The 57,671-nt window shown below is 42.2% G+C and carries 47 protein-coding genes and 1 pseudogene (2 of these 48 running past the window's edge); 25 read left to right on the forward strand and 23 right to left on the reverse strand.

The features are described 5' to 3' along the window. Positions 1–1,468 carry the 5' portion of a DEAD/DEAH box helicase family protein gene (locus tag HCR01_RS19265; protein ID WP_193197719.1) on the reverse strand. It extends 113 nt beyond the left edge of the window, so only the first 1,468 of its 1,581 coding nucleotides appear in the window; its start codon is at positions 1,466–1,468; its stop codon lies off the left edge, out of view. 181 nt (positions 1,469–1,649) lie between these two features. Continuing rightward, the gene (locus tag HCR01_RS19270; RefSeq protein ID WP_193197720.1) at positions 1,650–1,934 is read right to left on the reverse strand and encodes a HigA family addiction module antitoxin; all 285 of its coding nucleotides are present in this window, start codon (positions 1,932–1,934) and stop codon (positions 1,650–1,652) included. A 171-nt stretch (positions 1,935–2,105) separates the two neighbouring features. Between HCR01_RS19270 and HCR01_RS19275 the strand changes: the two genes are divergently transcribed. From HCR01_RS19275 to HCR01_RS19285, 3 genes are all read left to right on the forward strand, one after another. After that, the gene (locus HCR01_RS19275) at positions 2,106–3,950 is read left to right on the forward strand and encodes a tetratricopeptide repeat protein (protein ID WP_193197775.1); all 1,845 of its coding nucleotides are present in this window, start codon (positions 2,106–2,108) and stop codon (positions 3,948–3,950) included. Positions 3,951–4,066: 116 nt separating this feature from the next. After that, entirely contained in the window at positions 4,067–5,107 is a 1,041-nt protein-coding gene (locus HCR01_RS19280) for a DUF2891 domain-containing protein (RefSeq protein ID WP_320073139.1), read from the forward strand. Positions 5,108–5,130: 23 nt separating this feature from the next. Then, complete coding sequence (locus HCR01_RS19285) at positions 5,131–6,159, forward strand: phosphotransferase (protein WP_193197722.1); 1,029 nt, start codon at positions 5,131–5,133, stop codon at positions 6,157–6,159. Positions 6,160–6,201: 42 nt separating this feature from the next. On the opposite strand, the gene HCR01_RS19290 is transcribed toward HCR01_RS19285, so the two are convergent. Continuing rightward, positions 6,202–6,438, reverse strand: coding sequence for a hypothetical protein (locus HCR01_RS19290; protein ID WP_191755631.1), 237 nt, complete (start codon positions 6,436–6,438; stop codon positions 6,202–6,204). Positions 6,439–7,125: 687 nt separating this feature from the next. Between HCR01_RS19290 and HCR01_RS19295 the strand changes: the two genes are divergently transcribed. After that, positions 7,126–8,136, forward strand: coding sequence for a cyanophycin synthetase (locus tag HCR01_RS19295; protein WP_226889443.1), 1,011 nt, complete (start codon positions 7,126–7,128; stop codon positions 8,134–8,136). A 72-nt stretch (positions 8,137–8,208) separates the two neighbouring features. Here HCR01_RS19295 and HCR01_RS19300 read toward each other — a convergent pair whose 3' ends face one another. Next, positions 8,209–8,559 (reverse strand): hypothetical protein, encoded by a 351-nt coding sequence (locus HCR01_RS19300; RefSeq protein WP_193197723.1) that lies wholly within the window; start codon positions 8,557–8,559, stop codon positions 8,209–8,211. A 217-nt stretch (positions 8,560–8,776) separates the two neighbouring features. Here HCR01_RS19300 and HCR01_RS19305 point away from each other — a divergent pair, with 217 nt between their 5' ends. From HCR01_RS19305 to HCR01_RS19325, 5 genes are all read left to right on the forward strand, one after another. Next, a complete protein-coding gene (locus tag HCR01_RS19305; protein ID WP_193197724.1) occupies positions 8,777–9,715 on the forward strand; it encodes a DMT family transporter in 939 nt (312 codons plus the stop codon). Positions 9,716–9,738: 23 nt separating this feature from the next. Then, complete coding sequence (locus tag HCR01_RS19310) at positions 9,739–10,395, forward strand: restriction endonuclease (protein ID WP_193197777.1); 657 nt, start codon at positions 9,739–9,741, stop codon at positions 10,393–10,395. Between the two features lie 5 nt (positions 10,396–10,400). Further along, the gene (locus HCR01_RS19315) at positions 10,401–11,891 is read left to right on the forward strand and encodes an N-6 DNA methylase (protein WP_193197725.1); all 1,491 of its coding nucleotides are present in this window, start codon (positions 10,401–10,403) and stop codon (positions 11,889–11,891) included. A gap of 127 nt (positions 11,892–12,018) precedes the next feature. Continuing rightward, positions 12,019–13,704 carry a M14 family metallopeptidase gene (locus HCR01_RS19320; RefSeq protein WP_193197726.1) on the forward strand — a complete coding sequence of 562 codons (1,686 nt, stop codon included), beginning with the start codon at positions 12,019–12,021 and terminating at the stop codon, positions 13,702–13,704. Between the two features lie 709 nt (positions 13,705–14,413). Beyond that, positions 14,414–16,129: a fasciclin domain-containing protein gene (locus tag HCR01_RS19325; protein WP_193197727.1), complete on the forward strand. Its 1,716-nt coding sequence runs from the start codon at positions 14,414–14,416 to the stop codon at positions 16,127–16,129. Positions 16,130–16,264: 135 nt separating this feature from the next. Here HCR01_RS19325 and HCR01_RS19330 read toward each other — a convergent pair whose 3' ends face one another. After that, positions 16,265–16,930, reverse strand: a complete 666-nt coding sequence (locus tag HCR01_RS19330) for a class I SAM-dependent methyltransferase (protein ID WP_193197728.1) — start codon at positions 16,928–16,930, stop codon at positions 16,265–16,267. 64 nt (positions 16,931–16,994) lie between these two features. On the opposite strand from HCR01_RS19330, the gene HCR01_RS19335 reads away from it, so the two are divergent. Further along, positions 16,995–17,402, forward strand: coding sequence for a hypothetical protein (locus HCR01_RS19335; RefSeq protein WP_193197729.1), 408 nt, complete (start codon positions 16,995–16,997; stop codon positions 17,400–17,402). Between the two features lie 142 nt (positions 17,403–17,544). Then, the gene (locus HCR01_RS19340; RefSeq protein WP_193197730.1) at positions 17,545–18,318 is read left to right on the forward strand and encodes a hypothetical protein; all 774 of its coding nucleotides are present in this window, start codon (positions 17,545–17,547) and stop codon (positions 18,316–18,318) included. A 194-nt stretch (positions 18,319–18,512) separates the two neighbouring features. Here the strand turns inward: HCR01_RS19340 and HCR01_RS19345 are convergent, their stop codons facing one another. From HCR01_RS19345 to folD, 5 genes are all read right to left on the reverse strand, one after another. After that, positions 18,513–18,914 (reverse strand): helix-turn-helix domain-containing protein, encoded by a 402-nt coding sequence (locus HCR01_RS19345; RefSeq protein WP_162395733.1) that lies wholly within the window; start codon positions 18,912–18,914, stop codon positions 18,513–18,515. Further along, positions 18,898–19,197: a type II toxin-antitoxin system HigB family toxin gene (locus tag HCR01_RS19350; protein ID WP_193197731.1), complete on the reverse strand. Its 300-nt coding sequence runs from the start codon at positions 19,195–19,197 to the stop codon at positions 18,898–18,900. The genes HCR01_RS19345 and HCR01_RS19350 overlap by 17 nt, the downstream gene beginning before the upstream one ends. A 335-nt stretch (positions 19,198–19,532) precedes the next feature. After that, on the reverse strand, positions 19,533–19,988 hold the full coding sequence (locus tag HCR01_RS19355; protein ID WP_162395735.1) for a divergent PAP2 family protein: 456 nt from the start codon (positions 19,986–19,988) through the stop codon (positions 19,533–19,535). A gap of 89 nt (positions 19,989–20,077) precedes the next feature. Beyond that, positions 20,078–21,007, reverse strand: coding sequence for a geranylgeranyl diphosphate synthase CrtE (crtE, locus tag HCR01_RS19360; protein WP_193197732.1), 930 nt, complete (start codon positions 21,005–21,007; stop codon positions 20,078–20,080). 128 nt (positions 21,008–21,135) lie between these two features. Continuing rightward, positions 21,136–22,011: a bifunctional methylenetetrahydrofolate dehydrogenase/methenyltetrahydrofolate cyclohydrolase FolD gene (folD, locus tag HCR01_RS19365; protein WP_193197733.1), complete on the reverse strand. Its 876-nt coding sequence runs from the start codon at positions 22,009–22,011 to the stop codon at positions 21,136–21,138. Between the two features lie 317 nt (positions 22,012–22,328). On the opposite strand from folD, the gene HCR01_RS19370 reads away from it, so the two are divergent. From HCR01_RS19370 to HCR01_RS19380, 3 genes are all read left to right on the forward strand, one after another. Continuing rightward, entirely contained in the window at positions 22,329–22,823 is a 495-nt protein-coding gene (locus HCR01_RS19370) for a hypothetical protein (RefSeq protein WP_193197734.1), read from the forward strand. Positions 22,824–22,856: 33 nt separating this feature from the next. After that, entirely contained in the window at positions 22,857–23,288 is a 432-nt protein-coding gene (locus HCR01_RS19375) for an NUDIX hydrolase (protein ID WP_193197735.1), read from the forward strand. A gap of 340 nt (positions 23,289–23,628) precedes the next feature. After that, positions 23,629–24,732: an AI-2E family transporter gene (locus tag HCR01_RS19380; protein ID WP_193197736.1), complete on the forward strand. Its 1,104-nt coding sequence runs from the start codon at positions 23,629–23,631 to the stop codon at positions 24,730–24,732. A 359-nt stretch (positions 24,733–25,091) separates the two neighbouring features. Here the strand turns inward: HCR01_RS19380 and HCR01_RS19385 are convergent, their stop codons facing one another. Next, on the reverse strand, positions 25,092–25,643 hold the full coding sequence (locus HCR01_RS19385) for a PEP-CTERM sorting domain-containing protein (protein ID WP_193197737.1): 552 nt from the start codon (positions 25,641–25,643) through the stop codon (positions 25,092–25,094). Positions 25,644–25,926: 283 nt separating this feature from the next. On the opposite strand from HCR01_RS19385, the gene HCR01_RS19390 reads away from it, so the two are divergent. From HCR01_RS19390 to HCR01_RS38815, 6 genes are all read left to right on the forward strand, one after another. After that, positions 25,927–27,528 carry an alkaline phosphatase D family protein gene (locus tag HCR01_RS19390; RefSeq protein ID WP_193197738.1) on the forward strand — a complete coding sequence of 534 codons (1,602 nt, stop codon included), beginning with the start codon at positions 25,927–25,929 and terminating at the stop codon, positions 27,526–27,528. A 225-nt stretch (positions 27,529–27,753) separates the two neighbouring features. Further along, positions 27,754–28,986 carry an AAA family ATPase gene (locus HCR01_RS19395; protein ID WP_193197739.1) on the forward strand — a complete coding sequence of 411 codons (1,233 nt, stop codon included), beginning with the start codon at positions 27,754–27,756 and terminating at the stop codon, positions 28,984–28,986. 8 nt (positions 28,987–28,994) lie between these two features. After that, the gene (locus HCR01_RS19400) at positions 28,995–29,519 is read left to right on the forward strand and encodes a hypothetical protein (protein ID WP_193197740.1); all 525 of its coding nucleotides are present in this window, start codon (positions 28,995–28,997) and stop codon (positions 29,517–29,519) included. A gap of 170 nt (positions 29,520–29,689) precedes the next feature. After that, positions 29,690–32,302, forward strand: a complete 2,613-nt coding sequence (mutS, locus tag HCR01_RS19405) for a DNA mismatch repair protein MutS (RefSeq protein ID WP_193197741.1) — start codon at positions 29,690–29,692, stop codon at positions 32,300–32,302. 296 nt (positions 32,303–32,598) lie between these two features. Next, positions 32,599–32,823 (forward strand): hypothetical protein, encoded by a 225-nt coding sequence (locus tag HCR01_RS19410; protein ID WP_193197742.1) that lies wholly within the window; start codon positions 32,599–32,601, stop codon positions 32,821–32,823. Beyond that, positions 32,823–32,981: a hypothetical protein gene (locus HCR01_RS38815; RefSeq protein WP_226889444.1), complete on the forward strand. Its 159-nt coding sequence runs from the start codon at positions 32,823–32,825 to the stop codon at positions 32,979–32,981. The genes HCR01_RS19410 and HCR01_RS38815 overlap by 1 nt, the downstream gene beginning before the upstream one ends. 327 nt (positions 32,982–33,308) lie before the next feature. Here the strand turns inward: HCR01_RS38815 and HCR01_RS19420 are convergent, their stop codons facing one another. From HCR01_RS19420 to psaA, 4 genes are all read right to left on the reverse strand, one after another. Next, complete coding sequence (locus HCR01_RS19420; RefSeq protein ID WP_193197743.1) at positions 33,309–33,680, reverse strand: zinc ribbon domain-containing protein; 372 nt, start codon at positions 33,678–33,680, stop codon at positions 33,309–33,311. 338 nt (positions 33,681–34,018) lie between these two features. After that, positions 34,019–36,250 (reverse strand): photosystem I core protein PsaB, encoded by a 2,232-nt coding sequence (gene psaB / locus HCR01_RS19425; protein WP_193197744.1) that lies wholly within the window; start codon positions 36,248–36,250, stop codon positions 34,019–34,021. A gap of 180 nt (positions 36,251–36,430) precedes the next feature. After that, positions 36,431–38,662, reverse strand: a complete 2,232-nt coding sequence (gene psaB, locus HCR01_RS19430; RefSeq protein WP_193197745.1) for a photosystem I core protein PsaB — start codon at positions 38,660–38,662, stop codon at positions 36,431–36,433. A 132-nt stretch (positions 38,663–38,794) separates the two neighbouring features. Further along, positions 38,795–41,053 carry a photosystem I core protein PsaA gene (psaA, locus tag HCR01_RS19435; protein WP_193197746.1) on the reverse strand — a complete coding sequence of 753 codons (2,259 nt, stop codon included), beginning with the start codon at positions 41,051–41,053 and terminating at the stop codon, positions 38,795–38,797. Positions 41,054–41,527: 474 nt separating this feature from the next. Here psaA and HCR01_RS19440 point away from each other — a divergent pair, with 474 nt between their 5' ends. Then, entirely contained in the window at positions 41,528–43,189 is a 1,662-nt protein-coding gene (locus HCR01_RS19440; protein ID WP_193197747.1) for a hypothetical protein, read from the forward strand. Positions 43,190–43,399: 210 nt separating this feature from the next. On the opposite strand, the gene bioB is transcribed toward HCR01_RS19440, so the two are convergent. Next, positions 43,400–44,410 (reverse strand): biotin synthase BioB, encoded by a 1,011-nt coding sequence (gene bioB / locus HCR01_RS19445; RefSeq protein WP_193197748.1) that lies wholly within the window; start codon positions 44,408–44,410, stop codon positions 43,400–43,402. Between the two features lie 473 nt (positions 44,411–44,883). On the opposite strand from bioB, the gene HCR01_RS19450 reads away from it, so the two are divergent. Next, on the forward strand, positions 44,884–45,897 hold the full coding sequence (locus HCR01_RS19450; RefSeq protein ID WP_193197749.1) for a 3-oxoacyl-[acyl-carrier-protein] synthase III C-terminal domain-containing protein: 1,014 nt from the start codon (positions 44,884–44,886) through the stop codon (positions 45,895–45,897). A 93-nt stretch (positions 45,898–45,990) separates the two neighbouring features. On the opposite strand, the gene HCR01_RS19455 is transcribed toward HCR01_RS19450, so the two are convergent. From HCR01_RS19455 to HCR01_RS19465, 3 genes are all read right to left on the reverse strand, one after another. Next, positions 45,991–49,182 carry an efflux RND transporter permease subunit gene (locus HCR01_RS19455; protein WP_193197750.1) on the reverse strand — a complete coding sequence of 1,064 codons (3,192 nt, stop codon included), beginning with the start codon at positions 49,180–49,182 and terminating at the stop codon, positions 45,991–45,993. A gap of 256 nt (positions 49,183–49,438) precedes the next feature. After that, complete coding sequence (locus tag HCR01_RS19460) at positions 49,439–50,791, reverse strand: efflux RND transporter periplasmic adaptor subunit (RefSeq protein WP_193197751.1); 1,353 nt, start codon at positions 50,789–50,791, stop codon at positions 49,439–49,441. 269 nt (positions 50,792–51,060) lie between these two features. Further along, on the reverse strand, positions 51,061–52,653 hold the full coding sequence (locus HCR01_RS19465; protein WP_193197752.1) for a S8 family serine peptidase: 1,593 nt from the start codon (positions 52,651–52,653) through the stop codon (positions 51,061–51,063). Positions 52,654–52,850: 197 nt separating this feature from the next. Between HCR01_RS19465 and rpe the strand changes: the two genes are divergently transcribed. After that, entirely contained in the window at positions 52,851–53,558 is a 708-nt protein-coding gene (gene rpe / locus HCR01_RS19470) for a ribulose-phosphate 3-epimerase (RefSeq protein ID WP_193197753.1), read from the forward strand. 353 nt (positions 53,559–53,911) lie between these two features. Here the strand turns inward: rpe and HCR01_RS19475 are convergent, their stop codons facing one another. The 3 genes from HCR01_RS19475 to crtA all read right to left on the reverse strand — a co-directional run bounded on the left by HCR01_RS19475 (position 53,912) and on the right by crtA (position 55,897). Next, positions 53,912–54,634 (reverse strand): HpsJ family protein, encoded by a 723-nt coding sequence (locus tag HCR01_RS19475; protein WP_193197754.1) that lies wholly within the window; start codon positions 54,632–54,634, stop codon positions 53,912–53,914. A 232-nt stretch (positions 54,635–54,866) separates the two neighbouring features. Further along, on the reverse strand, positions 54,867–55,028 hold the full coding sequence (locus tag HCR01_RS19480; RefSeq protein ID WP_193197755.1) for a hypothetical protein: 162 nt from the start codon (positions 55,026–55,028) through the stop codon (positions 54,867–54,869). 5 nt (positions 55,029–55,033) lie between these two features. Next, positions 55,034–55,897 (reverse strand): cyanoexosortase A, encoded by an 864-nt coding sequence (gene crtA / locus HCR01_RS19485; protein ID WP_193197756.1) that lies wholly within the window; start codon positions 55,895–55,897, stop codon positions 55,034–55,036. A gap of 602 nt (positions 55,898–56,499) precedes the next feature. Here crtA and HCR01_RS38820 point away from each other — a divergent pair. Then, positions 56,500–56,712 (forward strand): annotated as a pseudogene (locus tag HCR01_RS38820) (peptidogalycan biosysnthesis protein); the annotation flags it as partial. 204 nt (positions 56,713–56,916) lie between these two features. Here HCR01_RS38820 and HCR01_RS19490 read toward each other — a convergent pair. Beyond that, positions 56,917–57,357 carry a hypothetical protein gene (locus tag HCR01_RS19490; protein WP_193197757.1) on the reverse strand — a complete coding sequence of 147 codons (441 nt, stop codon included), beginning with the start codon at positions 57,355–57,357 and terminating at the stop codon, positions 56,917–56,919. Between the two features lie 232 nt (positions 57,358–57,589). On the opposite strand from HCR01_RS19490, the gene HCR01_RS19495 reads away from it, so the two are divergent. Continuing rightward, positions 57,590–57,671, forward strand: the start of a protein-coding gene (locus HCR01_RS19495; protein ID WP_193197758.1) for a DUF4346 domain-containing protein. The gene runs 302 nt beyond the window's last position; only the first 82 of its 384 coding nucleotides appear in the window; the start codon lies at positions 57,590–57,592; its stop codon lies beyond the right edge, outside the window.

Here is a 57,671-nt window from a genome sequence, read left to right on the forward strand (position 1 = left end):
CCTTAAAACTCCTTTCCTTCCCACTCCCATACACAACATGTAACTTTCCTTTCCTCTCCTTTTCTCCCCCTGCTTCCCCTGCTCCCCCTACTCCCCCTCTCTTCTCCCCTCGCCGCCGCGCCGAAGTCCCCTCCTCACTCGTATCCTCCGCCACCACCTCATACAAAATCGCCTGCTTATTCTCGATATTCCCCTTCCGCAAAACCCTCCCCAAACGCTGAATATACTCCCTAGCCGAACCAGTTCCCGATAAAATAATTGCCACAGAAGCCGCCGGCACATCAACCCCCTCATTCAACACATGAGAAGCAACCAAAGTGTTATATTCGCCCTCCCGAAACTTAGTTAATATTTCATGTCGTTCTTTTACAGGTGTTTGATGAGTAATTGCCGGAATCAGCAACTCCTGAGAAATGCGATAAACTGTAGCATTATCAGCAGTGAAAATTAAAACTCGTGCAGGGTAATGTTGTGCAAGTAAATCGATAAGAATTCGTAACTTTCCATCAGTACCCAAAGCGATATCTTTAGCTTCTCGATGCGCTAACATAGCTCTACGTCCAGGTTGCGATCGCGCACTCATTTGCACGAACATTTGCCAGCCTTGTAGACTTCCTAAAGAAATTCGGGATTGCTTTAAAAAGTCGTTGCGGGTTTGAATTAACTGGTTGTATCTTTCCCGCTCAACTTGTGATAACTTCACCTTAATTTGAACAATTTCATGCTCTGCTAACGCCTTCCCCGCTAAATCTTCAGGGCGTTTGCGATATACTTCTTGGCCAATGAGAATATTTAAGTCAGCATGTTTGCCATCGGTGCGTTCTGGTGTAGCAGAGAGTCCTAAACGATAGGGTGCGATCGCATACTCAGCGATCACACGATTAAAATCTGTCGGTAAATGGTGACACTCATCAAACACAACCAAAGCATATTTATTCCCCAGCGCCTCAGCGTGAATTGCTGCACTGTCATAAGTTGCCACTAGGATGGGTGTCCTATCCCGCGAACCACCCCCCAGCAATCCCACCTCAGCATCGGGAAATGCCGCCACGAGATGGGCATACCACTGATGCATTAAATCCAACGTTGGTACAACAATCAGCGTTGAGCGCGGTGTCGCTTGCATTGCCATTTGCGCCAGATAAGTCTTTCCCGCTGCGGTGGGAAGCACTACCACCCCCTGCCTTCCCGCCAGCTTCCAAGCTGCTAACGCCTCACTCTGGTGCGGATAAGGTTCCATTTCCAGAGTGGGAACCAAATCTATGGGATGAAATTCTTTGGCTTCGTCAAGAAAGTTCGTTTCTTCTGCTTGTAGTGCTTCCACTAAAGAGCGGTATCTAATCGCCGGAATGCGGAATTTTTCAACCCTATCATCCCATGTTGCATAGTCCATCCAAGCTTTGCCGCGTGGTGGTGGATGCAAAACTAATGTACCGCGATCAAAAGTTAATGTGGGGGTGCGAGCCATTTTGTAGGGGCTGGGGATTGGGGCATGGGGAATTGGGGAATTGGGGTAAGGGAAAGGGGGTAAGGGAAAAACTGTCCCTTTGCCGTTTAACCTTTAACTTTTCCTCTCTTTTCCCTAATCCCTTGATTACTAATAACGCAAAAAGTGCATGATTCATCTGAGTAACTCAGACAAAATACAATTAAATGCGTTCATTAAGTCTCCTTTTTTGTTTTCTAGCTAAATGAAATTGATACTTTGCTTCTAAGTTCGTCCAGAACTCAGGAGAAGTACCTAAGACTTGCGACAGTTCCATAGCTGTTTTAGGAGTTATCTGCTTGCTTTCCCGGATAATTGCGTTGATGGTTTGGATTGGACGACCGATAATTTCTGCAAGATCCTTTTGTGTCCAGCCACGGGCTTCTAGTTCTCGACTTAAAATTTTTCCTGGCGCTGGAACTCTTGCTGCTGTTAGTTTATGGCTCATAACTGCTGTCTTTCCCTGCTGCCTAAGTTAGTGATGGTCTTCGATATGAATAATTTTGAGGTAATATCGCTGTTTATCCTCTTCTAATACAATAATCAGATGCAACTGGTCATTTAAACATAGGAACCAGGTCTAGAATTAGAATTGATGTGACGTTTTCTAGTGGCTCAAGTGTCAGAATTGCCATTGCGCGATCGCTATCTCGCTTTAATCGATGAAATTGTTGAAACCACTCTCAAGGGCAAGATTAGCTCTGTGGATATGGTGTATCAAATGCTGCTTAAAGGTATAACTTCCGGTACGGGTGAAGTGTTTGAGCTAGCTTTGAGCGATCGCTTAAATGCCATCCAAAGCCAAGTAGACAGCGAAAAAGATGAACTCAAAAAAGCCAAAGCTACACGGAGTTTAAGAGCAATTAAAACCATCCAAAGTCAATGGCAACGTTGGCAAGAGCAAAACAAAACCACAGAAGCGATCGCCTCCGCAGTTAAAGAAATTACCACAGCCGATGCAGATGAGCGTCTAGCTATATTTTTACGTGTTACTGATCCCAATCAGAAAAATCCGCTAAATCTGGCACAATTACAGGAGTTATCAAAATCTTTACAGCAATTTGCCCAGGCTGATTCTGATTTACAACAATTCTCCGAAGGTATTACCCGTGGGTTGACTTCTTGGCAACGATTACAAGATAACTTGGTTAGCTGGATGTACGAGCAAAACCAGGGATCTCTAGGATTTGGTGGTGTACCTGGAGAACGCGGCCCTTGGGCAAGTTGGGATAAGCAAGTTAATAGTGAGTTACCCCAAAGACTATTTCGCACTTTGGCAATGGAAGAATCTATAATTCAATTTGCCGAACAGCAGCGCGGTGTCACCCTCAGAGATTGGGTGGAAATGGCAATAGTTTTACAGTACTTGCAACGGGGATTAGTTAACTGGTTTGACCAACAAGCCTACGATGTTAAGGCAGGGCCAAAGCTGTCCATTTCCACTTTCTTGACTTTTGCAGTGATTTGGAGTCAATTAGCGAGTGGTTTTCAGAGCATTGGGACAGTATACAGTGATGCCTGTTCTCAGATTATGTTCCAAATTCTACGAACCCTTGCCCAGCGTCCATATTTTCCTTTCTACGGTGGGATTTTTGCTTCTTTTTCTGGTACTTATTTGCGGGATGCCCTAGATTATTTAGATGAGCCACTGCAACAAGTCGAGGGAACCCAAGAAAAAGCCCGGATATTGACACTTTTAGGCTATTCGCAGCGTGCTTTAGGACAATACCAACGTGCGCTTGATTTTCATCAAGAAGCATTGGAGATCGCCAGGAGTGCAAGCGATCGCCCCTGTGAAATCGCTAACCTCAACCACCTCAGCCGCACCTACGTGCAAGAGCAAGATTACGCCGAGGCGATTAACTACAGTCAACGGGCATTGATTCTGAGTCGGCAAGCAGGCGATCGCACAGGCGAGGCCAACGCACTGGTAAATTTAGGTTACAGCGAAGTTATGCAGGCTCAAGAACTGGAAAACCTCGAACCAGAAACCTATGAAGCCGCAATTAACTATTTAGAACAAGGCTTAAAGTTATCAGAAAAATTAGGTGATATTCAAAGTAAAGCTTTATGTGTTAGCAGCCTAGGAATTGCCTATCTAGTAATTGGACAACATCAAACTGCAATTAAATATCTTGAAGATGGCTTTAAAACAGCCCAAGTTTCTGGTGATTTATATCTCCAAGGGCGCAACTTAGCTTGTTTAGCCGAAGCTTATTATCATTTGCAAAATGCTGAAAAAACCGTTTACACTGGCTGTTTAGGAATGTATCTATTAGAACAGATTGCTTCTCTTGAATGGCGTCAATCAGCAGGCTTACTAACAATTTTGCAGGGACAAATAGGGGCAGAAGATTTCTATAATTTATTACAGCAACATCGCCCCAAAATCATTTCCGTTATTGGTGTAGATGGGTATGATCACATTCCTAAATTACTACAAGAATATAAGCAAGATATTTAGATTAAGTTTTCGCTGTGTCTTGGTGGTTAACCAAATTTATTTTTGAACCACCAAGGCACAAAGACACAAAGTAAATAGCGAGCTAATTCGTAGGATCAATCTAAAATTGAATGATCATGCCAGCCGATAATTTAGAGATTAATGAAACGACTGCGACACAATTTGCTCAATTGGTATTGGATTGTATCGAGCGGGAGTATCCCCACAGTAATATATGTTGGGCTGATAGTGACCAAGATATAAAACCACCGCGTGAATTGACTCCTGCTTTTTATGGCTGCTTAGATTGGCATTCAGCTGTACATGGTCACTGCTTGCTGGTACGTCTGATGCGTCACTTCCCAGAAGCCTCCTTTAGTACAGCGGCGAAGCAAAAACTTGAGCAGAGCCTCACACCTGAGAAGATTCAAGGAGAAATTGCCCATTTCCAGCGGTTGCCATTTTTTGAATTTCCTTATGGTGTAGCATGGCTTCTGCAACTGGCTGCGGAACTTCACGAGTGGAATCATCCTCAAGCCAAAGCATGGCGGGTTGTATTGGAACCGCTAGAGAAGTTGATTGCAGGTAACTTACAGCGCTGGCTTGACGCACTACAACTGCCAAATCGTACAGGGACGCATAATCAAACAGCTTTTGCACTTGGTTTAATCCTGGATTGGGCAAGGATTACCGAAAATGCTGATTTCACTGGGTTAGTAGAGAACAAAGCACGGCAATTCTATCTGAGCGATCGCAATTATTCCTTACAATTTGAGCCACTTGGCTACGATTTTTCCTCTCCTGGCCTTGCCCAAGCAGACTTGATGCGGCGAGTACTCCCAACAACAGCTTTTACTGATTGGCTCACTAATTTTCTACCACAAATACCGATTGAAAATACAGCGAATTGGTTAGAACCTGTCAAAGTGGATAATCCTCAAGACTATATGCAATCCCATTTCCACGGTCTTAATCTTAGCCGTGCTTGGATGCTTGAGGGCATTATTTCTAAATTACCCAATGATGACCAGCGGATAGAAACACTTCGTTCTGCTGCTGTTCAGCATCGTCAAAGTGGGCTAGCAAATGCTGTTAGTGAACATTATGCAGCTAGTCACTGGCTAGGAACTTTTGCTGTTTACCTGATAACGAATCGTGGGTTGCAAATTGCAAATTAAAAGCTAAAACTTGTTATTTGATTATGAACAAAGCTGAAACCCCACAGTTATCTAAACAAGATGTTATTGAACTACTTGAAGCGTGGTCATTTCTTAGTAATTTAACAGTTCAACCAACAAACAAAGGTACAGTCAACACAACCTTTTTTGTAGAAACGCAAGCAGGCAATTTTATTCTAAAGCTATACAACGACTCTATAACCACTGCACAAATTCAATATGAACACTCATTACTGACATATCTGCAATCATGTGATCTATCGTTCGCAGTTCCAACTCCTATACAAACTCAGTTGGGCGAAACATTGATTTCAGTTAATAAAAATAACTCATTACTACGAGTTGCTTTGCTTCCTTTCATTTTAGGTGAGCCTGGCGATCGCAAAAATATCGCTCATACCCATGCTGTCGGTGAGACACTTGGAGAACTGCATCACGCTTTGGCTGGATTCGATTCAGCAGGAGAAATGGCTCAATTACCTGCGTGGGGAGATATTTATCATATTCATCCTTTGGTGACAGATCCATTAGAAGTGCCAGAATTATTTGAATTACCTCCAACGCAGCAACAGTACATTACGAAAACACTAATAGAAATTCTTGAAGCTGCGCCCAACTTATATAGAACGCTTCCAGTTCAAACAACTCATGCAGATTTCCTTTGTCCTAACGTTTTACTGATAGATAATCGTGTAGTTGGGGTTTTAGACTTTGAGTTTGCTACTTCAGATTTGCGCTTAATGGATTATGTTGCAGCACTCGATCACTTCACTCGATTTTCTTGGAAAGATGCACCCGATTTGGAGTTTGTGGAAGCTTTCAGCAAAGGATATGCCAAGTATAATTCTCTAACATATTCAGAAGCAGAAGCGTTGACGTTAGTTTGGCGCTTGCAGCGAGCAAGTTGTATTGTTTACTGGACGGGTTGGCTTCGTGAGGGTAAAGTAACTCACCAAAGTGTGGTTGATGCGGTAACAAACACAAGTTTGTTGGAAGAGTGGTTGGAAGAAAATACAACTAAGCTGTTGAGTTATATTGCTCCAACTGCGTAGATACACAGAGGCGATATCTCTTGACTCGCCTCCACCGGAAACTTAAACTACAACTTCTTCGCGTTGACAATCAAAAACAACCATGAAAGAAGTATTTGGTTTCTCTTGGCGTAAGTGCTGCATATAACCATCTGCATCAGAACGACTGCGGAAGCGGGCGACAATCTCCCGTTGTGTGTCAGGAAGTAAACGAGCGATCGCCCAAGAGTTAAGACGCTCTTTATAAGCGATCGCTTGATTGTCTGACTTGGAAGCTTTGTTATCCGTATTTTCTGGCATGATTATGTTATCCGTATGAAGTTTAGTGAAGGGCGTTAATTAGTTTCTAGGTAGGAATGCACTAACGCTTTTTATTTAATGATGCTGCCACCTTGTTATTCGATTATTTATAAATTGTCAACACTTAGGGCTACATTTTAGACCAACTAAATTGCAACGCCTCCTCAGCTATTAACCTCAAAGCCTTACTTGGCAACTGGTGCAAGGAAAACTAAGAACAAACAATGACAAAGTTGAAGGTATGACAAGTATTCCGTCTGTGCGATTTAGATAAATAAACATAACTAAAGCTAGTAGCAGTGATCAAATGATAATTTTAGTCTCAAATAATACATTCATACTTTAAATTTCGATGGCTTACTGTAAAAGTAGTTCAGTTTTCGATGTACAAAATTTCCAAAGCAGCGAATCAAGAAACATCAAACTCTTAACTTTCCTATTATTAAGTAGCTAGGCGTAAATAAATTAAAGTTTGTAGTCAGGATTAAAGTCCTGATTATCCTTGTTTTGAGCGATGAATCGCTCACTACGAACTAAGATTTTTTTATATTTAATTATACCTACATACTTAGTGCAATCAGTGATGCCAGTTAGTAAGGTATTGTCACAAATTAAATAAGACCGTTGTATATTGACCTATTACTATAAATTAGATAAAATTTTTTCGTACAAATTAAACCTTTTATAATGAAAATACCATTTACAACTTCAACAATTAAAAAACTAGCAGAAGAAATAGGAGCAGTAATTGTAACTGACCCAGAATATAGCTTTGTTGGACACATTACGTTTAAAAATGGAAATAAAACATTTTTTCATACGGCTACGTTTGATATTAATTATTTTGGCTCAGCAGCAATAGCAAAAGATAAAGGTGTCTCAAACTTTTTTCTCAAAAAATTTGGATATCAGGTTACTGAAGGTCAAAGATTTTTTAGTTATAAAATTTGTGAAAGACTATCTAATGCTAAGAATATTGATGCTGGATTTGATTATGCGAAAGAATTGGGCTTTCCTGTAATTGTCAAGCCGATTAACCTCAGTCAAGGAATGTTTGTGACGAAGGTTTATAACAAACAAGAATACTATCAAGTAGCCAAGAAAATATTGAAAAACAACTCAGGATTAATCGTCGAGCGATTCTATAATGGCAATGACTATAGAATTGTGGTATTAGATGACGAAGTTCTTTCGGCATATCAAAGAATTCCCTTATTTATTAAAGGAGATGGTAAATCTAGTATTTTGGAACTGATGCGCCAAAAACAAGAAAATTTTCTCAAAAGTGGAAGAAAAAAAATTATAGATTTTGAAGATTACAGAATCAAATTAAAGTTGCAAAGACAAAAGCTAACTTTTGATAGTGTAATATCCGAAGATAGTATGGTTTACCTTTTAGACAATGCAAATTTATCAAGCGGAGGTGAGGCGGTAGATTTAACCGAAAATATCCATCCAGATTTTCATAAGTTAGCAGTAAATATTACAAAAGATATGGGTCTGAGATTAGCAGGTGTGGATATTATTACTAATGATATAACACTACCAATGTTGAATTATACAACTATCGAAGTAAATGCCTCTCCTGGCTTAACTCACTATGCCTCAACTGGTGAGATTCAAACCAAGAGAGTAGAAAGTTTATATCTCAAAGTTCTTAAAGCACTTGAGAACGGGCAAAACAACAAATTATTGTGATAAATAGCAACCACTATATAAACTATATATTTATAAACTTTCTCTAGCAGTTGCTATGGCTGTTGCAAGATATCACCAATCCTTACTTAGCAGAGATTCAAATTCAGCTTGTAAAGCCGCAATATCTGCCACCCTAGCTACTAGTAAATTATCTCTACCAGCATCACTTAAACGTGCTTTCCAGTAGTTAACGCTCTCTGAATTATTTAACCAAAATTGAATTACTGTATCTACTACTTGATCAAAATTCCAGTCCCATTTTGCTGGAACTGATTCCACAGATTCTAAAAATGCATCTAAAGTACACGTATGCGTTCCCAGGTATTCAACACCTTGATGCGGTGTTTTTTGCCAACTTTGCTGTTGGTGATTAAAAAAGTACAAAACTTGAGATACGCCTACAATATCAAAAGTATATTTCATTTTGGTTTTCACCCTTGCTAATCAGTTATACAAACTTATTGTTTTTACAAAAAATTATCCTTGCAACATCACTACATTACATCTAGAAAAAGTAGAGTTTACCTTTATATCCAAGGTATTAAACTTTAACCAAAAATTAGCACTTGCTACCTGTGAGTGCTAATATTTATTCAATTATTTGATGTAGTATTAAAGAGTTTCAGGCATTAATTCAGGTGTGTATATTATTTTTAATAATTCTTTAATTATTTCGCTCACAGCTTGGAAAGGCGAAGTCGCGGCTTTATTTGCTGCCTGTTTTTGGGCTGTAGCATCAGTGGTATATGGACTTTTGGGGCAACGTATTCCGCCACTGCAACTGAATTTGATTAAAGGGATAATTGCAATTACCCTACTTCTATTAACTATCTTACTGACTGGGGATTTTTTGCCAACCCTGGCCCCTTTACCTGTATTTCTACTCTTTCTGAGTGGCGCTATAGGTATTGGCTTAGGCGATACAGCTTTTTTGACAGCTATAAATTGCTTGGGGGCGCGTCGGGTTTTACTCTTGGGAACCCTTTCGCCGCCAATGACAGCGATCGCTGCTACAATTCTTCTCCAGGAACGGTTAAATATCAATGCTTGGTGCGGCATTTTGCTCACCATTTTGGGAGTTGCTTGGGTAGTGACAGAACGAGTTGCTGGTACAAGCGATGTTTCCTCAACGCAACTATGGCAAGGAATCGGTTTTGGTTTGTTAGCAGCAATGACAAATGCCAGCGGAACTGTGATTTCTCGTATTGCGTATGCAACAGCAAGCATTAACCCGTTGTGGGCTTCCTTGTTACGATTAATTGCAGGTGTATTGATTATCTTAGTATGGACATGGATTCCTAACCGCAGAGATGTTACATTATCGTATCCCTACTGGCGATCGCGGCGAGTAATTTTTGCAAGTTTCTTTGCTGCCTTTTGTGGAACCTTCTTAGGAATTTGGTTGCAACAGACAGCAATTAAATTCACAGCTGCGGGAATTGCCTCAACCTTAATGCAGACTAGTCCACTATTTGTCATCCCCATTGCTATCTGTATGGGTGAAAAAGTGAGTTGGAGAGCAATATCTGGTGTGATAATTGCGATCGCAGGGATTGGATTATTGTTTTATTTGAAGTAGCTAATATCAAAAAATAAGGGGTAATAGTGAAGCCTTTACTGACACTTGATTTATTGCTACAGGAAGCTGTTAAGTTCTCCGAGATAGAAAGCATTTATGATGAGCCATCTCTATTTGGCGTTACAGATGGAAAGGCTGTTGGAACCTACCTAGAACAAAAATTTCGGATATATTTAGCTTTGTTATATGAGTATAAACTAGGCAATTCTGCTTCTGGAATAGATTTCCCAGATTTAAATATAGATATGAAAGTTACAAGCATCCGGCAACCTCAATCTTCATGCCCCTTCAAATCTGCTCGACAAAAAATTTTTGGTCTTGGTTATGGTTTGCTAATCTTTGTTTATGAGAAGACAGATGATCATCAATATAAAACTGGTAGACTCGATATGAAGCACACCATCTTTGTTAATCAAAACTGTACTGCTGATTATCAGATGACTCGTGGTATCCTGAATATTCTTGCAAATGATGGTAATGCTGAAGACCTTATTGCCTATATGATGGATCGCAATCTACCAGTTGACGAGATTGAAGCAAGTAACATTGCAGAAGAGATACTTAACAATCCCCCTGAACAGGGTTATTTAACAATCTCAAATGCTTTACAGTGGCGACTTCAATATAGTCGTATTATACAAAAGGCTGGCGAGGTTAGCGGTATTTTTAAAGTGCGATAACTGAAATGGTATTACATAAAGATAAAAACGTATCTGAATTTGGTGACTTTCAAACACCAGAAAATTTAGCATTAGAAGTTATGAAGGTTGTTAACAGATTAGGTGTAGCACCAGAGTCAGTTTTAGAGCCTACTTGTGGACGTGGATCTTTTTTACTAGCTTCTTGTCAAATATTTCCACATGTTAATAGATTTGTTGGTGTTGATATAAACTTAGAACACCTTAAATATCTTAAAGAAAAAATTTTATCAAAAAAATATTCTGACAAAATAGACATTATTAATGGCGATTTTTTTACTTTGAATTGGTCAGAAATTGTTAAAAAACTAGCTGAGCCATTATTGATTATTGGTAATCCTCCTTGGGTGACAAGTTCTGAGTTAGGTTTATTACGAAGTTCTAATTTACCACCAAAATCAAATTTTCAAAGCAAAAGTGGATATGATGCGTTAACCGGCAAAAGCAATTTTGATATATCCGAATGGATGTTACTTAAACATTTGGAATGGTTGAAAGAACGTACTGGCGTCATTGCTATGTTATGTAAAACTTCTGTTGCTAGGAAAATACTTATTCATGTTTGGCAGCATAAATATAGAGTCATTCGCTCTCAAATATATAGTATAGATACTTTCAAGAACTTCAATGCTTCTGTAGATGCTTGTTTATTCATTTTGCAGATTGGAGATGGGAAATTATCAATAAATTGCGATGTTTTTGATAATCTAGCGGACAAAAAAGCATCACAAACTATTGGTTATTATCAAGATACTATTGTTTTTAATGTTAAAGATTATCAACGTTGGTCTAATTTACGAGGAATTGACTCGGCATATAGCTGGCGTTCTGGCTTGAAACATGACTGTTCTAAAGTTATGGAACTCATACCTGAAGGAAATAAATACCGTAACGGATACGGTGAAATTTATTTTCTTGAACGAGGTTATATTTATCCTCTTTTAAAAAGCTCAGATATCAGTAATAATAGTACATCTAATTGTAGGAAATATGTGCTTGTTACACAGCGATACATTGGAGAAGATACAACACACATAAAATCTGATGCTCCCAATGTATGGGAATACCTTCAAAAATATCGGGAATATTTGTCTAAGCGCAGCAGTTCTATTTATCGTAATCGTCCCGACTTTTCTATATTTGGTGTAGGAAAATATACTTTTAGTCCCTGGAAAGTAGCTATATCAGGATTCTATAAAACTCTTAATTTTGTAGAAGTAGGCGCGATTGACGGGCAACCTGTTGTCTTTGATGATACAGTTTACTTTGTGCCGTGTTGGTCTAAATCTGAAGCATCTTTTATTGCTACTATACTGAATTCGCAGCCAGCTAAAGAGTTTTTAGAATCAATGATTTTTTGGAGTGATAAGCGACCAATAACTATTGAATTGCTCAAGCGGCTAAATTTGCGCGTGCTAGCGCAGATTTTAAATCAAGAAGAAGAATATGAAAGTTACGTAAAAAATCATGTTGTATGAGTATTCTGTCTGCCTCCTCACCTAACTAATTACTAATGACTGGAGATTCATTGTAAGCGATCGCCACATCCTTTCTGCGTAAGTGGTATCTTAGTTGATGATCAACGGGTGCATGATGAGGTTTGTTATGCCAGACGTTCGGTTTGATAAATATTACCGTTACGAAGACTTGACACGCATTCTGCATGGTTACACTGAAGAATTTCCTCACTTAGTACGCATAGAAAGTATCGGTAAGAGTTATGAAGGACGTGACATTTGGCTATTAACAGTTACCAACTTCGCCACTGGTGCAGATACAGAAAAACCAGCCCTCTGGGTTGATGGCAACATCCACGCCACTGAACTAGCACCGTCGAGTGTTTGCTTATACTTACTGCAAACATTAGTTACAGCTTACGGCACTAACTCAGACATCACCCGTTGCTTGGATACGCGCACCTTCTACATTTGTCCCCGTGTTAACCCCGATGGTGCTGAGTTGGCACTGGCTGAAAAACCGAAATTTATTCGCTCTGGAACCCGTCCCTATCCCCATGATGATGAACATAACGATGGGTTAGTGATGGAAGACATCGATGGCGATGGTCGGATTTTACTCATGCGAATCCCGGATGCTAATGGTGCGTGGAAAATTTGCCCCACCGAGCCACGTTTGTTAGTGCGTCGTGAGCCAACAGAAACAGGTGGTCAGTATTACCGCTTATTACCGGAAGGTCGGATAGAAAATTACGACGGGGTTGAAATTCAGATTCAGCATTCTAAGGAGGGGCTAGATTTGAACCGGAATTTTCCAGCTTTGTGGCGACAAGAGTCTGAGCAACCGGGGGCTGGGCCTTATCCTACATCTGAAACAGAAGTGCGATCGCTTGTAGATTTTATTACAACTCATGCCAATATTACAGGGGCGATCGCTTTCCATACCTTCAGCGGTGTTCTGATCCGCCCCTATACTCACCTCTGCGACGAAGAATTACCCGTCAAAGACCTCCGCACCTACCAACGTATTGGTGCAAAAGGCACTGAACTCACAGAATACCCTGCCATTTCCGCCTTTCATGATTTCCGCTATAATCCCGAAGATATAATTACAGGCACATTCGACGACTGGGCTTATGAATACCAGGGTCTATTTGCCTGGACGGTAGAAGTCTGGAGTCCTCAACGCCAAGCCGGAATTACCGAGTACAAATACATCGATTGGCAACGGGAACATCCTTTAGAAGATGACTTAAAGTTGCTGCGCTGGAACGATGAAAAACTCTCAGGTAAGGGCTATATAGATTGGTATCCCTTCAATCATCCCCAACTCGGTCAAATTGAACTGGGTGGTTGGGATACTATGTACGCTTGGACAAATCCACCACCAGAGTTTCTGGAGAAGGAAGTTGCCCGCTTCCCTGACTGGCTGGTGTGGCACTTATTAATTTCTCCTTGCTTAGAGATTTACGAAGCCAGCGTCTCCAAGTTGGGTGATGATACTTATCGGGTGCGGTTGATTATACATAACACAGGCTGGCTACCCACTTACATTACCCAAAAAGCTTTGGAGAAGAAGCTTGTGCGAGGCTGTATCTGTGAAATTACACTGCCTCCTGGTGCAACTTTAGAAACAGGTAAACCCCTTGAAGAGTTAGGTCAATTAGAAGGACGTGCCTACAAGCCCTCGGCTCCTACTAGACGGCAGGGCGATTCTACTAATGATCGGGCAAAAGTAGAATGGGTGGTACGTGCGCGCGTGGGTAGCACAGTCAAACTTTTAGCTCGTCATGAGCGTGCCGGAGTTGTTCGCACAGATCTGACATTCGCGTGATTTGACTGAAGAAATGATGAAATGTTCCCGGTTTAAAACAACTAAATTTGAGAATTCACGTTATGTTGATTCGTACAGCCTATAACTTCTAAAATATTTGATTAATTAGGCTCTAAATTTTCAAGTGCGATCGCTAATTTACTGTCTACCAATCCTCAATTTACCATTACAGTCAACTATCTAAAGAGTGAAAAAATGGACTAAAACTCTAGTCATTAGCTAGTTGTGTAATTGGGGTAATAGATTCAAAATACTATCTGTGTTGCAATTACGCATATTCCTCTGTGACAATATTACTAAATCTTATGCAGCTCAAGCTTGAGGGCATTAACATTTATCAGCAACTACAGAGAGACGCCGATCAAATGCCAATCAACTTACTACTAGACCACGATCCAAAATTGGTAAAGTTATGGACTTGTACTAATTTATCTAGGGTTCTTTAAAAAACTAAACTATCCCAACTCGATTAGGATTACTATATGTAATAAATAGTTGGAGAAATGTTATTAGACGCAAGAGCAGATGACTAGAAGGTCAAACATTGGGATTTTCAAGAGTTACAGTTCGGATTCTTGGTTTTGATGATGAGGCAAGCCAAATAATCATCTTGATATTTGTGCCCCTCCCTAACCTTGCGTGTGGTGTTTTTCCATAATCAATCAATACATTTGAGAAATGGCTCTACTTTTTTCTGGAGGAGATTTTCATGTCTAGTTTCTTTCGTTGGTCATCAGCAAGCGCTCCTTTGCTAGCTTTAGGAGTGATAACTGCTACAGTAGCTCCCATCCTGATTTCTGCCCCAGCTTCGTCTCAAGATACTGTTCCCACTACTCCCACTACTCCAACTACTCCAACTACTCCAACTACTCCAACTCCGGTTACACCATCGTCAACTCCAACGGTTAACTTGTCTGATGTTGCCTCAGATTACTGGGCGACTCCATTCATTCAAGTTTTGGCTGCAAATAATGTAATTAGTGGCTTTCCTGATGGCACATTTAAGCCGAATCAATCTGTAACTCGTGCTGAATTTGCAGCGATGATTCAAAAAGCCTTCAGTAACCAAAACCGAATTCGGCAATTGAGTGCAGGTGGTTTTAGAGACGTTCCTGCTAACTATTGGGCTGCTTCTGCAATTCAGAATGCCTATGAAACTGGATTCATGGCAGGCTATCCTGATAACTTATTTTTGCCAAATCAAGAAATTCCTAAAGTGCAAGCGATCGTTGCTTTAACGAATGGCTTGGGTTTGAGCAGTAGCAATGATGCATCAGGTGTTCTCAGTACCTATTATACTGACGCTTCAGCGATCCCAAACTACGCTGTAAATAATGTAGCAGCCGCAACACAAGCTAATATTGTCGTCAACTATCCAGATGTCAAACAACTCAATCCACAAGTGCCGCTGACTCGTGCTGAAGCAGCGGCATTTTTGTATCAAGCTTTAGTTAGACAGGGACGGGTACAACCCATTGCTAGCAATCTTCCAGCTAGTCAGTATATTGTAGGGGCAACTCCTGGCGGCACTCAAGCCGGGAGCGACATTGTTTCTCTCGCTGCATCCAGTAGTTCTTTTACAAACCTGACTGCTTTACTAAAGTCAGCAGGTCTGGCGGATATTCTACAACAACCTGGCCCTTATACAGTTTTCGCTCCTACCGATGAAGCATTTGCTGCTATACCTGCTGCAACCCTAGAGCAATTACAGCAACCAGAGAATAGAGAAACATTGATTAAGATTTTGAGATATCATGTGGTTCCTGGTGCAGTAACAGCTAGTCAACTCTCAGCTGGGGAATTGAAAACCTTTGAAGATAGACCTGTAAATATTCAAATTGATAGCGCTAGCAATCAAGTTGCGGTAAACGATGCCAGAGTTATCCAGCCAGACATTCAAGCCAGCAATGGTGTAATCCATGCGATTAACCAAGTTCTGATACCACCTGATATTAACCTCAGTCAGTTAAATCAAAAGCCAGGAACTACTACTGGAGTTACGCCAGGTAGAACTACCCTTGGTGGCCCTAGCTATGTCGGGATTGCTGGCAACATTGGTTTAAGCGGTGGCTCAGCTCTAGGCGAAAGTAACTTTGCAGCGATCAGCAAAATTGGTCTGACACGCAATATATCGGTGCGACCATCGGCGCTGTTTGGAGACGATACACTGTTTCTAGTTCCCCTGACCTTAGATCTTACTCCACGGATAGCAGATACGGGGGCTGTACCAGCCTTCGCCATATCTCCTTACATAGGTGCTGGTGTAGCTGTTGAAATCACTGGCGACACTGAATTTGGTTTACTGCTAAGTGGTGGTGTAGATATTCCTTTAGGTTCTCGATTTACGGCAACCGGTTCTGTAAACGCAGCTTTTCTAGATGAAACTGATGTCGGGCTACTATTAGGAGTTGGCTTCAACTTTTAAGCATCAGCCTTTTCAAGGTGAGTAGAAATCCCCAAATTGGGCTTTTCACCTTTGTGTCTTAGTAGTTCAAAAATCAATTTTTTAACCACTAAGACACTAAGAAAAATACATTACACCTTGAAAAGGCTAGTTCTACTAGCGTCGCTTGAGCGCTAATGTTAGTCCATCTGCAATGGGGACGAGGGAAAGAGTTATTCGTTCATCGTGGTGTAGCTTCTCATTCAGGGCGCGGATAGATTGAGTACTTTTGTCTTGAATTTGCGGGTTAGCAACTTGTCCAGACCATAAAACATTATCAATAGCAATTAATCCACCTGGACGCACTAATTGCAGAGATCGCTCATAATATCCATCATAATTTTCTTTATCGGCATCAATAAAAGCAAAATCAAATGTCTCAGCTTGCCCAGTTGCCAAGAGCTGATCTAAAGTTTCCAAAGCTGGTGCTAATCGGAGATCTATTTTATGAGCGACCCCTGCTTGCTGCCAATATCGTCGTGCGATCGCAGTAAATTCTTCACTCACATCACAAGCAATAATTTGGGCATCAGCAGGTAAGGCCAACGCTACACAGAGTGAGCTATAACCCGTAAAAACTCCAACTTCCAGAGTTTTTTTTGCTCCAATTAGCTGCACCAACAGAGCCATAAATTGCCCTTGTTCTGGTGATATCTGCATTCCGCTGCTGGGATGGCTGGCTGTTTCTTGACGTAACTTTTGGAGAATCTCCGGCTCTCGTAACGAAGCGGATAAAAGGTAATTGTAGAGTTTGTTATCAAGACCAATAGTCTGTTTTGGCATGGTAGATGAGAGAATTTAAGGCATTTACCGCTATACTAACGCTGGAAAGTTTATCAAAAATTACATGGTGCGGTTGATTTTGACAGCAATGTTGCTAGTGTTATTGACAGCTTGTGGCAGTATTGGACTGCTGCCAACTAGCGAGTTAGTACAAAAAGCGATCGCACTTGAGCTAAAGCAAACTCAACAAAAACTTAACCAACAGCTAGATCTAGATTTCCAAAGTTTTGAAATCAAGCATCTATCAATTACCCAAGAACAACCCCTGACTATTGAAAATTTACCAGCTTTTCGCGTTCGGGGCAGCTATGACTTAATTGTCAAGCTACCAAAACGAAGCTTAACGCAACCACAAAAACCCTTTGAAGTTTACCTGCAAATTCAGCAAGAAGGCAAAACTTGGCGATTGCTGCTTCCAGAAAAAGGAAGCAAAAATACACAATCGACTTGGCGTAGCTATTTAATTCAATGAAGAGTTACAAATGGTCGAAGCCTGTAATAACGACACCAAGTATGTTGTTATGTGCAACTAGAAAAACCATCACAACTATATCTGTATAACTACGAACTCGCAGCCATGATCGAGGTAATAGTTTCACCAGAGATATAGCAAAATGTATATTAACTTTTTCATCAGTTCCATTGCTGGAATTGTGGTTGTAGTACTGGCAGCTTTTGGCTTACTGCAATGGTTGCACATACCTGCTGGTAATTTTCTCGATTGGGTGATTGGTGGTGCAAGTTTTTGGTGGTTGTTGGTAATTGTTACTGTACCGTGGAATGTGCATTTCCAAGCCAAAGAAGTTTTAGCAGAAGCAGCACAGTCGGCTGAGAAAGGAATTCCCGTTGATGATAAACAAGAGAAATACGTCAAACTGTTAGCAAAGCGATCGCTCTGGGTTGCCATTGGTTTACACTTATTCTCAGCCATTGGTCTTTATACTCTTGCGGCCACTGGTATTAGTACCGTGGGATATATAAGTTCCGGTGCAGCTTTATTATTGACTATCCTACGTCCAGCTATCCGTGCTTATGAATATTTATATGCACGCTTGACAATGATTCGCCAAGAATGGAAGTATCCCCGCGAAGATATTATCGAACTGCGCGATCGCTTTAATTCTTTAGAAGACAAAGTTCGGCAAATAGAAGACCAACTTAATCCTGAACAACCCTATTCTTTGCCAGCAACTCAACAACGTTTCGCCGAAGAAACTCGCAGAGACTTAGCTCGGATTGCCGCTAATTTAGAAGAGTTACGGGCTACAAATCAAACTGAACATGAACGTTTGGCAAGAGAAGTCAGAAATGCGATCGCCCAACTTTCAACTGACGGGCAATTTCTTGATCATGTCCGCGAAATTATTCGATTTTTTAAATCAGCCTAATTATTGCTAAGTAAATGTTGGGTTTAATTGCTCAACCTAATCTACAGAGATCAGCGATCGCTAGTCATAATACTATTTACAACGATCTTCAGCACAATAGAAAATCCCCAGTAAAATAAAAGCGATCGCTTCATTTGTAATGATCACTAATCATCTTGGTAAATTTGCAAAATTGGGATGCTCCTCCCAAATTTCTACATAAACACACCAGGATCAACTTGAAAAAAATCTCCTAAAGCCTTGGCTTGTGCTTTACTAATTTCTCGCTGACCATTCACAACTTCTGAAACAACATTTTGAGAACCAATAATATATACTAAATCTGACTCTTTAGTATTATTTTGCTCCATTAAAAAAAGTAACATCGAATGAGGTGTAGAAGCTGAACCAGGTGAATAATATTCTTGTTCAAATTTTTCAATTAAAGTAATTAGTAAATCATAAAGTTCATTTTCTTCAAGACTTCGATTTACGCAATGCATTAGCTGTTCTACAATAACTAATGCTCTCTCATTTTCTTCTTCATTTCTAATTACTTTTGGTTGATATTTAACTAATAATTCTTTATATTTATCTTGATTAAAAATAAGGGTCATTTTTCCAGCCTTCCTTATCATACTCAGCATGGGTAAGGACATATTTAATATAAATCAACTGCTTCTCATAATCTATACTTACAATCAGACGATATTTATTACCTTTAATGTTGAATACAGTAAAATTACCAACTGCTTCTGCTTTGGGAAAAATAGATTGCACCTCAACCAAATTCGACCAATTTGCTTTTGTTGCAATTTTATACCAGTTATCAAGAACATCATGACAATCAACGTGCTTTTCGCTATATTCTTTTAAACGTCGGTAGCTGATAACATGCATTTTTCACTATCAAGTATAACTCAAACCTAGTTTTTGTTATGAGAACTAAACTTCAAGGTATTGGTATCACCAAAGTTCAATAGTTTGCTTTCATCTGGTGAAGGAAAGAGGAATTAAAATAAATCACCAATGGATTCAGATAGACCAAAATAGTAGTGTTTTCATCCCCGTGAGGGAAGTGATTTGAAAAAACTGCAAAGGACGCATAGACACGTAGACGTAAAGCGGCTTCCCGTTCGCGTAGCGTCTGTACTAGAAGAAGGGTAGGACACGTTCGCGTTAGCGAGTCTTGTCTGCGACACGCTACGAGTAGCTTGTTAAGAGTAGGGGTACGTTTAATAAGCAGACCTAGCTAACCAATAGATAGTTATGCCTAAAGCCGACCCAGCAATTACTTGAACTGGTGTATGTCCTAGTAATTCCTTGAGACGGTCTTGGCTAAAGTCTGGTTTTTCATGAAATAACTCATCAATCATTTGATTGAGAATACGAGCTTGCTTACCAGCAGCTTGGCGTACTCCCGCGGCATCATACATGACGATGATGGCAAAAATTGTCGCAACAGCAAAATCAGGAGATGCCCAACCAAGTGTTTGCCCTACACCAGCTGCAAGAGCTGTAACCAGAGCAGAATGGGCACTGGGCATACCTCCAGTTGTCACTAAAACACGCACATTCAGTTTGCGATGTTGGACTATCTCGATTATGAGCTTCAATGCTTGAGCAATTAAACAAGCTATCAGAGCAACCATTAGCACCCGGTTGTCTAAGATGTCGCCTATGTCCTGCATGGTATTTTGGTTAGGTTAGTAAAATTAGCAGCGGTTGTTAATTGAAGAAACATTTTGATGCAACCCAGATGCCAAAATCCAAAATTGACCTAGTGATTGCGACTGGTAATATAGTGAGCGATCGCCACCATTGGCTCGGCTCGTTCCTTAAATGGTTCTAATTCTGCACAAGCTGCTTTAACTAGCTCTTGGGCTTTTAAACGGGATTCCTCAAGTCCCCAAAGGCTGGGATACGTCACTTTTTTAGCTCTTTGGTCTTTGCCAGCAGTTTTACCTAATTGCTCTTGAGTAGCAGTGACATCCAAAATATCATCTATAATCTGGAAGGCTAATCCAATATTCTGAGCATAACGAGTCAATCGTTGCACATCTTCAGATGAGGCTCCGGCTAAAATCCCGCCACAAACAACACAAGCTTCTAACAGTGCAGCTGTTTTGTGTTTATGAATGAAATTCAGCGTTTCTAGGGAAATATTTGACTTGCCTTCTGATTCTAAATCAACTACTTGACCGCCGACCAAGCCAGCAGCGCCTAGCGCCCTTCCCAGACGAGCAACTACCTGTAAAACTCTTGCTCTGTCAACGGTTTGGGGGGTTTGAGTGGCGACAAACTCAAAAGCTAAAGCTAACAAGCCATCCCCAGCCAAAATCGCCACATCGTCGCCATATACCTTATGATTTGTCAGCTTCCCGCGACGGTAATCATCATTATCCATCGCTGGGAGGTCGTCATGAATCAACGACATTGTGTGGATCATCTCCACAGCACAGGCTGTTGGCATCGCCATTTCGATTGTGCCACCAATCATTTCACAGGTAGCAAGGCAGAGTATAGGACGTACACGCTTACCTCCAGCTAATAACGAGTAGCGCATCGATTCATAAATCTTTTCTGGATAAACGATGGGGATCGCTTGATCCAAAGCAGTATCACAGAGCTTTTGTCGCTTTTTAAGATAGAGTGCTAAGTTAAACGTGGCTTCCTCTGGTGTCTTGTAAACGTTATCTGTTGCTACCATTCTTAAATCCCTGACATTTTAGAATTTTTGTCTTATACGTCACAATTTTAAGGTACTGTGGTGCTGAGAAAGTGAGGAGTTAAAGATAACTCTTTGTCTCCTGTCTGCTAACTCTTGACCACTCCTAACTACTTTGCTGCCTTTGAATAACTAGTAAATGTATTTTGCAACAATATGGCGACAGTCATCGGGCCAACACCGCCAGGAACCGGAGTGAGAAATTCTGCGACGCCAGCAGTTGATTCAAAGTTGACATCACCCACTAACCGACTGTTGCCATTAGCATCGGTGATGCGGTTCATCCCCACATCTACCACAACAGCGCCAGGTTTCACCATATCAGCAGAGATTAATCCGGGACGGCCTACTGCTGCAATTAGAATATCAGCATTCTGGGTGATGGTTTTGAGGTCGTGCGATCGCGAGTGGGCGATCGTGACTGTAGCATCAGCTTCTAGTAGCATCAATGCCATTGGCTTGCCCACCAAAATACTGCGTCCCACCACGACTGCTTGTTTTCCTGCCAAGGGAATCTCATATTCTTGTAAAAGCCGCATAACCCCGGCTGGGGTACAACTGCGTAAACCAGCTTCTCCCCGCACTAATCGCCCCAAATTAACTGGGTGCAGTCCGTCGGCGTCTTTATCGGGATCAATTTGATGTAGCAGAGTCACAGCATCCAAGTGGTTAGGCAAAGGTAGCTGTACAAGAATGCCATCCACCCGTTCATCATCATTGAGTGTCGCAATCACTTCTTCGAGTTCGGCTTGGGTGGTTTCGGTGGAAAAATGTTTGCCAAAAGAAGCAATACCCACTTTAGTGCAGGCTTTTTCTTTATTGCGTACATAAGCAGCTGACGCTGGGTTGTCACCAACCATCAGTACGGCTAAACCAGGAGGCCGTCCACTTTTTGGTTGTAATTGTGTAATGGCAATAGAAAGTTCTTGCTGAATTTTTGCAGCTAAAGCTTTACCATCAAGAAGTTTGGCAGTTTTTGTTTCCATGAGAATTTCCAGCTATATTCGCCTTACGTCCAAAGTCCAGCAGCTATGCTGAGTCAAGAGTCCAAAGTCCAAAGTCCAGTAAATAAATCATTGATTCTTGACTATTGGCTGTTGACCATTATGATGTCGCTGTTTAATGCCGTAGCTTTTTTTCATAGCAAGTCCATAATGTTTATCTTCTCAGATCAACGGCATCATTTGATGAATAAATAGGAGAGTGGGGGCTGGGAACCGACCGACATTCCTTGATGGTACAGAGCAAGCAGATTTATCTGTCGGAGCAATCCAAAATCCAAAATCTAAAATTGAATGACCTAATGAAACTGGCGACAAGGCAAGCAATGATGCGAAAATTTGCTCAACCGATAGCTCTTATGCAACAAACGAAAAATTTTTCCCTTTCATTTTTGTACGGAGACAACTTGCTCGATTTCTGCAAGAAGTCTATGCCCTACCGCCTAGGATTGATTTGTTTCTCAGTAATCGGACTTTATAGTTGTGGAATGACATCATCTGGCTCTAGTGGGATACTCCCCTTAAAAAATGGTACTAATGTTACTCCGATTCGAGAAATTAAACCAAAACAAAACAATCAGGCTATAGTTTACATCCAAGGTAAGGTAGAAAAGCAAGCTCCTCTGATGAAGCAACAGGCTTATCAAATCAATGATTCAACTGGCAAAATTTGGGTTGTCACCAATCAAACTGGTCTGGAACAGGGAGCGCAAGTAGTAATTAAGGGTAAAGTTCGCTACCAAAGTATCCCTTTAGCTGGCAAAGAATTGGGGGAAGTTTATTTAGAAGAAGAGTAATAGTTTTAACAGCAAACAGCCAAATAAAAATTTATGAACAATCAAACAGTGCATGTAGCGATCGCTATTCTCTACCAAGAAAATAAGTTTCTCATGCAACTGCGGGATAATATCCCTGGTATTCTCTACCCTGGTTACTGGGGGCTATTTGGCGGTCATATCGAACCCGGCGAAACTCCAGATGTCACAGTAAAGCGAGAAATTTTAGAAGAAATTGGCTACACCCTACCACCTTTTTTTGAATTTGGCTGTTATTCCGATGAAAAAGTTGTCCGTCATGTCTTTCAAGCACCACTGTTGGTGGAATTAAATCAACTAATTCTGAGTGAAGGCTGGGATATGGGTTTGATGACGCTCGAAGATATTCGGCAGGGTAACTGTTATTCGCAAAACGCTGGAGAAGTGCGCCCCTTGGGGCATGTGCATCAGCGTATTTTATTGGATTTTATCGAGAAAAAGCAATAACCCTAGTATTAAACCCAGCTTGAAAATGGGGCATTGGGGAAAGGGAAAGGGTAAAGGTAAAAATCATCCCTTTACCCTCTCTTACAAAGTTCTGATCGCTTCGCTATGCGTGTCTGACTGCCCAACCGTTCTTTCAGAACGGTTTGCCTTGTGTCTAAAAGACACAAGGCAGAGGCGCAAAGCCTTGCGCCTCTCGGCAGTAAAACAGACCATCGGAGGAAGCCCCTCTACGAACCACTCAGACTTTGCGCTTTACCCTTTAACCTTTTCCCCCTTTTAAGAGTCCCCAATCCCAAATCCCCGCCAAAATAAAGTTAGAGCTCTTGTGGAGTCATCAACAATGCAATCAGCAAATAAACTGCCGCGATGGATTACTTTCGGATTGGTATTTCCCCTGGCTATTCTCAACGGTTGGCTATTAATCCAGGTTGTACAGTATTTTCAACCCCTGGTTAGCATTTTTGCCGCAGCCATTCTACTGGCTTTTGTGTTGAATTATCCAATCCAATTTCTTCAAGAACAAGGAGTCAAACGCAACCTGGCTATTGGAGGAGTGCTGCTTTTGACTGTGGTGGTTTTAGTGGCTTTAGGCATCACCTTAGTGCCCCTGATCATACAACAACTCAATGAGCTAGCTAACATTTTGCCCAGTTGGATTGATTCTGGGACTCTACAACTGCAAGCTTTTCAGGATTGGGCATTAAATCAACAGCAGCTTCCCATTAATTTAAGTGGCTTAGTTAGTGAAGTTCTTGAACGATTATCTAACCAACTTCAGTCGTTTACTGGTAGGATTCTCAGCTTTGCTGTCGATACTATTAGTACTGTAGTCAACGTGTTACTAGCGGTGGTACTTACTATCTACTTAGTATTAAATGGGGAACGTCTTTGGGACGGAGTTTTTCAGTGGTTTCCTCATAATATTGGCTCAAAATTACGGCAATTATTACGAGAGGATTTTCACAATTACTTCATCGGTCAAGCAACATTGGGTGCTGTGCTGGGATTGACAGTTACACTAGCATTTTGGGTATTGCAAGTTCCCTTGGCTCTACTTTTTGGCATTGGTATCGGCTTGTTTTCTCTGTTTCCCTTTGGTACGGGGATAGGTATCGCCATAGTAAGTCTGTTGGTAGCGTTGCAAAACTTTTGGCTAGGAGTTGAAGTTTTGGGTGTAGCTGTTGCAATTGATCAAGTGAATTCTAATTTTATTGCACCTCGGCTTTTAGGAAATTTAACTGGTTTAAATCCTGTATGGGTTGTAATTTCCTTGTTATTGGGAGCTAAATTGGGAGGCGTGTTGGGTTTGTTAGTTGCCATACCCTTTGCCAGTTTTATCAAAGACATCACAGATAGCTGGCGTGCGGGCGAATTGAATAAGATAGATAATATCGAGTTAGAATCTACAAAGGTTGAAAGTGATGTGGTAGGAACTTATAGCTAAAACTCATAATGATATTTTACTATTGCAAATGATCAGAAAATAATCAAAACATACCTCTAAAAGAGGCATTAATAAATAAAGAATGAAGTACAAATTGACTATCCTTCATTCTTTATAAGTAATCAATTATTTATTATTTTAGTAAGTTACTAATAGGTATTTATAAAGTAAATATTAAGTAGGGTATGTTATGACTTCAGCCTAACGCACTGCTAGATAACATGGGGCGTTAGGCGCTCATGTCAAGTTTTTCATGACAAATGATCTCGAAATATGCGCCTAACACACCCTACAGTAATTTGATTTTTGCTTGATAAATGAACTCTAAACAATTACATTCACTGCTCCCAAAACAAAGGTTAAACTTTAACCTTTTTCGTTGATGTTGCCTTTCTCTTTAATATCCAGCCAAAACTACAAGCAAAAAGAGTACTAGCTAGAGTTGCCGGCTCTGGAACTTTACTGTAAGAAACTTTGCCAGAAGTAATTTCACTATTTGGAGAAGTTTTGGAAAAAATTGTAAAATCCTCACCAACGATTTCGTAACTTATGGAACTGGAAGGATTAGCTTTATCATCAAATAGATATTCTAATCCTACAGATTTTTTTCCTGTTAAGAATGTAGTTGAAAAAACAACGGGAAATTCTGGGTAATTGACATCATCTTGTTCTGTGTAAACAGTGGAGTCACCATCGAACTGGAAATAGAGAGACTTCACTGTTGTTTCTGGAATGTTGTCATTACTGAAAGTTGAGTCATCAAAACTAAAATAGCCCTGTCCTTTATTTATCGGACTATCAACAGTGAAAGCGTAACTAACAATTGCAGCTGAGACAGATTTTGCATCTACGGTAGCAAAACCTAAAGCAAGAGTAGCAGTAGTAAGAACTATTTGCGGAACCAATTTCATTTCAGTTTTCCTCACGATGAACTTCTGCAAGCAATGTATGCACTACAAAATTTTGTGTTTTATTTAATCTACGTTTCCAAGTACTTGGAGTTAACTCACTTTGCTTTAATTGGTTTAAGCAGACTTTAATTAGAGGTGAAGATAATATTATATTAGGTAATATTAGATATTTTTAATAATGTTTTATTAACCCTTAGATAACTCAACCTTTACTGATTGGTATAACCAGATATGGTAAATACTTATCCTATAATACTTTCGCTTAAGCTTGCCATTAATTAATATGGAATACAATTACCCATTGAAGCTAAACCGCCGCCAGTTTTTGCTACGTTCAGCTATCACAGCCGGTGGAATTATTTCTACAAATCTTGTATCAAAATCACGAGTTTTTGGCCAAGCACCTGCAATTATTACCTCAGATAAAATGCGTCCTGCCATACCTTATGGCGTAGCTAGCGGCGATATATCCAACGGTAATATTGTAATTTGGAGTCGTAGCGATCGCCCCGCAAAAATGATCGTAGAATATTCTACCAGTGAATCTTTTCGTAATGTGCAGCGCGTTCTCGGTCCCAATACTTTAAAGAATAGCGACTTTACAGCCCGACTTCATCTCAACAACTTACCACCAGACCAACAAATATTCTATCGGGTGATTTTCCAAGATTTAAATTATCAGAACATTAATAGCATTCCTGTTAATGGTACTTTCCGAACTCCTCCCACACATGGACGAGATATATTCTTTGTTTGGGGTGGAGATACTGCGGGTCAAGGATGGGGTATTAATCCTGATTTCGGTGGGATGAAAATTTACGAAACCATGCGCCAACTTAAACCCGACTTTTTCATCCATTCTGGCGACAATATTTACGCTGATGGCCCACTTTCATCAGAAGTAACGCTGGACGATGGCACAATCTGGAGAAATATTACTACAGAAGAAAAATCAAAAGTAGCAGAAACGCTAAAAGAATTTCGTGGTAACTATCAATACAATTTATTGGATGAGAATGTTAAACGTTTTAACTCTGAAGTTCCCATCCTGGCGCAATGGGACGACCACGAAACCACAAATAACTGGTATCCTGGCGAATTTCTTCTCAACGATGAACGTTATGTAGTCAAGGATGTTAACTTGCTAGCCCAAAGAGCAAGGCAAGCATTTTTAGAATATATGCCTATTGGGTATAAAACTGATGATCCAGACAAAGCAAGAATTTATCGCTCTTTCCAGTATGGTTCATTACTAGACATTTTCATGCTTGATGAGCGCACCTATCGGGGAGTGAACACCCCCAATAATCAGCCAGTACCAAGTAAAGACACGGAATTTCTTAGCAGAAAACAAGTGCAATGGCTCAAAAGACAATTACTATCATCAAAAGCAACTTGGAAAGTCATTGCGAGTGATATGCCTTTGGGGCTGATAATTCGAGATGGTAGTACTGATTTTGAAGCTTGGGCTAATGGAGACGGCCCAGCATTAGGAAGGGAATTAGAGCTTGCTGACTTACTACGATTTATCAAAAACAAGGATATCAAGAATGTTGTTTGGTTAACTGCTGATGTACATTATGCAGCAGCCCATTATTATGACCCTGCTAAAGCGCAGTTTAGCGATTTCAAGCCTTTTTGGGAGTTTGTCGCTGGGCCTCTTAACTCTGGTACATTTGGGCCAAATCAACTGGAAAATACCTTCGGCCCACAGTTAGTATTTCAAAGCCTCCCTCCAGGTACGAAAGCAAATCGACCTCCAAGTGAAGGTTTGCAGTTTTTTGGAGGAGTGAAAATTAACAGTTATACAAATGTGATGACGGTAACACTGCGTAACTTGGCTGGGGAGACTGTTTACAGTGTAGATTTACCGCCAGAAAAATAAGTCGCTAAAAGCGCAGTGAAATGTAGCCAGTTAGATAGAGTAATTACGTATTACTCTGTCTGCTGGCTTTGCTGTTTTTTGGCTGAGACGTCGAAGGATGAAAAACTTGGTGTTGCTGGATGAGGGTATGATTTAATCACGCAGAGGCGCAGAGAGAAGCTTGCAATTAAGCAATGCCAAAAACCTTATAGTAGAAGTAAAATCCTAGCATTTTTGGAGTTGGTCATGCTTAAGCAACTCATCCTTGAAAATTGGAAAAGTTTTCGTTATGCGGAGCTTCCACTTGACCCGTTGACTGTTCTTATTGGAACAAATGCAAGCGGTAAGTCTAATGTAGTTGAAGCTTTGGAATTTTTACAAAGAATAGCTAGAGGTGAAAATGTTGAAGTGGCTTTAGCAGGAGATAAAAATATTCCTTCTCTTCGAGGTGGTGTAGAATGGGCTGCACTTAAACCTGAAACTAAATTTACGCTCAACGTGCTAGTAGACGGAAAGCATACTAAAGCCGATTACCTCTACAGTATTACTGTGGAAACTAAACCGCGTACACAGCTTTTAGATGAATCTCTAGTCCTGATTAAACATAGCTTCAATAATGAAGAAGAATATCAAGAAAAATTATTCCAAACAAATAATCCATCATTTTATAGCCCCAGTATTACTGCACACCTTTATGATACAAGTATTACAAAAAAACAAGAGTTTCGACGTGAGCAATCTATACTGAGTCAGTTAATAGGACTTTCTATGAAAATGGTTGAAGCAATTAATATTGTTTCTCAAAGTCTACAGAATGTATTTATCTTAGATTCTATACCTTCTAAAATCCGGCATTATTCACCACTATCTGACAGATTGGAAAGTGATGCATCTAACATTGCTGGTGTACTAGCAGGATTACCCGATGAACAAAAAGAAGAGGTTGAATCAACACTATCTACCTATATCAAAGATTTACCCGAAGGCGATATTCAAAGAGTATGGGCAGAAAAGGTGGGCAGGTTTGGCTCTGATGCTATGCTGTATTGTCAGGAACAATGGAAACCTGGGCATATCACAGAGATTGATGCTAGAAGTATGTCGGATGGAACTTTACGCTTTCTGGCAATTCTCACAGCGCTACTTACTCGACCAGAAGGTAGTCAAATAGTAATTGAAGAAATAGATAACGGCCTTCATCCCTCCCGTGCAGAATTGTTAGTAAGAATACTACGGGAAATTGGCACTAAAAGAAAGATTGACATTTTACTTACTACCCATAACCCAGCTTTACTTGATGCTTTAGGGCCTGAAATAGTTCCTTTTGTGGTTGTCGCACACCGCGATTCTGAAACTGGAGAAAGCAAACTTACCCTTTTAGAAGATATTGAAAATCTTCCTATTTTGCTAGCATCAGGAAGGTTAGGCAGATTAGCAACAAGAGGTGCAATTGAAAAGAGCCTTTCTGATAATAAGTAAAGTTAAACATGAGAAAGGTTCTGATTATTGACACATCCATACTTTGCGTCTATTTAGGTGTGCCTGGTAAAGAGACTTGTGGTTCTGATAATGATAAATGGGATAAAAAAAGAGTTGAAGCCCGTTTTCAAGCAGAAGAAAAACAAGGTGCAAAGTTTATACTACCAATAGCAACAATTATAGAAACTGGTAATCACATTGCACAATCTAACTCTAAGCGATATGAAATTGCTCAAGCTTTCGGTAATATTTTAGTGAAAGTAGCGGATGGAGTTATACCTTGGGGAGTTTTTGAAACTCAAGTGGGTGAACTTTGGAATTCAGAACAATTGAAACAGTTAGCTACTGAATGGCCTACTCTAGCATCTAGAAAGATTTCCATCGGAGATGCGACAATTAAGACTGTGGCTGAATATTACGCTAAAACTAGTAGCACATTCCAAGTAGAAATTTTTACGGGTGATGGAGGACTCAAGGCTTATGAACCAGCTACCCCAGCACCTACGCGTCGAAGTAGTCGCAGGAAAGGATAAAAAACTATTGAACGAGAACGATCGCTTCTTCACCACACTAACAGCAAAAATGGATGTACCAGCCAACAACCCAAGCCAATAGTAAAAAATTCTTGAGCGATCGCCCCTCAACTTTCACATCACGTTATCATCGGATATTGTGGAATTTCCGTGCGTAACTCCTAGCATCTATGACCGCTTCTTACTCTGAAACTCCATCTACCAAGCCAGACGCCAGTACTTTTATTTCCGATCATCGACAGGTAGACCGCAGCAAGTTAAGTCAAATGTACCTGCACTATGTCGAGACGAAGGATAAATATCCTCACGCGATGTTGCTGTATCGGGTAGGAGATTTCTTTGAATGCTATTTCCAAGATGCTGTAAAACTAGCGCAAGAACTGGAATTAGTCCTCACTAGCAAACAAGCTGGAGAACAGGGACGAGTGGCGATGTCTGGTGTTCCCCACCACGCTTGGGAACGCTACACGACAATGCTGGTAGAAAAAGGCTATGCAGTGGTAATTTGTGACCAAGTAGAGGATGCTTCAGAAGCAGCTGGGAGATTAGTACGACGGGAAGTAACGCGTATCCTGACTCCTGGGACTTTGCTGGAAGAGGGAATGCTGAAATCAGGTCGCAATAATTACCTGGCGGCTGTGGTGATTGCTGCTAATCATTGGGGTTTAGCTTATGCAGATATCTCTACAGGCGAATTTCTCACGACTCAAGGTAGTGATTTAGAACACCTGACACAAGAATTAATGCGCTTGCAGCCTTCGGAGGTACTAGTTCCCACTAATGCGCCTGATTTAGGTAGTTTGCTGCGTCCGGGAGAAACTTCGCCGCATTTACCGCAGTGTTTGCCACCATCATTTTGCTATAGTTTGCGATCGCAAATTCCTTTTTCTCAAGGTGAAGCTAGACCTAGATTATTGCAGAAATTTAAAGTGCGATCGCTCGAAGGATTGGGTTGTGATCATCTCCCCCTCGCTGTCCGCGCGGCTGGTGGTCTTTTAGAATACTTGGAAGATACACAAAAAGAAAACCCAGTTTCTCTCCAAAGATTACGCACCTATACAACCACCGATTATCTGATTGTTGATGGTCAAACCCGTCGTAACCTGGAAATTACCCAAACTGTTCGTGATGGTACTTTTCATGGTTCTCTTCTCTGGGCATTAGATAGAACTAACACGGCGATGGGTGGGCGTGCTCTGCGGCGGTGGTTGTTGCAACCGCTACTTGATATTAAAGGTATTCGGGCGCGACAAGATACCATCCAAGAATTGATGGAAAATACCTCTCTGCGTCAGGATTTACGGCAGTTATTACGGCAAATTTATGACCTGGAACGGCTGACGGGGCGTGCGGGTTCTGGTACTGCAAATGCTAGAGATTTAGTCGCTTTAGCAGATTCTTTGTCACGCTTACCAGAATTGTCTCGCTTAGTGACTGAGGCGACTTCTCCCTTTTTGAAGGCTTTACAGAAAGTGCCAACCGTGTTGTCAGAATTGGCACAGAAATTACACGTGCATCTTGTGGAGTCACCGCCAATTCTTATTAAAGAAGGCGGATTAATTCGCGCTGGCGTAAATCCTCAGTTGGATGACAGGAAAGCAACTGTAGAAGCAGACCAACAATGGATTGCTAATTTGGAGGTTGACGAGAGAGCTAGGACAGGAATTCCCACGCTCAAGGTAGGATTTAATAAAACATTTGGTTACTACATCAGTATTTCCCGCGCCAAGGCTGACCAAGTACCCTCTAATTACATCCGCAAGCAAACCTTGACGAATGAGGAACGTTATATTACGCCAGAGTTGAAGGAACGGGAAGCGCGGATTTTGACGGCGCGGGATGATTTAAATCAGTTGGAATATGAGGTTTTTGCAACGCTAAGGGAAGATGTGGGCGCACAGGCGGAGGTAATTCGCAATCTTTCCCGCGCAGTGGCGGCGGCGGATGTGTTGTGTGGTTTGGCTGAGTTGGCGGTACATCAAGGTTATTGCCGTCCAGAAATGTTGCCAGGACGGGAGATTAGCATTGTTGATGGTCGTCATCCAGTGGTGGAACAGTCTTTACCTGCGGGTTTCTTTGTGCCGAATTCGACGCAGTTGGGAGGGGAGGAAACGAACCGCCAAGACGCCGAGGACGCAGAGAAAAATTCTCCCCCTCTCTCCCCCTCTCCCGACTTAGTTATCCTTACTGGGCCAAATGCCAGTGGTAAGAGCTGTTATTTGCGCCAGGTGGGATTAATTCAGTTAATGGCGCAAATTGGCAGTTTTGTACCAGCAAAAGTTGCGAGGTTGGGAGTATGCGATCGCATTTTCACGCGTGTAGGTGCAGTAGATGACTTGGCAACTGGTCAATCTACGTTCATGGTGGAAATGAATGAAACGGCGAATATCCTCAACCATGCCACTTCTAGGTCGCTGGTGCTGTTGGATGAAATTGGCCGCGGAACGGCGACGTTTGATGGTCTTTCCATTGCTTGGGCGGTGGCGGAGTATATAGCTGTGGATATTCGGGCGCGGACGATTTTTGCTACGCATTACCACGAGTTGAATGAATTGGCTAGTATTTTGCCGAATGTGGCTAATTATCAGGTGACGGTGAAGGAGTTACCTGACCAAATTATCTTTTTGCACCAAGTCCAGCCGGGAGGTGCTGATAAGTCCTATGGTATTGAAGCGGGAAGATTGGCGGGTTTACCAGCGGTGGTAATTCAACGGGCAAAACAAGTGATGGGGCAAATTGAGAAACACAGTAAGATTGCGATGGGTTTGCAAAGTCTAGATTAGGTAAGCTTCAAATAAGTTCTTTGAGCAACTGCGTTAGCTTAGCGTGCGTTCCGCGCAATCGCTATGTGAATTTTGAGATTTTTTGCACTTTTTAGCTTTTTTCCCATTTGTTGATTGAGTTGTCACCCGATTTTGGATTTTGGATTTGCGATAGCGTAGCGTCAGGTTCAATATTACTATTGAGCATTTACCGCCTGAACAGTTAGTGGCTGATATCTTAGAGAAAGATAGGCGAGTAGCTGAAATTATGGCGGAGATTCGAGCATTTTTGGGAAGTTAAATCAGGAAAAAGTTAGATGAATATCGAGCAAGCAGTGTTAGAAAGATTACGCCAGTTACTTATTGATAAACAGCAGCAACTATTAGATTTTGCAGAATTTTTATCTCAAAAAACGACTTCTAAGACTCCTTTACGAACTGTTAGAGGATTTTGTGCTGATTTAAAAGTAGATATTACTGAAGAAGATATTGCTCAAGCGCGTCAAGAAATGTGGGGAAATTTTCCCAGGGATATCGTTTAATGACATCGGTAGTTGCAGATACACACACTTTAATTTGGTACGTTTTTGACTTGCAGAAATTGTCAGAAGCCTCATTAACAGCGTTGGAACAAGCAGTTAATACAGGTAATCCTATTTACGTATCAGCTATCACAGTCATAGAAATTATGCTTTGCTGAAGAGGTATTAACACGAATTTTAAATGTTTTAGATAACCCCAATGTAGGCATTGTACTTGTACCTCTGGATCGAAATGTTTCAGGAGAAATTCGGCAAATTGACCGGGTACCTGTTCCTGATATGCCTGATAGGATTATTGCAGCTACAGCTTTTTCTTTGGGTATTTCTCTAGTTACTCGTGACTTGCGAATTAGAGCTTTAACTACTATTAAAACCTATTTGGTGAAAATAGTTTTTTTAATGATCAGGGAAGTAGAGGTGACTAATGAGATTTTGAAAAGGGTAACGAGATAAATCTTCCCAATACCCAATACTTAATCCCTAGTTCAAGATGTTGATATAACCATCAACAAACAGACTAATAATAAACCCACTAGTACCAGCAAAGCTTGATTGCGTTTTATCCAGCTTCTCACAGTTACTATAAAGCTGTTGGTGTAACGCTGCTGTTCTAACTCTAATTTAATTTCTTCAATATTTTGGTAGAGAGTACAGTCTTTAGCGTAGGGACGTTGGGGAAAGTTGCAGGTATCGTCAGTGTGATAGGTACATGTGTCGCACAGATACTCATCCCCAGTAGCACGGTGTAAGGGAATGCCAGGATGTCCGTAAGCTTTAAGTATTGTGCGGCAATAGGGACAACTAATAGCCTGACTATCAACGAGTTGATGGCAGCGGGGACAAGATACAGTAGCCAAATTTAGCGCCAATTAGGTAAGTAAATACTTTAATCTTAGCTGTTTAAGGAAAGAAGGGGAGAGGGAGGAGTGAACGATAAATTAGCGTAAAGGTTTTGGTTACGCGTGATTGCTTTGTCTACTTGTAACTAAGCTTAATTTTAAGCGATCGCTCTCTTTAAATTAAGATAAAGTTATTTTTGTTACAGTGATCGCGCTAGATTACGTTACAAAGGGGCGGACAAGATGCCCACCCCCTTTCTTTATTTTTCCCATCCTCCCCACCCAAAACCCAAAAAAAATCCCCCACCATTGCGGCAGGGGATTTTAACTATTTACTTACAAAACTAGTAGCCAGCTTAACCGAACTTACCAGCCGTTGAGGCGATCAAGAACGCCGCGTAAGTCAAGACATAGCCAACAGTAAAGTGAGCTAGACCAACTACACGGGCTTGGACAATAGATAGAGCAACGGGCTTATCTTTCCAGCGAACCAAGTTCGCTAAAGGAGTGCGCTCGTGTGCCCAAACCAGGGTTTCAATCAACTCTTGCCAGTAACCTCTCCAGGAGATTAAGAACATGAAGCCAGTCGCCCAAACCAGGTGTCCGAACAGGAACATCCAAGCCCAAACAGACAGGTTATTCACACCGTAAGGGTTGTAGCCGTTAATCAACTGAGCGGAGTTCGCCCAGAGGTAGTCACGGAACCAACCCATGAGGTATGTTGAGTTCTCGTTGAACTGAGCAACGTTGCCTTGCCAAATACCTAGATGCTTCCAATGCCAGTAGAAAGTAACCCAACCTACTGTGTTCAATGCCCAGAAAAGAGATAGGTAGAAGGAATCCCAAGCAGAGATGTCGCAAGTACCTCCACGACCGGGGCCATCACAAGGGAAGGCATAGCCAAAGTCCTTTTTATCGGGCATTAGCTTAGTACCACGGGCATCCAAAGCACCTTTGACTAAGATCAAAGTGGTGGTGTGCAGACCCAAGGCGATCGCATGGTGTACTAAGAAGTCACCAGGACCTATTGTTAAGAACAGGGAGTTTGTCCCAGAGTTAATAGCATCTAACCAGCCACTTAACCAAACGTTGCCGTAGTTGGGATAGGCTGTGTAAGCGACGCTATCTGGGTTCGACAGCAAGGTGTCTAAGCCATACAACACTTTTCCGTGAGCAGCTTGAATGAACTGAGCAAACACCGGCTCAATCAAGATTTGCTTTTCAGGTGTACCGAAAGCAACTACTACGTCGTTGTGGACGTACAAACCAAGAGTGTGGAAGCCTAAGAAAAGCGATACCCAGCTGAGGTGGGAGATAATCGCTTCTTTATGCTTCAGCACGCGCTCAAGGACGTTGCCTTTGTTTTGTTCGGGGTCGTAATCACGCACCCAGAAAATGCCAGCGTGGGCAAAAGCACCAACTAACAGAAAAACTGCAATGTATTGATGGTGCGTGTACAGCGCTGCTTGGGTGGTGTAGTCCTTAGCAATAAATGCGTAAGGAGGCAGAGCGTACATGTGTTGCGCCACCAGTGAGGTGATGGTTCCCAGCGCTGCCAAAGCTAAAGACAATTGGAAGTGCAGGGAGTTGTTGATGGTGTCGTACAGCCCTTGGTGAGGTAGGTTGAACTGACCTTCACTCTTAGTACCGGGAACTAAACCGGATTTGGAGTTCAGCATTTCTTTGATGCTGTGACCAATTCCGAAGTTAGTCCGGTACATGTGACCGGCGACAATGAATAGTACTGCGATCGCCAAATGGTGGTGAGCCATATCGGTTAACCACAGTGATTCTGTCTGGGGATGGAAGCCACCCAAGAAAGTTAGAATCGCTGTTCCTGCACCTTCTGATGTACTGAACAAGTGCTGTGCAGTATCAGGGTTTTCAGCGTAAACACCCCAGTTACCTGTAAAGAAAGGTGTCAAACCTGCTGGGTGGGGTAGGACAGACAGGAAGTTATCCCAACCCACATGCTGTCCGCGAGATTCAGGGATGGCGACGTGAATCAAGTGACCAGCCCAAGCCAATGAACTAACGCCAAACAAACCTGCTAAGTGGTGGTTTAGACGAGGCTCAGCACTCTTAAACCAAACTAGGCTGGGGCGATACTTGGGTTGCAAGTGCAGCCAACCAGCGAACAAGAATACAGCCGCCAGCAGTAAGAGGAAAACTGAACCTGTGTACAGTTCAGTATTCGTCCGCATCCCGATGGTGTACCACCAATGATAGACACCAGAGTAAGCAATATTTACGGGATTGCTAGCACCACCTTGGGTGAAAGCTTCAATTGCTGGTTTGCCAAAATGGGGATCCCAAATCGCATGGGCGATTGGGCGGATATGCAGGGGATCTTTAATCCACTGCTCAAAGTTACCTTGCCAGGCTACGTGGAACAGGAGGCTCGATGCCCACAAGAAGATGATTGCCAAATGACCGAAGTGAGTTGCGAAAATCTTTTGGTAAAGATTTTCCTCAGTCATGCCATCGTGACTTTCAAAGTCGTTACCTGTGGCGATCGCATACCATATCCGACGCGTGGTCGGATCTTGCGCTAAATCCTGGCTAAATTTAGGAAATTTTGTTGCCATAAAAAAGAATACTCTTCGCCCTCATCAAATTTTAAGCCTTCAATACCCTATCCATCTTTCTGGATATTGATGTGAGCTATAGATCATCCTAAAGCCTAATTAAAAAAAAAATCCCCCACCTTTTGGCAGGGGATTTTCTTTAATTACCTACAACCTAATGATTTAGCCAACTAAAAAATATTAGCCGAACTTACCAGCAGTCGAAGCAATCAAGAATGCGGCATAAGTGACGATGTAGCCAACTGTGAAGTGAGCTAGACCAACTACACGGGCTTGGACAATAGATAGAGCAACGGGCTTATCTTTCCAGCGAACCAAGTTCGCTAAAGGAGTGCGCTCGTGTGCCCAAACAAGGGTTTCAATCAACTCTTGCCAGTAACCTCTCCAGGAGATTAAGAACATGAAGCCAGTTGCCCAAACCAGGTGTCCGAACAGGAACATCCAAGCCCAAACAGACAGGTTATTCACACCGTAAGGGTTGTAGCCGTTAATCAACTGAGCGGAGTTTGCCCAGAGGTAGTCACGGAACCAACCCATGAGGTATGTTGAGTTCTCGTTGAACTGAGCAACGTTGCCTTGCCAAATACCTAGATGTTTCCAATGCCAGTAGAAAGTTAACCAACCAATGGTGTTGAGCATCCAGAAAGTAGCGAGGTAGAAGGAATCCCAAGCAGATATGTCGCAAGTACCGCCACGACCGGGGCCGTCACAAGGGAAGGCATAGCCGAAGTCCTTTTTATCGGGCATCAGCTTAGAACCACGGGCATCCAAAGCACCTTTGACCAAGATCAAGGTGGTGGTGTGCAGACCCAAGGCGATCGCATGGTGTACCAAGAAGTCGCCAGGGCCAATTGTCAAGAACAGGGAGTTTGTCCCAGCGTTGATAGCATCTAACCAGCCTGGAAGCCAAACGTTAGCGTAGTTAGGCCATGCTGTGTAAGCAATACTATCTGGGTTAGATAGCAATGTATCTAAACCGTACAGTACTTTACCGTTAGCAGCTTGGACAAATTGAGCAAATACTGGCTCAATCAAGATTTGTTTTTCAGGAGTACCGAAAGCAACTACTACGTCGTTGTGGACGTACAAACCAAGAGTGTGGAAGCCCAAGAAAAGGGATACCCAGCTGAGGTGGGAGATAATCGCTTCTTTATGCTTCAGCACGCGCTCAAGAACGTTGCCTTTATTTTGTTCTGGGTCGTAATCACGTACCCAGAAGATTGCTCCGTGAGCAAAGGCACCAAGAATTAGGAAACCAGCAATATATTGGTGGTGCGTGTACAGCGCTGCTTGGGTGGTGTAGTCCTTAGCAATAAATGCGTAAGGAGGCATGGCGTACATGTGTTGCGCCACCAAAGAGGTGATGGTTCCTAGAGCAGCTAGGTGAATACCCAACTGGAAGTGCAGCGAGTTGTTATAGGTGTCGTACAACCCTTGGTGAGGCAGGTTAAACTGACCTTCACTCTTGCTACCAGGAACTAAACCAGATTTGGAGTTCAGCATTTCTTTGATGCTGTGACCAATTCCGAAATTAGTCCGGTACATGTGACCGGCGACGATAAATAGTACTGCGATCGCTAAGTGGTGGTGAGCTATGTCAGTCAGCCACAAAGCTTCTGTCTGGGGATGGAAGCCACCCAAGAAAGTCAAAATCGCAGTTCCTGCACCTTCAGATGTGCTGAAAACATGGCTAGGTGTATCAGGGTTTTGAGCGTAAACAGCCCAGTTACCTGTAAAGAAAGGTGTCAGACCTGCTGGGTGAGGTGGGGTATTTAGGAAGTTATCCCAACCTACGTGCTGTCCGCGAGCTTCAGGGATGGCAACGTGAATCAAGTGACCAGCCCAAGCCAAGGAGCTAACACCAAATAGACCTGCCAGGTGGTGGTTTAGGCGATGTTCAGCGCTCTTAAACCATGCCAAGCTGGGACGGTACTTGGGTTGCAGGTGTAACCAACCAGCAAACAAGAATACAGCCGCGAACAACAACAGGAACACTGAACCTGTGTACAGTTCAGTATTTGTCCGCATCCCGATGGTGTACCACCAATGGTAGATACCAGAGTAGGTAATGTTTACGGGATTGCTAGCACCAGCTTGGGTAAAAGCTTCAACTGCTGGTTTACCAAAGTGGGGATCCCAAATCGCGTGAGCGATTGGGCGGATATGAAGGGGATCTTTAATCCACTGTTCAAAGTTACCTTGCCAGGCTACGTGGAACAGGAGGCTCGATGCCCACAAGAAGATGATTGCCAAATGACCGAAGTGAGTTGCGAAAATCTTTTGGTAAAGATTTTCCTCTGTCATGCCATCATGGGTTTCAAAGTCGTTGCCTGTGGCGATCGCATACCATATCCGACGCGTGGTCGGATCCTGCGCGAGATCCTGGCTAAATTTGGGAAATTTTGTTGCCATAGGTTTAATAAATCCTCTGACCTTTAGCCATCACGTATCAACTTGCGGTGAAGTTAGGAGTTAAGAGTTTTGAATATAAAGATTACTTCTTTAACTCATCACTCATAACTCATAACTCGATAGAGCTGATTGCTACCCTACTGAAAGGATGTGCGCGTGGAAGAATGCCCAAGTGGTGGCAATTCCTCCTAATAAGTAGTGAGCCACTCCTACAGCCCGACCTTGAATGATACTCAGAGCGCGGGGCTGAATTGCTGGTGCTACTTTCAGCTTGTTATGTGCCCAAACAATAGACTCAATCAGTTCTTGCCAGTAGCCACGACCACTGAATAGGAACATCAAGCTGAATGCCCATACAAAGTGAGCGCCTAAGAACATTAGTCCATAGGCAGATAGCGCACTGCCATAGGAATTGATGACTTGTGAAGCTTGTGCCCACAAGAAGTCACGCAACCAGCCGTTGATGGTGATGGCACTTTGGGCAAAGTTACCACCAGTGATGTGAGTCACATTACCGGCTGCATCTACCGTCCCCCAGACATCTGATTGCATCTTCCAACTAAAGTGGAAAATTACAATCGATATGGAGTTGTACATCCAGAAAAGTCCGAGGAACACATGATCCCAACCAGACACTTGACATGTACCGCCACGGCCGGGGCCGTCGCAAGGAAAGCGGAAGCCCAGGTTTGCCTTGTCTGGAATCAGACGAGAACTACGGGCAAACAGCACACCTTTGAGCAGAATTAGGACAGTGACGTGAATGGTAAAGGCGTGAATGTGGTGAATTAGGAAATCCGCCGTACCCAAAGCAATGGGCATCATCGCTACTTTACCGCCAACAGCCAAGATACCGCCGCCAAAGGCATAGCTAACTGGTTCTAGTGCGTTGGGAGCAGTGCCACCAGGTGCCAATGTGTGTATATTTTGTACCCACTGGGCAAAAACTGGTTGCAACTGAATTGCTGTGTCGGAGAACATGTCTTGAGGACGACCCAAGGCACGCATTGTGTCGTTGTGGATGTACAGTCCAAAGCTATGGAAGCCGAGGAAAATACACACCCAGTTCAGGTGAGAAATAATCGCATCTCGGTGACGAATCACGCGATCCAGCACGTTGTTTTGGTTAACAACCGGATCGTAATCCCGCACCATGAAGATAGCAGCGTGAGCCGCTCCACCGACAATCAAGAAGCCACCGATCCACATGTGGTGAGTGAATATGCACAACTGCGTAGCGTAGTCAGTTGCCAAATATGGATATGGGGGCATCGCGTACATGTGATGCGCGATGATGATGGTCAGTGAACCCAAGAACGCCAGGTTGGTTGCCAACTGTGCGTGCCAGGATGAGGTCATGTTTTCGTAGAGACCCTTGTGACCTTCACCGGTGAAGGGGCCTTTATGGTTTTCCAGGATCTCTTTAATGCTGTGACCAATACCCCAGTTGGTACGGTATTGATGACCAGCAATGATGAACAGTACTGCGATCGCTAAATGGTGATGAGCAATGTCTGTCATCCACAAGCCGCCTGTTACCGGGTTTAGACCGCCCTTGAAGGTAAGGAAGTCAGCATACTGACCCCAGTTCAAGGTGAAGAAAGGTGCTAAACCAGCAGCAAAGCTAGGATACAGCTCAATCAACAAGTCTTTGTTCAAGATGAACTCGTGGGGCAAGGGTATGTCTTTTAAGGCAACACCTGCATCCAAAAGCTTGTTGGTTGGTGCGGACACATGGATCAAGTGACCAGCCCATCCCAAAGAACCACAACCTAGCAACACTTGCAAGTGATGATTCAGCATCGACTCCACATTCTGGAACCATTCCAGTTTAGGAGCGCGCTTGTGGTAATGGAACCAGCCAGCAAACAGGAACAAGCCTGCTAATACCAAGCCGCCAATTGCAGTTACGTAAAGCTGGAATGTATTTGTAATACCCCAGCCACGCCATACTTGGAACAAACCGGAGGTGATTTGAATACCGTGGAAACCACCGCCAACATCACCGTTTAAAATGTCTTGTCCCACAATGGGCCAAACGACCTGGGCACTGGGCTTAACGTTCAGAGGATCGCTTAGCCAAGCTTCGTAGTTAGAAAACTTCGCGCCGTGGAAAATCATCCCGCTCAGCCAAATTGTCACTACGGCTAAGTGACCGAAGTGTGCTGAAAATATCTTGCGGGATATGTCTTCTAAATCGCTTGTATGTGTATCAAAATCGTGGGCGAGTGCGTGCAGGTTCCAAATCCATGTGGTGGTTTTGGGACCTCTGGCTAAGGATCTGTCAAAGTGTCCTGGTTGTGACCATTTCTCAAATGAAGTGGGAACCGGATCGTTATCGACGATGATTCTTGCCTTTTTTTCCTCTCGCTCCGGAGGACTAATTGTCATTCGACCTCCTCTCTTGATAAGGAATGAGGAATCATGAATACCACAAAGTGAACCATTACCGCATACTCCAGAAATTTGCTGAAGCCGCGATGAAGACCCTATGTGGAGAGTTGTTTCTCGTTGAATTATAGAGTCTTAACTTGTACATTGTTAGAGATAATTTAACAATAATTCAAAATCCCTAGAATAACTGTCTTATCTACCTTTCAACTTCAAACTAATGGGCAAAAAGTCAATAGGTTCTTCATTTAATTTACAAAGAATAACAATTCGTAAAATTTATAGTTTGGGAGCAGGGGGAGAATAAATACTGACTTTTCTTTTGACTCTTCACTCTTGACTCAGCACTCTGCACTCTACACTCCTAACTTCTGCCTCTTGTCCCCTGCCTTCCTTTTGGGCTATGGTTCCCTATGGACAGTTTGAGCCAAGATAATCTGTCAGTTGTTGAAGACAATACACTGGGTGGAAGGTATGAACTCGTGGCAGAAGGCGGTATTAGAGAAGCTCCTTCCTAGGAGATTCCCGGTTCTCAGGTGGATAACGATGTTGATACTGATTTTGGGCTTAACCAGTTGTGGCGAGAAAGCTGGTAGCCAGGAAGTATCTATTGGCTCTGGAGAAAACTCTCCCCAGATTTCTCAGATTTCTAAGCAATTTTCAGAAGTTTCGCCACCATCTGTAATTCAAGAACTGCGCTCAACTTTGGAAGCTTATCAGCCACAGGTGACAATAATTACTCCAAAACCTGATGAAGTCTTCCAAGACAACAAAATTGCAGCCAGTTTTCAAGTTAAGGATTTGCCAATATTTAAAGACCCACAATGGGAACTGGGGCCACATCTACACGTAATTCTCGATAACCAACCTTATATACCTGTTTACGACCTGAATCAGCCTTTGGTTTTGTCAGACTTATCCCCAGGTACGCACACTCTGCGCGTCTTTGCCTCTCGTCCTTGGCATGAAAGCTTTAAAAATGAAGGTGCTTATACCCAAGCAACATTTCATATTTTTACTAAAACCGACGACAACAATCCCTCTCCTGAATTGCCTTTGCTAACTTATAGCCGTCCTCAACGTAACTACGGAGCAGAGCCAATCTTACTTGATTTTTACCTAACTAACGCCCCTCTGCACCTCGTTGCTAAAGAAAATGCCAACAATGAATTTAGTGATTGGCGTATTCGCTGCACGATTAATGGTGAAAGCTTCATTTTTGACCGTTGGCAAGCGATTTATCTCAAAGGCTTCAAGCCTGGTCAAAACTGGGTAAAACTGGAATTTCTCGATAACCAGGGAAATGCTGTAAAAAATGCCTTCAACACGACAGTCAGACTAACTAGTTACCAGCCAAAGGGTAAAGATACTTTATCAAGAATTGTGAGAGGGGAACTCACAGCAAATGAAGTACGTAGGATTGTAGACCCAAATTATACTGTCAAGGTACCAGCTACTAAACCCACACCTGCCATTGAAAAAATACCCCAAATACAACCCAAATTAGAAAAACAGCCAATTCCTGAAACTGAAGTTCCAGAAAAACCTAAAAAAGAGCCAACTAAGCCAAAACAGCTAGAACAACCAGAATTGCAACTTCCAACGGCTACACCGTCTCCTAGTTTGCCACCGACGCTACCAGAGGTTATCGAGTCTCCTACACCAGAATCACAGCCAGAGGTAACACCTACACCTGAATCAACGCCGTTACCCGAAAAAATTGCTCCTCAGCCAGCAAAATCTAGATTTGGCGGATTTTTCAACCGTCGGGCAAATAAGCCAACGACTCCATCAGCACCAGTTATGCCATCTCCTGTACCACCGACGCTACCAGAGGTTATCGAGTCTCCTGCACCGGATGCAATTGCGCCATCACCAGAATCACGGACAGAGGTAACGCCCACACCTGAATCGACGCCGTTACCCGAAAAAATTGCTCCTCAGCCAGCAAAATCTAGATTTGGCGGATTTTTCAACCGTCGGGCAAATAAGATACCGACTCCATCAGCACCAGTTATGCCATCTCCTGTACCACCGACCTTGCCAGAGATTATCGAGTCTCCTGCACCGGATGCAATTGCGCCATCACCAGAATCACGGACAGATGTAACGCCCACACCTGTATTAACACCGTGACCTGAAAACCTGAAAGCAGTGCGTCAGTTTCGCTGACACACTGCTGCTAAGTTAATAAGCATTCAAGTTGCATATGAACAGGGCTAAAACCCTTACTACAAGCGAATCATCTGAGAAAAATGAATGGCGATTAGCTTAATTATGTTGACACTTAGCCTGATGTTTTAACTTGATACTCATGAAATTTTGTTAGTCACGCAATTGAGATATTCATTCAACAACAGCTGGACTTGCGACGTTCTCTAATTTTTGAGAAGGAGGGCGCATTCCTAAACCAAGTAAATTCAGCATTTCTCGGTCAGTATCGTAATCTGGACAGGGAGTTGTCACAGTTAACATTTTGTTGTCGTCGCTAGAAAAGATAGAATTAGCTCCTGCCATAAAACAGAAAGCTTGTTTAACTTGAGAAAGTCTAGCCCTACCTGCGCTCAGACGTACATCAGAAGCAGGCATTAAAATACGTGCTGTGGCAATCATCCGTACAATATCCCAAATGGGGACATCAGGCTGATTTTCTAAAGGCGTACCTGGTACTTGCGAGAGAATGTTAATCGGTACTGAGTCTGGATGGGGATGCAGGTTTGCCAGAGTATGTAACATACCCACACGATCATCAACGCTTTCACCTAAGCCAAGAATGCCGCCAGAACATACAGTCACATTTGTCTGACGAATATTTTCAATTGTGTTCAGGCGATCGCCATAAGTCCTTGTGGTAATAATCGTGCTGTAATATTCCTGGGAGGTGTCTAAGTTATGGTTGTAGGCGTACAGTCCCGCTTCTTCTAGTCGCCTTGCCTGATTTGCCGTTAGCATACCCAAAGTGCAGCATACTTCTAAACCCATTGCGGTAACATCCTTGACCATTTCCAGGACTTCCTCAAATTGTGAGTTATCCCGCACTTCGCGCCAAGCAGCACCCATGCAGATGCGACTAACGCCGGTTTCTTTAGCTTTCTGGGCGATGCCAACTACTGTTTCTTTTTCTAGGAGTGCTTGCGCCTTTACCTCTGTTTTGTAGCGGGAAGATTGGGCGCAGTAGCTACAATCTTCTGGACACCCCCCTGTTTTAATCGAGATTAGTTTACAGACTTGGATTTTTGTTGGGTCATGATATTGGCGATGGACGCTAGCAGCTTGATAAATAAGCTCTAGTAATGGCGTATTATATATCGCCCGAATCTCTGGTTCTTGCCAATCGTAGCGTATTACCACCGGCATCACTATCCTTGTTGTAGATGGAATTTTTCAATAACTGTCTTTTGGTTGAATCTTCTAAGATACAGTGTTTGGGCAAAGCAATCTTATCAAAGTTATATCGTGGACTCTGCTTTATTACCCATCCGCTCTGAATTCTTGCGCTCTAGTTATTAAAAATCAGCTTATCAAGATTTTGGTTGTCTGGCAGATTGACAGCATAAATACTAAATGTTAGCAATTTTTAGGTAAATTGAAAACGTGACGTTTTTGACAGAATATCTATGCTTAATTTTTTGTATTCTGCGCTGTTACTCAAATGGTGATAAGCGATCGCTTTAACAAAGCTATTAACAGCAAGTTTTAAGAGATAATCATTTAGTCGGCATTCTTTTCAGGGTTGCCCATATTTTGAATTTCTACTAAATTAGCATAAATTTTGCGAACTGAGCCGTATAGTTTAGTGAGCTTGGCCTGCGATTATTGGAGTATTCTGCATGATCAAACAAACTGTTGGCATCACATCCATTGGTTATTACATTCCCTCAGACATTTTAACTAGTGAGGAGATGGCTAAACTAGCCAATTTACCAGAGTTTGTTTTTACTGAAAAAATTGGGATGAGACAGAAGCCGATTGCAGGTAAAGATGAGCATCCAAGTGATATGGGAATTAAGGCAGCAATAGAAGCTATAAATAAAGCAGAAATAACAGCCAGCGAAATTGATATTATTATTTATTGTGCTGCTGGAGATTATGATTACAGATTTTGGTCGCCTGCTGCCAAAGTCCAAGATGCAATTGGGGCAAAAAATGCTTTCGCTTTTGAAGTTAGGAATTTTTGCAATAGCGGCAATTTAGGAATACATCTATGTCGAAATATGTTACTGGCAGATAACGATTTATCTTATGCTTTAGTTATTTGTAGTGATAAATTATCTATGCTGCTTGACTATTCAGATATAGATAACTTATCAACATTTATCATGGGTGATGGTGCAGCTGCGGCAATTTTAAAGAAAGGAGAAATGAGTAACGAAATCCTTTCTTATCATGCGATGACAGATGGAACATTGGCTGATTGTATCAAAGTGCCATTAGCAGGAACCAAGTTTCCTGTCAATGTTACAGAAATCAATCCTGAACTGAGTTATCTAAAAGTTAAAGATCCTCAAGAGTTGGAAACTATATTATCAGAAGTATATTTAGAAAATTATGGCAAGGTAATTCATAAGTCCCTAGAAAAAAGTGGATACTGTGTAAATGATGTAAATTTATTGTTAACGAATCAAGTCAAAAAAAGTTTATCAAAACGCATTTTAAAGTCTTTGAATTTAAAGGCTGAACAGACGTATGTTTCTTTGAGTGAATATGGTCATTTGGGTGCTGTAGATACTTTATTCGGTTTAGCAAAAACTATAGAATTACAAAGAATTAAGACTGGAGATATTGTAGTTTTAGCTAGTAGTGCTGCTGGGTTCTCATGGGCAGCATTAACTTTGAAGTATTAGAAATAGAGCGGGTTTTTTATGAATAAACTACAGTAGGGTGGGCATCACAATGCCCACCCTACAAGCAGCGATTTATCGCTGACTACGAACAAATTACTTATTGTCGATCGCATGAGCAGGAAACTCATTATGTGTGTTGTTTTGGGCTGGCGATCGCGGCGTTTTTCGTCCAGATATATCATGGAGTAAACCCATCAGTGCGGGGACAACAGTGGGAGTTAAAATTGTCGAAAATGCTAGACCGCCAGTCAGAACAATGCCTAATCCTTGATATAATTCTGAACCTTGACCTGGTAAAACTGCTAGCGGTAACATCCCCAGTACACTAGTTCCGGCAGACATGAAGATAGCACGCAGGCGATCGCTTGTCGCATTATATAACGATGCATCATAATCTTCACCCGCTTGCTGGAGTTGCAAGGCGCGATCAACCAGCAGAATGGCGTTGTTGACTACCACACCTGTAAGGATCACAAATCCCAACGCCGTAATCATATCCAGCGCTACATTCATTCCCGGAATCCGGTTAGCAATTACCAAACTCAATAGTGCGCCACTCATACCCATTGGCACCGTTGCCATAATCACCACTGGGTAGAGAAATGAGCGATACAAAGCTATCAGTAACAAGTAAGTAATCAAAATCGAAACTGCAAATGCAGTAGCTAATTGAGTAACAGTTGTTGCTAACTGATCTGCTGAACCCGACAGTTCCAGCCGATAGCCTGTTGGTAGATTGGCACGCAAAGGAGCCAAAATTTCCTCTTCAGTACGTTCCACTAGCGTACTCAGCGGAGCATTGGGTGCAAGGGAGACAGTTAGGCTAATTGATCGCTCCAAATCGACGTGGTTAATAGTATCGGCTCCCGTTGTTTCACGAACTTCGGCAATATCACCCAGTTGTACTTGTCGTCCCCCCGCATACAGTGGCAATTGACGCAGTTGTTCTGGTGTTTCTACTGCGGTGTTTTGCAGTTCCACTGAGACATCTAGTTCTTCTTTACCATCAATGTAATCGGAGGCAATCCGACCGCCTAATGCTGCTTCCACCATCGAACCAACTTCAGCTTCCGAGATTCCCACTTCCGCGATGCGTTCTCGGTTGGGAATCACTTGTAATTCACCCGCTCCCATCACGAAGTTTGAACGCACATTCTGTACTCCAGAAATATCCCGCAATTTACCTGTGATTTGCTTCTCCAAGTCACTGATTTGATTTAAGTCAGCGCCGACAATATCTACTTCAAATTCTTTCCCTGGATCGCGGAAGATGGAAATTCGCGTTGGGATGATAAAGCGGTATCCGGCAAAGTTGCTGCTTTGAGCACGCAAACGATCCACCATGTCAGCTAGTCCGGTAGTGGTCGCAAATTCTGACTTGAGGATCGTCGCAATGCCGCGCAGTGCCCCTGGACGATCAACGTACATGATGCGCTCAACTTCTGGTTGCGATCGCAAAAATGCCTGAACCTGTTCAGATTGCCGAATCGCTTCTGGTATACTAGTTCCCGGCAACGGTTCCGCTCGCAACACGACCTGGTTACGATTTCCTTCAGGTAAATAATCCGCAGGTGGTAACAGCAAAACACTGGTAACAAGTAAAGCAACCGGAATCGACAGCACCATTAACCTGCGACCAACACGCTTACGTCCCAGTGACCAACTCACGGTAGACGCCAGAAAGTTTTCGAGTTTACCCTGGAAATGACGAAAGACCGCAGAACTTTTTGCTACTAAACGCTCAAACCAATTACCGCCACGGTATTCACCGCCCTCCATCATTTGCATTGCTTCCGATTGCTTGAGGAACAATCCAGATAACATTGGTACCAGAGTTAACGCGGCAAATAGCGAAAATAAAGAAGAAGCAGAAAGAGTGATCGCCATATCAGCGTAGAGTTGTCCGGCTTCACCCGTAACCATAATCAGCGGTACAAACACCACTACGTTAGTTAAAGTAGAACCGAGCATCGCGCCCCAGACTTCCTGTGTGCCATCGATTGCTGCTCGGATCGGGTTTTTGCCTTGCTGCATGTGGGTAAAGACATTCTCAATCACGACAATTGAGTTATCCACGACCATACCCACAGAAAACGCTAATCCCGCCAAACTAATGATGTTCAATGTGCGTCCAAATGCAGACATGACGATGAACACAGCAATTGTGCCGATAGGAATGGTGATGGCAATTACAGCAACCGTTCGCATCGAACCCAGAAATAGCACCAAAACGATAGTTGCCAGCAATGCACCACTGATCAAGTTCTCCCGCACGAATCCCACAGATTGATTTATATACTGGCTCTCGTCGTAGTTGTAAACAAAAACAATACCTTGGTTTTCCCTGTCGAACTCAGTTTGAAGCGCTGCAATCTCAGCCCGAATGCCTTTGGCAACCTCTGGTACATTCGCCCCAATTTGACGAATCACACCGATTGCTACCGCAGATTTGCCGTTGAACATTAACGCACTATCTTGGGGTTTGCGCCCCATCTGTACTTGTGCCACATCACGCAAATAAACTGTACCAGACTCATCGCGTCGCAGTACAAAACCCTCAATTTGCGATAGATCCTGCGATCGGCTGACTGTGCGGACTCGATATTCCCGCCGTCCCAAAATTAATGGCCCACCCCGGATATCGCGGTTGTTTTCTTGAAGTACCCGTACAACATCACCAATAGTGAGATTGCGATTAGACAATGCTTGTGGGTTGACTTTTACCTCCACTTCTCGCTCTTGTCCACCCACTAACAAAAATTGTCCAGTTCCTTCAACTCGCCGCAAACGCGGAATTACCACTTCTTCTGCTAAATCTCGATAGCGGTCTGCATTTGGCTGAAATCCTTCTTTCGTATCAAACGGAATCCACATCATCGGGGAACTATTACCACCTACCAGTTCTACACTCGACTCTTGTGCTTCTGGTGGTAAACTTTGCACCTGCTGCAAGCGGTTCAATACATCCACCATCCGCTCTTTGGCGTTGGCATTCTGAGCAAATTCTAGGGTGATGGAACTACGTCCCGCACGAGAAGTACTGCTAATTTCCTGGACGCCCAGCACCTCTTCCATTTGTTCTTCGATGGGGCGCGTAATCAAGTCTTCTACTTCCGTGGGGCCTGCTCCCGGATACGTAGTCGTAATAGTAATTTCCGGGCGATCGCCCCCCGGTTGCAATTCCAGAGGTAACCTCAGAAGCGAGAACACCCCAAACATTGCTACCAAGCAAAATAAAACGAAGGTGCCATGTCGCCAACGAACAGCAGTTTCGATAAAGTTCATAATATTGTGGGTTATACCAATTTAAAAAAAGAATGTGACAGATAGACCATGTAGAGACGTTGCAATACAACGTCTCTTTGAGAAAATATTAGGAAAGGGTTAAAGAAGAAAGGAAAAAGGAATCTTTGCCTTTGACCCTTCCCCTTAACCCATCTTCTGCAAGAAGTCCATTGCCTCGTTCCCAGTCTCCAACTGGGAATGTCTATTTGAAGGGTCTGCTTTTGTTACTCGCAGCAGAGCAGCAATTAATCAGCATTCAAGTGCGATCAACTATCTTCACAGGCGCACCATCTTGCAACCCATCACCTCCACGCAGCACAATGCGTTGACCAGTGCGTAAAGTGGGATGGTAGATTGCAACCTCTTTACCCATGTCAGCAACCATTTCTACTTGAATTTGTTTAGCTTTACCGTCAGCAACCGCAAAAACAAGCCACTGGTTTTGGCGTCTGGTTAATGCATCGCGCGATACGACAAAGCTAGATCGATTTGAGGGCATGTTCAGATTGCCAGCGATCGCCATTCCCGGTAATAATCCTGGCGGGGGATTGTTGATTTGGACGCGGACGCGCTGACGACGGGAAGCAGTATCAGCTGAGGGAACTACGGCGGTAATATTGGCACGTTGTTTCCATTGCGGTAGGGCGCGAGATGTGAGATCAATCGTCATGGCGGGAGTAACTTGACTGCTCAATTCTTCAGGTAACTCCAGGAAAATGTCGAAGCGATCGCCTGCCACTAAGGTGACAATTTGACTAGAACTTTGCACCAAATCGCCATTGCTAATATGCCGAGTCTGCACTACCCCCGCTTGGGATGCCACAATTTTAGTGCGCTGCTGTGCCAGTTCTGCTTGAGCTAGAGTGGCTTTGGCTGCTTCTACGTTTGCCCGTTGGGCGGCGATTTCCTCTCGAATTGGCCCAGCTTTGGCCTCGGCAAATTCAGCTTCGGCTTCTACCCGTTCTCCTTGGATGTTATCTAATTGTGTTTGCGCTTCTACGAGTAATCTTTGAGACAGAGCGCCTTCTTTCACAAGGTCGCTAGTACGCTTTAGGTTATCTTGTGCTTCTAGTTCTCGCGCCTTAGCGGATGTGACTGTTGCTTGACGCTGAGCAATAATTTCTGGACGAGTACCTACTTCTAAACGAGCTAAATTGCTACGCTGCTGTGCTAATTGTGCCCGTGCTTGAGCGATCGCTAATTGTTGATCGGTGTCGTCTAAGACGGCGATTGTCGTCCCTGTCTTCACACGATCGCCCGATTGCACCAAAATTTTCTCAACAATTCCATTAGTTTGAGCGCGGAGCGTTGATTGCTGACTGGCTTCCACCTGTCCCAAAAGCTGGACTCTTCTTGTAGCACTTCCAGTTGCTAAGGCGATCGTTTCAATTGCCTTTGGGGCTGGTGCTTTCTGCTGTTGGGCAACAGAGGGACGTGGTGTACCACCAGGAGCCAGCATTCGCCAAAGGACAATGCCACCAGTTGCCAGAAATAGGATCAGCAATCTCCAGAACCAGGGTTTGCGAGAACGAGTTGACGCTAACTCAGAAGGCGCAGAACTGTCTGACTGGGTTTCAACGATTGAAGCTTGATCTTCAGAAGTATCCATAGTAGTTGACGGTGGCTACTGAAGGTGAAAGATTAATCGTTAATGGTTGACAGCGAACAAGTAAGCCGTCAATTGTCAACCATCAACGGTCAATTACGTAACTAAATTTAAAATAACGTTACCTTTTTTATAGTTTATTGGATACTTATGACAAAGAAATGTCAAAATAATCCGTAATCATGGCTCTCAATCACGAATCACGTAAAGCCTGCGGCATAGCTACCCTTAGAGCGCAGCAGGGCTTATCCCCAGAGCGAATTACGAATTATTTACTCAGGTACACTCCACCAAGCTAAAGCATAAGGTTGAGTCGCCTCGTTAAGCTTTTGGCGAAAATGAACGCGGATTTTATAATTGCCAGTTGCAGGAACGGGACAAAAAATATGTTCTACGCTATCGATTGGGCTAATTGATGAGCAAACCACACCAGCATCAGTAGTTTTAGCGTCAGCTTTTACTAAATAGAGGTCGAGATTATTCAAACCGCGATCGCGAAAATTCTCTCCTACATCAAACTGCTGGTTTTTGTTACGATCATTCAATTCCACCAAACGATCCCAACTCAAGCTAATAGAGATAAAACTCCCCTGCTTTAAAGGTTTGGCTAACGTATAGTCAGCAGATGCCCCAACATCGACTGTGCGATAATTCCAACCAATGGGAGGAACCACAGCTGATGGTTGCCATTGACCACCGCTAAGCTGCTGATAAGCACGAAATACATTTAAATGGCCCGCTCCCATTTGGGCATTCAAAGGAATTTTGGGATCTTTGTAAGCATCAGAATCTAGCCAGTCTTGATTTTGTTTATCAATTATTGTCCGAGTCATTCCCAGTCGTAAGCCATCGCCGATATCTTGAATCTTGTCTGCTGAATTTAGCAATATAGCTTTCATAACTTGATGACGCCGAGCATCAATGCTCCAGTTAGGTTGTTTTGCACGGATTTGTCTATCACTAAGTTCTTGTAATAAAGCAACAGTAGCCGTAACTTGAGGCGCTGCAAAACTCGTACCTGTTACCTTGTTCAATTTACCATCGGGATTGAGCAAAGAAATGTTATTGCCAGGTGCAACTAAACTGACAGCACGCCGCCCATCAAGATTAAACTCTTTTCCAGCTAAACGACCGCTTGCACCTTGGTTAATACCCGCCAAATTGGAAACGTCTACTTTATTAAAAACCCCTCCTCTGCGGGATGAAAAAGCCACGTTCATTCCATTAAAATTATCCGTAGGGATGGGAATACCCCCTTTACCCTGGTTGCCAGCGATCGCATACAAGACATCATGAACGCGACTAGACCAGTCAACACATAACGTTAGTAAAGCTTTACCATCTAAACTAGCCTCCGGTCGGGGGTCACGATTTAAGGGTTCACCAAAACTGAAATTAATCGCCCGGACATCACCGCTATTTTGTAGCGCTATATGCTGCGCCGATAAGCACTCTTCTGGTTGACCCATGTTTTTCGTCGAACCCACGGCAGACGAATATAATCGTGCTCCTGGTGCAACCCCTGGCAAAGCTTTGTCTTGACTTACCATCACACCAGCGACATTGTAAGCATGGGGATCAACACCACTATTTGACTTAGCTGGCCCATTGCGTGAGAACACTGCTGCTAAAGATATAGCGCGATTTTTAGATACAGCTTTATCCCAGCCAAACATTCCCGGACGCCCAATTTCTACCTGACCAATAGCAATCTTGCGACCGATTAAATTATAAGGAGGTTGGTGTAACTTCAAAGCATCAATACCATTAGTTCCCAGAGGAGATTTTAAAGCTGAAGCCAGTACCGGCAAACTCACACAGGAAGCACTCAATCCCCAAATTATCCAAGTTAGTTTTTTAGTCATAGTCGAAAGTCAAAGGTCAAAAGTTAAGAGTCAAAAGTTAAGAGTCAAAGGTCAAAAGTCAAGAGTTATTGGTTTCCATGTTTCCGCATCTCCCACTCTCATCATCTTTGTGAAAAAGGCGGGATCAAAGCTATGAGCACTTGCTCAATATGTTGTTACAATGCTTACAGACGAGGACGCTTGAAAACCCACCAGCCATGACCCAAAACCTATCTCAAAAGCCCATTGTGATTGCTCCATCTATCCTATCAGCCGATTTTAGTCGTCTGGGGGACGAAGTCCGCGCCATAGACGCAGCTGGAGCAGATTGGATTCACGTTGATGTAATGGACGGTCGTTTTGTACCTAATATTACGATAGGCCCTCTGGTTGTGGAGGCAATTCGTCCAGTTACGACCAAGCCACTGGATGTCCACTTGATGATTGTGGAACCAGAAAAGTATGTTGAAGGCTTTGCTAAGGCTGGCGCTGATATTATCTCTGTACATTGCGAGCATAACGCTTCGCCTCACTTGCACCGGACCCTAGGGCAAATCAAAGAGTTTGGTAAGAAAGCAGGCGTTGTACTTAACCCTGGTACTCCTCTAGAGCTCATTGAATACGTTTTGGAACTGTGTGATTTAGTGTTGATTATGAGCGTCAACCCCGGCTTTGGCGGTCAAAGCTTTATTCCATCTGTATTACCCAAAATCCGTCAGCTGCGTCAGATGTGCGATGAACGCGGTCTTGACCCCTGGATTGAAGTAGATGGTGGACTAAAGGCAAATAATACCTGGCAAGTTTTGGAAGCGGGAGCCAATGCGATCGTTGCTGGTTCAGCTGTGTTTAATGCTAAAGATTATGGTGAGGCGATTACAGCTATTCGCAACAGTAAGCGTCCTAGTCCAGAACTGGCAAAAGTTTAATCCTTATTTGGATTAAACAAACACTACAAGAAAAAGTAGGATGGGCAAATAAATTGCCCACCTTTTTTTTACCTTGTTTGCTTTTAGAATAGTCGGTTGGGTTGAGCGACAGCGAAACCCAACAAAGCCTTGATAATGTTGGGTTTCGTTCCTCAAACGCCACTCGCCTCAAGCCGGGAAACCCTTGACGTTCCTACGCCTATACCAGTTTTAGTTTTTAGCCTTAACTGAACTTGAACTGTATTGGGCTTAAAGCAAGTAGCATTCAAAGATCAAGGCTAATTTAGACTCATTGCCATCTTGAATTTTGACTACCTAAACCAAAATTATGTACAAGTTAGGTGCGCGACAGTTTACCTACTTGTTCTTGCCCATTTAGTTGCCTTCCAAATACTAAAAAATAAAGCCCCAGAAACCAAAGCTCCGAGATTCCATTTAACAGAACTCTTGAGCAAGTTTAGCTTTTGAGAAGACTGAGTAGATTGAGCTTGATTTTTGATTTGTGTTTTAGCTTTGGCAACTTCTGACAAAATTTGGCTTTTTACTTCTTCAGGACTCTTGCCCTCTAAGGAGCGACCTTGACTCTTCAAAAAACTATCTATCTGTTGAGGTGTTGCTGTGCTTAATCGTTTTTCTACCTGCTCGGCTTGAGCTATTTGTTGCTTAGATACGTTGCTAATTTGAGCAGCACTTTGATTACTAAGACGGACTGTGTTACCAATTCCTAAAGGAATTAGTAAGAAAAAAAATACTGCCAACAACAATGTTAACCAAGATAAAAGCTTTACAATCAAAAATTCCCATTTAGCTCGTGAATGTAGCTCTCCATAAAACACGAACACTAAACCAATTAAAGGGACAGGTACTCGTTCAACTAAGGCCCCAAAAGTTTGAAATTCCCAAGCAGGATTCATAAAGTTTGGTGGAACAAACATCTCAACGATGTCAAAAAATGCTAAGAGTAACAACCCATAGCCTAGTATTCGCAAAATAGTGATTGAGGCTATTTGGCTAAATGCGAATTCTTGTAATTCTTGTACTAAAGGAATGAATTTTTCACTATTTGATTTAGTCATGTTTTTAGCAAAATAGAAAAAAGATTGGGGTTGGCATGAGTTCAAGACTTCCAAAATCAGGATTGCCTCTATTCAGCCCAATAGACATAGACGTTTTATGACAAGTTGCAATTATAAAAATTCACAACAAAAGAGTTACACTTACGACCTTACTTTAGTCTGCGATCGCCTAAAATCTCCTTTCAAAGAAGAGAGTTGAGTAGAAGTCTAGGGGTAAGGTATGAACAGGGAGTTAATAGTCTTCAACAAGCGAAATAATATTAGCCTTAACTCTAGATTCTTCTGGTTTGGGTTTGTCTGTAGTTTTCGTTAGAAATACCTTCATGAAAACCAATAGTACACTACCAAGAGTTAAAGCTAAAAGTAAAATCCGTAATTGTTTCCACTGAGGCATCGCCTTTAAGACTCCAGATTACCCTGATTTTTGCCTTCCTCTTGCCGGAGTAGTAAATAGTAGAATAATCCTAGAATTAGCACTGCAATCATCCCAAATAATCGTGAACCATCACCTTCATGCCAGTAGTCAAATGCTTGCTGTTGTGTCACTACAACAGCTAGGAGAGCAACGCGTATTCCGTTGACAACAAATGCTATGCTTATGGCCACTATTGGCACAAGGATTTTCTTTTTGCGTTCTAGGGGAAACATTAGCAAAGCAATTACAGCTAATCCTAACAAATGGCTCATCAATTCTACCCCAGAACAACCAGAATAAACCTTGATGCTTCCTGGTGGTACTCTAATAAAAATATCTTGTTGAAGTGATACTTCAAAACCTGAATACCAAAGTATGAAAGCAGAAAACTTTGCAGTTATAGGCGAAATATCGGTCAAAGATGTTAGTACTATCTTTGGAACTCCGAGAAAAAACAAAATAGTTATTTCTTGCCAATATTGCTTTAATCCCTTCAGTCCAGAAGCAAGCAAGGCAAGACCAATAGCAGAAACAAACGGTGCAATGTGAGTAAAAACTGGAAGTAACTTGCTACCAGTCAAAAAGGCACTTTGCCAAAGTACACCAGCAATCAACAATATACCTAAAAGGCTGGAAAACAATCCACTTTCTAAATTTAAATTGTGGCGTTTTTCCCCTACTAGAGAGGCTACGGCAAAGTAAAACAGTACACTCATTCCTAGATGAGAAAAATCTCCAGTTCTTTGAGTTAGAGTCAGGATAATCGCAATTAAGCCTGCTCCTATTCCTAATAGCCAAAACTGGCTACTATTTAGTGTTTTAGCTGGGGTAAAAGTGGTGGTTTTCATGTAAATATAATTTAACTAACTCATGGAAGAAGACCAAGGTTTCTGATAGACTAGCTAAATACTTAACACTAGTACATTACCGCAAAAATCATCAATCAAAGCAACTAACATAAATAGCTAGTCAGCCTGTCCCATTCAGAGAAGCAGTTATAAAAATGACTAAGTTTAGATGAAGGATAAAAACCAATCAAGGATCGAAAAATTTAATGCAGAGTAAGCATAAAAATGATTTTTCAACAAGTAGCGTGAGTAATAAAGTGTCCTTTTGTCTAATGCTAAAATGTATCTAATGGGCAAACCTCTAACTTTTAACGCTCGTTTTGTCAATTATCTTTTTGCTTTTTAACTGCAAAATTTTATCGATGCTTGGCGCAATTTTTATAGACAAATCAGTAATTATTCTTACATCTTCAGTAAATATGATCAATAATTTTTACTAAGATTAATCAAATCTTTAAAATATAAATACAATAAATACTTTATAGCTTGCTTAAAAGTTAGATAGAATAAGCGTTTCAACTTAAACTTACTTAAATCTCTGTATAAAAAATTTTAATATAATTTAAAACTCTAAGTGTAGCTACTAGAATAGTTTTCAATAAATAGATTGCTTGCATTTTGATGCTTGTTATTATGCACGGATTGAGTGGGAGATTTATCGCAAACAGTATCCAACTCTTTGACCCCACTGCAAATGGACGCCACAAAAAACGGCGCGGTTTGCCTATGCTAAATCACAGTACCGCTTTTACAATACTCGTCTAGAGCAAATTTTACGCCCTTATATTAGTGAAGTGAATCAGCACTTGCCATAGCTCCTGACTCTTCTCCTTGACTACTTGGACTACACAAACCATTTGAATCCCTGATCTGCCCTGATGGACAAGCTGACTGTTCTTAAGTTTTCGCTACAGAGTCAAGAGTTGCAGGGCAGATGATAACTACAGAACATAAGCTAAATATAAGGGACAGTCCCTTTTTTCCTGATTTCATTGAATATTACTCCTTATCTTAATAGTTTATTGTTGTGCTGAGTAATCCATCCGTTCTACCTCATTAGGCATCAAATCCTCAATGCGTAAAGTTGTGCGTTGGCCTGGACTTAAACCTTCCACCTCAATTAGACAGGGGATATAAGCATCCTGCTCGTGGATAAAGTTCATTGTAAATGCGTATGCACTTTTAATATTCCTGGCTTCAACTTGGCGAATTTGAGACTGAAATTCCTTTCTTATTCCCTCTTCAAATGACAGTTTTTCTTGGGAAACACCATTACTATAAAGATGGTATTCAAGTGTGCCACAAGTATCGCTACCTGCGTAGTAAATAGCCGAAGTATTTAGTAATACGGAGTCATAGTAACTGTAGCTCCTACCCCGATGAATAGCGCTATTTTTCGTATGTAATTCATGATTAGAAATTAAAGTGAGTAAGCCTTTAGTAAGGCTTTTAAATTTCATTCATAAGTGAGTATATAGTTTTTTTTATAACTATTGCTCCGGTAAATCTACGCTCTAATATAGTTGTGTTATCTTAAAAATATAGTATATTTTATAGCAAACATTTAATAAAATTTAAGTAATAATCCTTAAGAATATATTTAAAGAGATAAACAATGCTATGGAAGATAGGAATTACACTTGATATAGAGTGTGAAAATCTCAAGAAAGAAATTTGCTTTTTAAAATGCTTATGGATTTGATGGTTGAAGATTTAGCGGCAATTGATAATAAACTTTCTGGGCGTCATATTAACCTTGACCCCGGTGGATATT

The organism is Nostoc sp. MG11, from assembly GCF_014904695.1.
Taxonomy (GTDB): domain Bacteria; phylum Cyanobacteriota; class Cyanobacteriia; order Cyanobacteriales; family Nostocaceae; genus Komarekiella.

What these genes read in the sequence shown, in the direction of transcription:
- HCR01_RS19270 (WP_193197720.1), bottom strand. Translation starts at nt 1,934, where the DNA reads ATGAGCCATAAACTAACAGCAGCAAGAGTTCCAGCGCCAGGAAAAATT.
- HCR01_RS19280 (WP_320073139.1), top strand. Translation starts at nt 4,067, where the DNA reads ATGCCAGCCGATAATTTAGAGATTAATGAAACGACTGCGACACAATTT.
- HCR01_RS19285 (WP_193197722.1), top strand. Translation starts at nt 5,131, where the DNA reads ATGAACAAAGCTGAAACCCCACAGTTATCTAAACAAGATGTTATTGAA.
- HCR01_RS19290 (WP_191755631.1), bottom strand. Translation starts at nt 6,438, where the DNA reads ATGCCAGAAAATACGGATAACAAAGCTTCCAAGTCAGACAATCAAGCG.
- HCR01_RS19295 (WP_226889443.1), top strand. Translation starts at nt 7,126, where the DNA reads ATGAAAATACCATTTACAACTTCAACAATTAAAAAACTAGCAGAAGAA.
- HCR01_RS19300 (WP_193197723.1), bottom strand. Translation starts at nt 8,559, where the DNA reads ATGAAATATACTTTTGATATTGTAGGCGTATCTCAAGTTTTGTACTTT.
- HCR01_RS19315 (WP_193197725.1), top strand. Translation starts at nt 10,401, where the DNA reads ATGGTATTACATAAAGATAAAAACGTATCTGAATTTGGTGACTTTCAA.
- HCR01_RS19320 (WP_193197726.1), top strand. Translation starts at nt 12,019, where the DNA reads ATGCCAGACGTTCGGTTTGATAAATATTACCGTTACGAAGACTTGACA.
- HCR01_RS19325 (WP_193197727.1), top strand. Translation starts at nt 14,414, where the DNA reads ATGTCTAGTTTCTTTCGTTGGTCATCAGCAAGCGCTCCTTTGCTAGCT.
- HCR01_RS19330 (WP_193197728.1), bottom strand. Translation starts at nt 16,930, where the DNA reads ATGCCAAAACAGACTATTGGTCTTGATAACAAACTCTACAATTACCTT.
- HCR01_RS19335 (WP_193197729.1), top strand. Translation starts at nt 16,995, where the DNA reads ATGGTGCGGTTGATTTTGACAGCAATGTTGCTAGTGTTATTGACAGCT.
- HCR01_RS19340 (WP_193197730.1), top strand. Translation starts at nt 17,545, where the DNA reads ATGTATATTAACTTTTTCATCAGTTCCATTGCTGGAATTGTGGTTGTA.
- HCR01_RS19345 (WP_162395733.1), bottom strand. Translation starts at nt 18,914, where the DNA reads ATGACCCTTATTTTTAATCAAGATAAATATAAAGAATTATTAGTTAAA.
- HCR01_RS19350 (WP_193197731.1), bottom strand. Translation starts at nt 19,197, where the DNA reads ATGCATGTTATCAGCTACCGACGTTTAAAAGAATATAGCGAAAAGCAC.
- HCR01_RS19355 (WP_162395735.1), bottom strand. Translation starts at nt 19,988, where the DNA reads ATGCAGGACATAGGCGACATCTTAGACAACCGGGTGCTAATGGTTGCT.
- crtE (WP_193197732.1), bottom strand. Translation starts at nt 21,007, where the DNA reads ATGGTAGCAACAGATAACGTTTACAAGACACCAGAGGAAGCCACGTTT.
- folD (WP_193197733.1), bottom strand. Translation starts at nt 22,011, where the DNA reads ATGGAAACAAAAACTGCCAAACTTCTTGATGGTAAAGCTTTAGCTGCA.
- HCR01_RS19370 (WP_193197734.1), top strand. Translation starts at nt 22,329, where the DNA reads ATGAAACTGGCGACAAGGCAAGCAATGATGCGAAAATTTGCTCAACCG.
- HCR01_RS19375 (WP_193197735.1), top strand. Translation starts at nt 22,857, where the DNA reads ATGAACAATCAAACAGTGCATGTAGCGATCGCTATTCTCTACCAAGAA.
- HCR01_RS19380 (WP_193197736.1), top strand. Translation starts at nt 23,629, where the DNA reads ATGCAATCAGCAAATAAACTGCCGCGATGGATTACTTTCGGATTGGTA.
- HCR01_RS19385 (WP_193197737.1), bottom strand. Translation starts at nt 25,643, where the DNA reads ATGAAATTGGTTCCGCAAATAGTTCTTACTACTGCTACTCTTGCTTTA.
- HCR01_RS19390 (WP_193197738.1), top strand. Translation starts at nt 25,927, where the DNA reads ATGGAATACAATTACCCATTGAAGCTAAACCGCCGCCAGTTTTTGCTA.
- HCR01_RS19395 (WP_193197739.1), top strand. Translation starts at nt 27,754, where the DNA reads ATGCTTAAGCAACTCATCCTTGAAAATTGGAAAAGTTTTCGTTATGCG.
- HCR01_RS19400 (WP_193197740.1), top strand. Translation starts at nt 28,995, where the DNA reads ATGAGAAAGGTTCTGATTATTGACACATCCATACTTTGCGTCTATTTA.
- mutS (WP_193197741.1), top strand. Translation starts at nt 29,690, where the DNA reads ATGACCGCTTCTTACTCTGAAACTCCATCTACCAAGCCAGACGCCAGT.
- HCR01_RS19410 (WP_193197742.1), top strand. Translation starts at nt 32,599, where the DNA reads ATGAATATCGAGCAAGCAGTGTTAGAAAGATTACGCCAGTTACTTATT.
- HCR01_RS38815 (WP_226889444.1), top strand. Translation starts at nt 32,823, where the DNA reads ATGACATCGGTAGTTGCAGATACACACACTTTAATTTGGTACGTTTTT.
- psaB (WP_193197744.1), bottom strand. Translation starts at nt 36,250, where the DNA reads ATGGCAACAAAATTTCCTAAATTTAGCCAGGATTTAGCGCAAGATCCG.
- psaB (WP_193197745.1), bottom strand. Translation starts at nt 38,662, where the DNA reads ATGGCAACAAAATTTCCCAAATTTAGCCAGGATCTCGCGCAGGATCCG.
- psaA (WP_193197746.1), bottom strand. Translation starts at nt 41,053, where the DNA reads ATGACAATTAGTCCTCCGGAGCGAGAGGAAAAAAAGGCAAGAATCATC.
- HCR01_RS19440 (WP_193197747.1), top strand. Translation starts at nt 41,528, where the DNA reads ATGAACTCGTGGCAGAAGGCGGTATTAGAGAAGCTCCTTCCTAGGAGA.
- bioB (WP_193197748.1), bottom strand. Translation starts at nt 44,410, where the DNA reads ATGCCGGTGGTAATACGCTACGATTGGCAAGAACCAGAGATTCGGGCG.
- HCR01_RS19450 (WP_193197749.1), top strand. Translation starts at nt 44,884, where the DNA reads ATGATCAAACAAACTGTTGGCATCACATCCATTGGTTATTACATTCCC.
- HCR01_RS19455 (WP_193197750.1), bottom strand. Translation starts at nt 49,182, where the DNA reads ATGAACTTTATCGAAACTGCTGTTCGTTGGCGACATGGCACCTTCGTT.
- HCR01_RS19460 (WP_193197751.1), bottom strand. Translation starts at nt 50,791, where the DNA reads ATGGATACTTCTGAAGATCAAGCTTCAATCGTTGAAACCCAGTCAGAC.
- HCR01_RS19465 (WP_193197752.1), bottom strand. Translation starts at nt 52,653, where the DNA reads ATGACTAAAAAACTAACTTGGATAATTTGGGGATTGAGTGCTTCCTGT.
- rpe (WP_193197753.1), top strand. Translation starts at nt 52,851, where the DNA reads ATGACCCAAAACCTATCTCAAAAGCCCATTGTGATTGCTCCATCTATC.
- HCR01_RS19475 (WP_193197754.1), bottom strand. Translation starts at nt 54,634, where the DNA reads ATGACTAAATCAAATAGTGAAAAATTCATTCCTTTAGTACAAGAATTA.
- HCR01_RS19480 (WP_193197755.1), bottom strand. Translation starts at nt 55,028, where the DNA reads ATGCCTCAGTGGAAACAATTACGGATTTTACTTTTAGCTTTAACTCTT.
- crtA (WP_193197756.1), bottom strand. Translation starts at nt 55,897, where the DNA reads ATGAAAACCACCACTTTTACCCCAGCTAAAACACTAAATAGTAGCCAG.
- HCR01_RS19490 (WP_193197757.1), bottom strand. Translation starts at nt 57,357, where the DNA reads ATGAAATTTAAAAGCCTTACTAAAGGCTTACTCACTTTAATTTCTAAT.